Here is a 57,671-nt window from a genome sequence, read left to right as displayed (position 1 = left end):
GCAACTTTTGTTATAACCAATCACCGCGATGGCAATCGATAATGCCGCGCCCGCGCCGGTATTACACGCGCCGATGTAGTAATCCAGTTGCCCGGATGTCACTTTCATCGCAGCTTCCATGTCGTTGTGAATAAAAACTTCAAAACAGCCAGGAGCCGTCGCTTCAATGGTTTTTTTAATCTGCTCACGCTGTAAGCCTGCAACGCCAATCTTTTTCATGAGTCTGTCCTTATTGGAAAAATTGAGAGGGATTTTCACGTAACATCACATCCACATCGGCCTGACTGAATCCTGACTGGCGCAATTGTGGAATAAAGGTGGTCAATAAAAAGTCATAGCCATAACCACCGTTGGCTTTTAAATGAGAGCGGCGGGTGATATCCATCGACAGCATGACGCGGTTAAGCAACCCGCGGTCACGTAGCGCATGAAGCATCGCAATGCGCTTCTCATCCGGGTAGTAACTGTTTTTGCCAATGGTGTCGAACTGCACATACGCGCCGAGATCGATCATCTTCAAAATGTTGTCGAGGTTGTCTTTCAGGTCACAGTGCCCGACGGTAACGCGTGAAAGATCAACTCCCTGGGCTTGCAATAGCGCCAGTTGCTCCAGCCCCATGGTGCTAAAAGAGGTATGCGTGGAGATCGGGCGTCCGGTCTGGTTATGCGCCAGCGCGGCGGCAATGAACACTTTCTCTTCCAGCGGCGTGATCTTGCCTTCGCTGGAGCCTATCTCTGCGATGATCCCGGCTTTCAGTTCCGTGCCATCAATACCCTGTTCAATTTCATCGACCATCTCTTGCGCCAGTTCCTGCGCGCTGCGGGTCGCCACATGTTCAGGAAAAAACGCGTCCTGGTAATAACCGGTACAGGCCATCACATTGATCCCTGTCTCGCGCATCACATCGAGCATAAATTGCGCATTGCGGCCCATGTAGCGGTTGGTCATCTCAATCACATTACGCACGCCATGCGCCATCAGGCCGTTCATCTCCTGACAGATGAACGCATACTGATCAAGGCAGCAGTCCAGATTATTTTTAAAGCCAGAGAGATCGATATGCAGATGCTCGTGGGCCAGGGTATAGCCCGTTGGATCGATATTCATAAGGTGTCTCTCTGGAAGCGAAAAGAAGATAAAAAAGAACTGCCGTTTTGTGGCGGCGACGCACGGAAAAATTCACATACCGTGGCGCCTACATCAAAAAGCGTGGTACGAACACCGAGTTGTGTGGCAACCAACTCGTGCTGATAAACCAGCACCGGCACCACTTCGCGGGTATGGTGGCTGTGACCGATAGTCGGGTCATTACCGTGATCGGCCATGACGATCAGGCAATCATCTGGCTGCATTGCAGCTATCAGACGGGCAAGATTACGGTCAACAATCTGTAGACGCTCGGCATAACGAGCAACGTCTTCCGCGTGCCCGGCGAGGTCGGTCTCCTGGATATTGGTGCAAATAAACGCCGTCGGATGCGCGTTAAACTCGTCGAGAGTGATGTCCATAATCCGCTGGCTATCCACCAGGTTTTGCCAGCTCACGCCATGAGGGTTGCTGACGATATCCGCCACCTTACCCACCAGCACGGTTGGCACGCCCACTTCATACAGTTTTTGCGGCACCTGCACTTTTTCATCAACACCGTAGCCCATATGCACGACCTGGAAGCCGTTGTCATAAGCGCCAGAACGCGGCGCATTGATGCCAATAAAACGCCCTTCTTTGCTTTCTGCTGCATCGAGAATGCGCTGGCTGTCGGTTAACAAGCCGCCAAATGTAATGACCCGACCGACCTGTACCTGCTCACGCACGATACGACCAATTTTGATTGCATCGTCAAAAGAGATCACAGAGAGATTGGCGGTGATGTTATAGACCTGCCCCAAATCTGCCTCAAGGTTATCGCCAATCGCCACCGCCTGGTTTACCCACAGGAACTGCAACTCATCGCCACGGCGTTCTACCTGCCAGCCCGCCGTCATTAACGCCCGTTCAACACGGTCAATGACGTCACTAAAAGGCATTCGCAACGGCGGCACGGGGCGCGTACCTAAAATTTCCTGATGCCCCATAAAAGTATCGCCACCTTCATGTTGCAGCTCTGCCACGCCCCAGACAGCGAAATCCGATGACTGCATATCACCCGGTGCATACCCCAGTGCATTGATTAACCCAAGCTTCTCCAGCGTCGACAGTTGTAAATGCGGTAACTCGCTAAGAATGTGCCCGCAAGTATTGGCCCCGGCATCTTGCGGGCGCACCAGCGTGACATCTTTCATTGCGCCTATGCCGAAGCTATCGATCACTAACACCACGAATCGCGCCATTACGCCTCCAGAAGGTTGCCAAGACTATCGTAACGACCAACGATTTCTGCCGTGCCGTGTTGAATACCAGACACCAGCACGACATCGCTGCGGGTAACAAAAATCTGCGTGCGAAAACAGAGCACCACCGCACTACTTACCAGATGCTCGCCTGCCAGCGGGAGGGTATAGTCAATACTGCCGTCATCCACGGCTTTGAGGTATGTTTCAGTAATCCTTTGACTTTCTGGCGTAAACACCAGCGCATGTTGCGCATGACCACGACGGTAATAACCGCCGCCGTAGCAGTAGCTGTCGCCATGGAAGTGGTGGGAAATTTCGCTCAACCAAAGTATCGCGACACGTTCAGGCTGGTCGCCCAGCTGATTTGCCGGAATCGTCCCCGTCAGCGCGTGACCGGGTTCGGCATGAGTCACACCGTATCCCGCCAGCAATGGCAGCGAAGTACAGCTGGTCGCTGAAGGCGCGTTCAGTTGTTCAAGCGCAATACCTGCTTTCGCCAGTTGCTCCCGTGCCTGTACCAGCGTGTGCAGATTCGGCGTGGGTAAAACTTTCCCGCGGGTTTCATCCCAAAGCAGGCAAGGAAAATGGGTAAGTCCCGCTAAATGTAGTCCGGGAAGTTTTTGGATTTCAGCAACCACCTCGTGCAGCGAATGCTGTACAAAACCGCTCTCCTGCCCCGGATAAAGAAAATCATCGTCACTATAAACTTTGAGCAGTACCGACTGCACTCGTCCGGCTTTCACCGCCGCCGCCGAAACTTCCCGTGCTTTGTCGAGAGTAAACACAGTGATGACGTCGGTACCCTGTTCAACAGCGTCAGAAACCTGATGACAAGGGATTTGTACCAGATGTCCCTGATGCGCTACCGGCAAACCGGCACGGCGCATGACCCTCGCCTCTTTGTAATCCACCGCCACAATGCCGCTGTAGCCCAGTGCCAGCAGTTTTTCCGCCAGCCACGGGTTACGACCAAACTGCTTGGTCATCAAATACAGCTCAATGCCGTAAAGCCGTGCCGTCTCAATCAGTCGCTTGCCGTTTTCCAGTACCTGATCCACGTCGATCACCCAACTGTCCGGGGCAATCTTGCCCTGTTGCCACAAACTTAGTGCGGCGCAAATCAGTGCCGGGTTCTGGCGTTTCAATGCTTCTACAAACATCTTGTTGCCTCGTTTCTGTTCCTTGAATTAAATATTCATTTTTTTGAACATTTAAGATGTGCGACGTGGATTTGCCGGGAGCTTCAAACCTCTTCGTTAGCAGCCATCCATAATCCATAAAGGTTGGCCAGCAAATAGCCTTCTTCACACGGGTTAACTTCCAGTGCGAATTCCCTCAACAACACCTGATGCAATTGTAAAATGGCTGACCAGTGGCTGGATTGCGCCAGCTCTGTCAGCAATTCATCATCCAGCGGCTCTATTTCTTCACCACGACGACTGCGCATCAGCGCACTCGCCATATGTGTCATCGCCATCGTCCCCTGCTCACTGCGCACCGGCAGATGGCATTCAATTTCCAGTATCTTCACGACCTGCATCATACCTTTGCAGATGTCCTTATCTATTACCCCTGCACCGCAAAGCAGGTTTAGCCTGGTTTCCATGTCAGATGCCTTTCATTTAATAACTGGGTTCCTGTTCCCCACTTACCACACGCTGTTGATGGGTAAGCAGGGCATGTTTATCAACAACCGCATGCAGCAATTGTTGCATCGGGTAATCATCGGCACGCGTCAAAATTACCGCTTCAGTGGCCTGCAAAAATCGTGGGTCATCCGCCAACGGCATCGCTTCTAATCCCAGCATTGCCAGTTCGCTTTCCGCCACCACGTTCCAGATCACCGCATCGACATCGCCTTTAACAATGCGCTGTAAACTCTCGTGATAAGAAAGATCGACCTGTTCCACATCGCTACTGCCAAAAAAGACATCGGTCATGATCTTCTGATCCGCCGAACGGTTATCCAGCCCCACGCGTTTCACAGCGGCGGATTCTCCTTTGCGGAAAATCAACTGGTGCTCGCCAACGTAGGTATGCGGTCCTAACTCCAGAGCGAGGCATAAGCCTTTTTGCGTGAGATAACTTTCCGCCGCCAGGCGAGAAACCACCGCCATGTCATAGACACCGTTAAGCAAGCACTCCACGCGAATATCTGCGCCGCGCATATGCGCATAGTAAAAAGGAATGCCATCAAACTGGGCTTTCAGCCCGCTCGCTAAACCTTCGTACAAGCGGGTATAGGGCAAGGGCATGGCACATACCACATTGTTGATATCTACATGACTCAGCAGCGCTTTGTTATCCATCTCAACCAGATAACTGCCATTGCGCCCACGACGTTCAATACGTATCGCACCGCCAGATTCCAGCGTTTTCAACGCGGCCTGCGTCAGACCAACCGATGAACGGCATTCAGTTGCCAGTTCATCTATTGTTTTCAGCCGATTACCGCACTTCTCACCTAACAAATAACGGGCCAGCGTCGTGATGACGACGCCTTCTTTTTTGATAAACGTTCGACGCATAGTAAATTTTCAATAAAATGAATATTTGTATCCTCATTAAAATGAAGATAATGAGCAACCGCAAGATGTGGAAACGACGAGGCACTTCACATTTTTTCGGATTATTGCAAATAAGGACATAAAAAACCGGGTTTCCCCGGTTTCTGAGTGATGACAAAAGAAAAATTACCTGATGTGCTACGCTTATCAAGTCTACATTTCCTTGCAATATATTGAATTTGCATTACTTTGTAGACCGGATAAGGCGTTCATGCCGCATCCGGCATGAACAAACCACATTTTGCCAACAATGTTAAATTACGGCTTCGCCACAAAACCAATCGCTTCGTAAACCGCTTTCAGCGTGCGGGAAGCGTGTGCGCTGGCTTTTTCCGCGCCGTCTTTCATTACCTGTTGCAGGAAAGCTTCGTCATTGCGGAAACGGTGATAACGCTCCTGCAATTCAGTCAGCATACCGGAAACCGCTTCTGCCACTTCGCCTTTCAGGTGACCATACATCTTGCCTTCGAACCGTTTTTCCAGTTCCGGGATGCTCTGGCCCGTGACCGCAGAAAGGATATCCAGCAGGTTGGAAACGCCCGCTTTGTTCTGCACATCGTAGCGAACCACCGGTGGCTCGTCGGAGTCGGTGACCGCTCGTTTGATTTTCTTCACTACCGATTTCGGATCTTCCAACAGGCCGATAACGTTATTGCGGTTATCGTCAGACTTGGACATCTTCTTGGTCGGCTCCAGCAACGACATTACGCGTGCGCCAGATTTCGGAATAAACGGCTCCGGCACTTTAAAGATATCGCCGTATAGCGCGTTAAAACGCTGGGCGATGTCACGGCTCAGTTCCAGATGCTGTTTCTGATCTTCACCGACCGGCACCAGGTTGGTTTGATACAGCAAAATATCTGCCGCCATCAGCACCGGATAATCAAACAGTCCGGCGTTGATGTTCTCGGCATAACGCGCAGATTTATCTTTGAACTGTGTCATGCGGCTCAATTCGCCGAAGTAGGTATAGCAGTTCAGCGCCCAGCCTAACTGCGCATGTTCCGGTACATGAGACTGAACAAAGATGGTGCTTTTCTCAGGATCGATACCACAAGCCAGGTACAGCGCCAGCGTATCCAGCGTCGCTTTACGCAGTTTCTGAGCATCCTGACGCACAGTGATAGCATGCTGGTCAACGATACAGTAAATGCAATGGTAGTCATCCTGCATGTTTACCCACTGACGCAGCGCACCCATGTAGTTACCAATGGTCAATTCACCTGAGGGCTGTGCGCCACTAAAAACGATGGGCTTAGTCATTTTTCGATTCCTGATTTTCGCTATGCGGAAGCCCTAATGCGGGCAGAAGGTCATTTATAGAGTGATAAATTACATCAGGCTGGCTGAGATCGATAGCCTCGCCGTAGTTATATCCGTAGGTTAAGCCAACTGATGGGCAACCGGCTGCTTTTGCTGCCTGAATATCATTGCGGGAATCACCGACAAACAGCATCTGTTGTGGGGCAATGCCCATCCGTTCTGCCACCAGTAACAGCGGGTCCGGGTGCGGCTTTTTATTTTTCACATCATCGCCGCCGATAACCACGCTAAAGTATTTTGCAATATCTAAGGATTCCAACAGCGGCGCAACAAACGGCGTCGGTTTATTGGTGACTACACCTAACGGCAGCCCTTTAGCCTGCAACGCGCCAAGCGTATCGGCAACGTGCGGGAACAAAAACGTCCCTTCCCCGGCAACCTCGCCATAATAGCGATCGAACAACTTACGCAAAATACGAACTTGTTCCGGTAACGGAACGTCATCATCAACGGGGGGTTTACCCATCGTTTTACGCAGGGTCGCACGTTCCTGGCGAGCCCAGATCAGTGCTCGCTCCATCAGGACATCTGCGCCATTACCAATCCAGGTAATAACGCGTTCTTCACCTGCGACAGGCAACTCCAGCGCGTACAACGCCATATCTACCGCGGCAGCCAGACCGGGAGCACTGTCGACCAGCGTACCGTCGAGATCAAAAGCGACGCCGCGAATATCTTCAAACTTATCCATGACTTACCTTTGCCAGTTCACTGCGCATTTCATCAATGACTTTTTTATAGTCTGGCTGGTCGAAAATAGCCGAACCTGCAACGAACATATCCGCCCCCGCTGCAGCGATTTCACCAATGTTATTCACCTTCACGCCACCATCCACTTCCAGACGGATGTCAAAGCCAGAGTCGTCAATGCGACGACGCGCTTCGCGCAGTTTATCGAGTGTTTGTGGAATGAAAGATTGACCACCAAAGCCTGGGTTAACAGACATCAGCAGGATCACATCCAGCTTGTCCATTACGTAATCCAGATAGCTCAGCGGTGTCGCCGGGTTAAATACCAGACCCGCTTTACAGCCATTTTCTTTAATCAGTTGCAGCGTGCGGTCAACGTGCTCAGAGGCTTCAGGATGAAAAGTAATGATGCTGGCGCCAGCGGCGGCGAAATCCGGCACAATGCGATCGACCGGTTTCACCATCAAATGCACATCGATAGGAGCGGTAATGCCGTAGTTACGCAAGGATTTCAGCACCATTGGCCCAATTGTCAGGTTGGGAACATAGTGGTTATCCATGACGTCAAAATGCACGACATCAGCGCCAGCTGCCAGAGCCTTTGCGGTATCTTCACCCAGACGGGCAAAATCAGCCGACAGAATTGAGGGGGCAATCAAATACTGTTTCATCCGCTTCTCCTTGAGAATCATTTTTTCGCGGGTGAAACGACTCCTGGTTTGTACAAAGCCAGCAGTTCGTCCACCTTTTTACGTGTGCCGCCGTTGCTGCTTATACTGCGTCGAACTTTGACGACATGCAATTTTGCGCGCTGATACCACTCGCGCGTTAACATCGTATCGTGATTGGAGATCAGTACCGGAATCTGGCGATCAACCAGTCCCTCGGCGATCTCCGCCAGATGCGCTTGTTGTTCAAGCGTAAAACTGTTTGTGTGGTACGCCGTAAAATTAGCGGTCGCGGAAAGCGGCGCATAAGGCGGATCACAATAGACGACAGAGCTATCATCCGCACGCGCCATGCTATCGGCGTAAGACTCACAATAGAAAAAAGCATTCTGCGCTTTTTCGGCGAAGTGATACAACTCGGCTTCCGGGAAATAGGGCTTTTTATAGCGGCCAAACGGCACGTTAAATTCACCGCGCAGGTTGTAACGGCACAAACCGTTGTAGCCGTAGCGATTCAGATATAAAAACAACACCGCCCGGCGGAAGGGATCCTGGCTTTTGTTGAACTCTTCACGGAACTGATAGTAGACCTCGGCACAATTCGTCTCCGGGACAAACAGCTCGCGAACAGCCTGCACGTACTCTTCCGTACGCGTCTTCACTATGTTGTAAAGACTAATCAGATCATTGTTGATATCAGCAAGGATATAACGAGAAAAGTCGGTGTTGAGAAACACCGACCCGGCACCGACGAAAGGCTCAACCAGACACTCGCCCTTGGGCAAATGCCGTTTAATATCATCAAGCAGAGGATATTTACCCCCTGCCCACTTCAAAAAAGCGCGATTTTTCTTCATGCTGACTAACTAATTACACCTTCTCCGGCTGTGGAGAAAGCTCCGACAGCATCCAGCGCTTCAGGCAGTTCCCGCAACGGTAATCCATTGCGGGAAATCGCCTTGATTACTTCAGATCGGCCTGTACCTGGCGCAATGGTTTCGCCCACGGATTCTTGGCCTGGACATCGGCTGGCAATGTAGACACTGCCTTTTTCGCCTCTTCTTTCGAAGCGTACACACCAGAAACCAGGACATACCATGGCTGACCATTACGCGTCGTTTCATAGACAACGTAGTTTTTCAGGTTCTCTTTCTTCGCCCAACCGTTCAGGTTGTCGTAGTTAGAGGAACTACTCAGCTGCAGAGTGTAATGGCTGGACGGTGCCGATTTCAACGAACCAACATTACCTGTAGTCTTCGCCCCTGCGGCAGGTGTTGTCGTAGCTTGTGCCGGAGATGCCGTTTGTACTGGCGCAGTAGTCGCCGTCTCTTTCGGCGCTGGCGTTGCGGCTGGCGTAGAAGTCGCAGCCGGTACCTTCGTGCTCGCGGCAGGCGTGGTCGGCCCAGTGCGTTTCGGCTGCTGTGCTACCGGCTTCGGTTCCGTTTTCACGGTTGCTTGCGGTTTTTTCGGTTCAATCACCGCCTGCTGACGAGCCGGACGCGTAGTGGTCGGGCGTTCGACAACCTGCGTTTTCGCCGTATCACGCGACGCGTTGCCGTTACGGACAGGCGCCACCGTTGCGGGTTCAGTCGGCAGCGTGGAGTTGACCGCCACATTATTTAACTGCTGCTGATTTTGCGGCTGAGTCAGCGCGTTATTCAGATCGCCCTGCACTTCAACACGTTGCTGCCCATCCGCTGCCGCTGGGGTTTGCCCCTGAGTCGGCGTGGAAGAGATCGGCGGCAGAGAAACATCCTGCTGAGTATTGCCCGCAGACGAGATTCCCGGCGCTGGCTGCACGCCATTCGTCTGATCGGCAGTATTACCAGCAAGATCAATACTTTTCTCACCAGACGCAGTTTGTTCGCTGGAAGAGGTCGAAGGGGCTTTAAGCGCAGAGCCGATGCCAATGATCAACAGCAGCAGCACCAGAATACCGACGCCCATCATCATATACTGACGAGAAGCGGGCTTGCTGGCTGCTTTTTTGCGCTTACGCGGACGGCGTTCTACACGCTCTTCATCCACGGTTTCATCTTCGTATTCGTCATCTTCTTGTTCGACTTCCGGTTCCTCATCGCGCCCTTTTTGTGCGCGAGTTGGGCGGCGATCGTCAGCATCATCAAGTTCAATATCATCAAAATTGATCTGCGGTTCACCACGCTCAGTACGTTCAGAACGCTCAGAAGATTGACGAGAACGACCAGTACGACGATCGCTGGGATCGGGTTTCAGCTCGTCTTCTGGTTTGAATTCATCCATTTAACACCCCACTAAAAGGTTAATGCTTACCACACTGCGATTAACCTGAAGCTAATAGACCGCTGGATAAGCGGTCCGACCTTTCTTGTTGTTACGCTGATTGACAATCGGCAATTGCGTTAAGAACGAGCTCGTGCGGCACACCGCCGCGAACTTCGCTCTTACCGATTGCCAGCGGAAGAATTAACCGCATCTCTCCCGCAAGGACTTTCTTATCACGCAGCATATGCGGTAAATACGCCTGCACAGCCATTTCGCGCGGCCCATTAACCGGTAACCCCGCCCGCGTGAGCAGGGTTATAATACGCTGCGTTTCGGCAGAACTGAACTGCCCGAGACGTTCTGACGTCCGCGCCGCCATTACCATACCTGCTGCGACCGCTTCACCGTGTAACCAATTGCCATAACCCATTTCAGTTTCAATGGCATGACCAAAGGTGTGCCCCAGATTCAGTAAAGCACGTAAGCCGGATTCGCGCTCGTCGGCAGCGACAACTTCTGCTTTCAGCTCACAACAACGGCGAATGCAGTACGCCATTGCTGGACCATCCAGACGAAGTAACGCATCCATATTCTCTTCCAGCCAGTTGAAAAACTCACCGTCAAGAATAATGCCGTATTTGATAACTTCCGCCAGCCCAGACGCTAACTCTCGCGGGGGAAGCGTTTTCAGACAGTCGAGATCTACCACCACCGAAGCTGGCTGATAGAACGCGCCAATCATGTTTTTACCGAGGGGATGGTTGACTGCGGTTTTGCCGCCAACAGAGGAGTCGACCTGCGACAGTAACGTCGTCGGGACTTGAATGAAACGAACGCCGCGCTGATAGCTCGCCGCCGCAAAGCCGGTAAGATCGCCGACTACGCCGCCGCCAAGCGCCACCAGCGTAGTATCGCGACCATGCGGCTTTTGCAACAACGCCGTAAAGACCGTGTCGAGTACCGCCAGGCTTTTATACTGCTCGCCATCAGGGAGGATAACGCAATCAACGTTAACACCCGCCTGTTCGAGTACACCGCGAACCTTATCGAGATACAGAGGAGCCAGAGTTTCGTTGGTAACCAACATCACCTGCTCGCCCGATTTCAACGGTAAGAATGAAGCTGGTTCGTTAAACAAACCAGATGCGATGGTAATTGGGTAACTACGTTCCCCGAGAGTAACGACTATCCTCTCCATAACGCGACATCCACCTTAATTACTGTACCCGCAGACGAGTGTATATAAAACCAGAATTAGTTGCTTTCCAACATATGAATAATCTGGTTTGCGACCACTTTAGCGCTTTGATCATCAGTACGAATGGTCACGTCGGCAATCTCTTCATACAACGGATTGCGTTCATTGGCCAACGCTTCCAGAACTTCACGCGGCGGTGTTTCAACGTGCAGCAACGGACGTTTTTTATCACGCTGCGTACGTGCAAGTTGCTTTTCGATGGTCGTTTCAAGATAAACGACAACGCCACGAGCGGAAAGACGGTTACGCGTTTCACGGGATTTCACAGAGCCGCCGCCGGTAGCCAGCACAATACCCTGTTTTTCGGTCAACTCATTGATGACCTTTTCTTCACGCTCGCGGAAGCCTTCTTCGCCTTCTAAATCGAAAACCCAGCCCACATCAGCTCCGGTTCGTTTCTCAATCTCTTGATCGGAATCGTAAAATTCCATATTGAGTTGTTGAGCTAACTGGCGCCCAATAGTGCTTTTTCCGGCACCCATAGGCCCAACCAGAAAGATATTGCGTTTCTCTGCCATTTTTTCGGTACTACTAAGACTATTCGTTAATGATAAACCCGCTTCGCTCAGAGAGCGCCACAGGACATGAACTGAAACCTCATAAGATATTGCGAGAGTCAGACTGAAAATTATCTCAATACTCCAGCGGGTTTGGCAACTGAATAAATCGCCTATCCCTCTGCATATCTGGTCGCTGCAGGCGCACTGCCTTGCTATCACCACTCTGGCGATAAATCACCGGGTAAGATTAGCGTAAAAAAGACAGCAAAATGCCGTGTGAAAGATAAATCACCATCATGGAACATGGCAACGAAGAGCACCGACTCTCAAATCGGTACTCCTTGTATGCTAAATACCTGCGCGCGTCAAATAGATGAAACGTGTTCAGCATAAAAAACTCGCTGTTTTTGCGGCAAGTTTACTCACTGGAAACAAGCCGTGGCGTAATAAATACCACCAACTCACGTCGTTCATCTTCTTTTCCATCATGACGAAATAATTGCCCAAACCAGGGGATGTCTCCCAGTAGAGGTACGCTATCCTGACCCGATTTATTTTTACGGGTAAAGATGCCGCCCAACGCCAGCGTTTCTCCGCTTTTAACTTCGACCTGCGTTTCTATCTCCTGCTTATCTATCGCCAGTACTTCGCCATCGGCCTGCTGTAGCACCTGCCCAGGCACGTTCTGGCTGATGTGTAATTTCAGTCGGATTCGGCCTTTTTGTAGCACGGTGGGCGTCACTTCCATCCCCAGCACTGCTTCTTTGAACTCCACCGACGTTGCACCGCTTTCGCCACTGGAGACCTGATACGGAATTTCACTCCCTTGTTTGATACTGGCTGGCTGAAGATGCGAGGCCAACAGCCGCGGGCTAGCGATAATATCCAGTTGCTGTTTTTGTTCGAGTGCAGACAGTTCCAGATCCAGCAAACGTCCGTTAATCCGCCCAATGTTAAACCCGATATGCGTTGTCGCCGTTGCCACGGAGAGATCGCTGCCAAGCGTGGTCACTTGCCCAACGCTACCAACGTGTTGCGCATCGGCCAGCGTCCATTTCACCCCCAGTTCCCGCAGGCTTTTTTCATTAATAGTGACAATGTGTGCCGACAGTTCAACCTGCCCGACAGGCAAATCCATTTGTGCAGCCCACTGTTCCAGCGCCGTTAACGCCGCTTTGTTATCGCGTAATAAAAGGCGATTGGTGCGCTTATCAACAGTCATACTGCCTTTGGCGCTAAGCAGCTTCTCTCCTGCTTTCGCCAGTTCTCCGGCATCTGCGTACTGCAAGGTAATATTGCGATTTTCCAGCGGTAGATTAGCCTGCGCCCGTGCCCACTCAGCTTCCTGACGAGCGATATTGTCATTCTGCCAGGCAATAGAATGTACCGAGAGAATGTTGCCCTCCTGACGCGTTATCAACCCGGCGCTTTTCACTACGGTTTGTAGCGCCTGTCGCCAGGGGACATCGGTTAAATGCAATGACACCGTGCCGCTGACGTCGGGTGAAACCACCAGGTTTAATTTCTCCTGTTCAGCCAGCGCCTGTAAAACCTGAGCAACCGGAACGTCATCCACCATTAGCGTGACTTTTTGCGGCTTTGCCGCCTGCACGATGGGAATCATCATCAACAGTAGTGCGGCTATCCATTGCTTCATTTTTTTCTCCTTGCCGTTGCCACAACCATTGTGGCGGTTCGCAGTTTTTCCCGGTTCCCAGCGTTAATGCGTCAGGCGTCAACTGTAAGATCGTCCAGCCGTTTTCCAGCACATCGTTTTGCAGTACCCGTCGCCATTTATTCTGATTATCTTTTATTACGCCAATAACACGATCGCCTCGTCCCACCATTCCTTGATATCGCCACTGAGTAAGTTAGCTAATCCGGCACAGATCTTCCGGCGGTTTGAAAAGGTCGCGCATACCGGTTAAAAAGCATAATGCGGCAACGGCCAGCAACCCGCGTTTAGCCCTCATGTGGCATCTCCAGTTGCAGCGTGAATAGCAGTTCATTGCCTTCAACGCCAAGCGAAAAACGGCTCACGTTAACATTGCGCTCTGCCAGTCGGGTAAATATCGACGGCACCGCTTCCCAGAGTGTTTTCAACGCCAGTTCGCCTCCCTGAGCGGATGGATGCCAATGCACCAATTGCGTACCGGACAACTGAAAATCGAGTGGGGAAAAAGGCAGCGTTTTTTAGTCGTCGACAGGAGTGATGTCCACCAGTCGATGTAAATTAGCCCATTGCTGGTGATTACTTACCCGCAATCGAGATATCGCGACGTTCTCTTCCTGACGTGTCGCTGAGAAAAAGAGAAGAGCCAGCAACATCAGCAACCAACCGGCCCAGCAAAGCAGCCTTACGTGAGGCGAAGCCGCGTACCACCTGTCAAAAAGCATGTTCATCGCCGACTTTCCTTGTTAACTGATACTCAAATTGCCAGCGTCCCTGCGCATCCTGCTGTGTGGTCCCTCGCTGGTTGAGCTGAAAAGAAGTATCCTGGCGAAGTGCCGTTTCCAGAGCATTTAACGCGCTGATGCTTGTCGTCAGTCCCTTTACCTGCAACGTTTCCTGTTGCCAGTTCATTGTCGTCAGCCACGCCTGCTCTGGCAGGAACGTCGCCAGTGCTTCCAGGGCCGGCTGCCAGTCGCGCGTCAATTGTCGCTGGCGCTGACGTTGCAAATGCTGCTCGCGCAACTGTTGACGTTCCAGCAAACGCGGCTTACTGGCTTTTAAGAGGCTGGCGCGCTGTTGTTCTGCCTGGAGTAAAACAGCTTCAATCTGTGCTTCAGTATCAGTTGCCAAACGCAACATCAGCATCATTCCAGCTGCCAGCAGTAGAGGAGAAACAAACGCCAACAACCAGAAACGAAGAAAGGCCGCCCGACGTTGTTGCCGCCAGGGCAAAAAATTGATTGGCGGGTTCATCAGAAAATCTCCCCGAGCGCCAGTCCCAGTGCGACAGCGAAGCCCCCGCCCGGTGGCGGTAGCGGGGGTTGCCGGACAGAAACCGCATCCCAGGGATCAAATCCGCCTTCACCACATATCGCGATACTTTCGGGGTCAATAGCTAACGCCTCTGCAAGGTCATTTGCACTCGTCATCCCTACCGCCCGTTTTCTCCCCCAGCTATACCGCGTCGCCCATAGCCATTGCTCATTATCATACCAGGCCAGACATTGTTGGTGAGGGGGTAAAAAAGGCAGAAGCCGTTGCAGAGCGCAGGCATCCGGGGTGATTGCGCTAACGTGAACACGCAACCGTTCTGCCAGGGTAAGCAGCACTGCCAGTTCTTTGCTTTGCGCAGCGGTCACGTTATAAGCGGGACTGAGAGAGTCTTCGCTGTAATCGAAGCGTAAAGAGTCTGGATCCATATCCAGTTCGCGGGCCATCGAACCTGCCAGCCAGGCCGTTTGTTCCCGCTCGCCGAGGGCCATTGCCGGGCGCGCAAACGCTCTTTGCAACGTCCGGCTGGCGGGAAATGACAGCATAATATGGTGACGATGCGGTAGTTCGCGGCTCCACGGTAACAACGCTTTTACCAATTGTTCTGTGTCAAGAATACGTCCGTCTTTAATAGCGTCTGTCGCCAGCGGCAAACGCCACCAACGTTGCAAAAAGCACGTTTTAGCGCCACGCACGATAGCAACCGCCACTGCGTCTTGTTGTTGTAAATGCAAACCAATTTGCCAGCTCTTAAATGCCATTGTGATGATCTCCTTATCACCCGCCACTCTGACGGGTATATCAATGCGTCTGGCTTGCCTTTATACTACCGCGCGTTTGTTTATAAACTGCCCAAGTGAAACTAAATGGGAAATTTCCAGTGAAGTTCGTAAAGTATTTTTTGATCCTTGCAGTCTGTTGCATTCTGCTGGGAGCAGGCTCGATTTATGGCCTCTACCGCTACATCGAGCCACAACTGCCGGATGTGGCGACATTAAAAGATGTTCGCCTGCAAATTCCGATGCAGATATACAGCGCCGATGGCGAGCTCATTGCTCAATACGGTGAAAAGCGTCGTATTCCGGTTACGCTGGATCAAATCCCGCCGGAAATGGTGAAAGCCTTTATCGCGACAGAAGACAGTCGCTTCTACGAGCATCACGGCATTGACCCGGTGGGGATCTTCCGTGCGGCAAGCGTGGCGCTGTTCTCCGGTCATGCATCACAAGGGGCGAGCACCATTACCCAGCAACTGGCGAGAAACTTCTTCCTGAGTCCAGAACGCACGCTGATGCGTAAAATTAAGGAAGTCTTCCTCGCGATTCGTATTGAGCAGTTGCTGACTAAAGATGAGATCCTTGAGCTTTATCTGAACAAGATTTATCTCGGTTACCGCGCCTATGGCGTCGGCGCCGCTGCACAAGTCTATTTCGGTAAAACCGTCGACCAACTGACGCTAAACGAGATGGCGGTAATTGCCGGGCTGCCGAAAGCCCCTTCCACCTTCAACCCGCTCTACTCAATGGATCGCGCCGTTGCACGGCGTAACGTCGTGCTATCGCGCATGCTGAACGAAGGGTACATCACTCAACAACAGTACGATCAAACGCGTACAGAGGCGATTAACGCTAACTATCACGCGCCAGAGATTGCGTTCTCTGCGCCGTATCTCACCGAAATGGTGCGCCAGGAGATGTATAACCGTTACGGCGAAAGCGCCTATGAAGATGGTTATCGCATTTACACTACCATTACTCGCAAAGTACAGCAGGCCGCACAGCAGGCAGTGCGTAATAACGTGCTGGACTATGACATGCGCCACGGCTACCGCGGCCCGGCCAATGTGTTGTGGAAAGTGGGCGAGTCAGCATGGGATAGCACCAAAATTACCGATACGATGAAAGCGCTACCGACCTATGGACCTCTGCTACCTGCCGCAGTCACCAGCGCTAACCCGCAAGAAGCAACGGCAATGCTGGCGGACGGGACGTCAGTCACGCTAAGTATGGAGGGAGTTCGCTGGGCGCGCCCTTACCGTTCCGATACTCAACAGGGGCCGACGCCGCGTAAAGTGACCGATGTTCTACAAACGGGGCAGCAAATCTGGGTTCGTCAGGTAGGCGAGGTCTGGTGGCTGGCGCAAGTACCGGAAGTGAACTCAGCGTTGGTGTCTATCAATCCACAAAACGGCGCGGTTATGGCGCTGGTCGGTGGCTTTGATTTCAACCAGAGCAAGTTTAACCGAGCGACCCAGGCACTGCGTCAGGTAGGTTCAAATATCAAACCGTTCCTCTACACCGCAGCAATGGATAAAGGTCTGACGCTGGCAAGTATGTTGAACGATGTGCCGATTTCCCGCTGGGATGCAGGTGCAGGTTCTGACTGGCAACCCAAAAACTCTCCGCCGCAGTACGCCGGCCCTATTCGCTTACGTCAGGGACTGGGGCAGTCGAAAAACGTCGTAATGGTACGTGCCATGCGGGCAATGGGTGTCGACTACGCCGCTGAATACCTGCAACGCTTCGGCTTCCCGGCGCAAAACATTGTTCACACCGAATCGCTGGCGCTGGGGTCTGCCTCATTCACACCAATGCAGGTGGCGCGCGGCTATGCGGTAATGGCAAACGGCGGCTTCCTGATCGATCCGTGGTTTATCAGTAAAATTGAAAACGATCAGGGCGGCGTGATTTTCGAAGCGAAACCGAAAGTAGCCTGCCCGGAGTGCGATATTCCAGTGATTTACGGTGATACGCAAAAATCAACTGTGCTGGAAAACAACGACGTTGAAGATGTGGCTATCTCCCGCGAACAACAAAATGTTTCCGTTCCAATGCCGCAACTGGAACAGGCAAACCAGGCACTGGTAGCGAAGACCGGCGGACAGGAATACGCACCGCACGTTATCAATACTCCGCTGGCGTTCCTGATTAAGAGCGCATTGAACAGCAATATCTTTGGCGAACCGGGTTGGCAGGGAACTGGCTGGCGTGCTGGTCGAGATTTACAACGCCATGATATCGGCGGAAAAACCGGGACAACCAACAGTTCAAAAGATGCGTGGTTCTCAGGTTACGGTCCAGGTGTTGTGACCTCAGTATGGATTGGCTTTGACGATCACCGTCGCAATCTTGGCTACACCACGGCTTCCGGGGCGATTAAAGATCAGATCTCTGGCTACGAAGGCGGGGCGAAGAGTGCCCAGCCAGCATGGGACGCTTATATGAAATCCGTGCTGGAAGGTGTCCCCGAGCAGCCGCTGACACCGCCGCCAGGTATTGTGACGGTGAATATCGATCGCAGCACCGGTCAACTGGCTAATGGCGGCAACAGCCGCGAGGAGTATTTCATTGAGGGTACGCAGCCAACACAACAGGCGGTACACGAGGTAGGAACGACCATTATCGAGAATGGCGAGGCGCAGGAATTGTTCTGATTAAAAAGGCGCTTCGGCGCCTTTTAGATTACAGGCAAAGTGCGCGCTGTTCATGTCGGATGCGCGTATTTACAACCGCCCCAGGCCCTTCAGCCACTCGCGCACGAGGAACAGCGCGCTAACATTGCGCGCTTCATTAAAGTCAGGCTCTTCAAGTAAATCCATTATCTTCGCCAGCGGCCAGCGAACCTGAGGCAACGGCTCTGGCTCATCGCCTTCCAGCGATTCCGGGTAGAGGTCCTGCGCCACCACAATATTCATTTTGCTGGAAAAGTAAGACGGCGCCATGCTGAGCTTTTTCAAAAAAGTCAGATCCCTCGCGCCAAATCCCACCTCTTCTTTTAGTTCGCGGTTTGCAGCTTCATAGACGCTTTCACCAGGATCAATTAATCCTTTCGAAAATCCCAGTTCGTAGGATTCAGTTCCTACCGCGTACTCACGAATAAGGATCAGGTGATCGTCGACAATAGGCACAATCATCACCGCTTCCCGGTTGGTTGGACGCATTCTTTCATAAACACGCCGCACGCCATTGCTGAACTCCAAATCCACGCTTTCGACAGTAAACAATCGGGAACGGGCTACAGTTTCAACATTCAGAATGGAGGGTTTTTGTAATGATTTGCTCATTGTGGAATCTTTGCAGTGAAATCAGCCGTTATTGTGCGATACGCAACACACTTTCGGCAATGTGAATTGCATATTATTTACATTTACGTAACTCAATAAATAATAGTTCTTAAATCAAATTAAAAGTCAATAGGTTGAAATAACTCCAGGAATTTGCTGATATTCCGCCTTCAAAGGGTTTGCTATGATCAGCAGTCACTGGGATGCGCTTAATGATGCTCAAGTTCAACTCCACGCTTGCCGATAGCCAACCGCAGAATTATGTTTTGTGTCCAGGGTGCAACTTACCACGCCTGACAGATTAAGTAAGATGGGGAAAGCATGAGCACCATTGTCATTTTTTTAGCTGCTTTGCTGGCCTGCTCACTACTTGCGGGGTGGCTGTTCAAAATACGCGCCCGGCGGCGACAATTGCCCTGGACTAGCGCCTTCGCTGACGCACAAACGCGCAAACTCACCCCTGAAGAACGTAGCGCCGTTGAAAACTATCTTGAAAGCCTGACGCAAATTTTGCAGGCTCCCGGACCGACGGGCGCCTGCACTGCGCCGGTCTCTCTGACGTTGAACACCAAAAGCAATAACGTGATGATGCTGACACACGCCATCACGCGATACGGTATTTCGACTGACGATCCTAACAAATGGCGTTATTACCTCGATTCGGTGGAAGTGCATCTGCCTCCCTTCTGGGAGCAGTACATCAACGATGAAAACACCGTCGAACTCATTCATACCAACTCGCTCCCGCTGGTTATTTCACTCAATGGTCATACGCTGCAAGAGTATATGCAGGAGACCCGCGGCTACGCCTTACAACCTGTCTCATCAACGCAGGCATCGATTCGCGGTGAAGAAAGCGAGCAAATCGAGTTACTCCACATTCGTCAGGAAACGCACGAAGAGCACGAGCTTAGCCGCCCGCATGGGCTGCGTGAAGCATTGCTGATTGTCGCCTCTTTCCTGATGTTTTTTTTCTGTCTGGTTACTCCCGATGTATTTGTTCCGTGGCTGGCTGGCGGTGCCTTACTGCTGCTGGCAGCGGGTCTGTGGGGGATATTCGCGCCCCCGGCAAAATCCTCTCTACGAGAGATTCACTGCCTGCGTGGTACGCCGCGCCGTTGGGGCTTATTTGGCGAGAACGATCAAGAGCAGATAAACAACATTTCGCTCGGCATCATCGACCTGGTTTATCCTGCCCACTGGCTACCTTATATTGCCCAGGATCTCGGCCAACAAACCGATATCGATATCTACCTCGATCGCCACGTGGCCCGTCAGGGACGTTATCTTTCACTGCACGATGAAGTGAAAAATTTCCCGTTGCAGCACTGGCTACGCAGTACGATTATCGCCGTCGGTTCACTGCTGGTGTTGTTTATGCTGCTGTTCTGGATCCCATTAGACATGCCGCTGAAATTCACACTCTCGTGGATGAAGGGCGCGCAGACTATTGAAGCCACCAGCGTTAAACAACTTGCTGACGCTGGCGTACGGGTGGGAGATACCTTACGCATTAGCGGTACAGGTATGTGTAATATCCCGGCGTCCGGGAGCTGGAGCGCGAAAACCAATTCACCTTTCTTACCGTTTGACTGCTCACAGATCATCTGGAATGACGCCCGTTCATTACCGCTACCAGAGTCTGAGCTGGTCAACAAGGCCATGGCGTTGACAGAGTCAGTAAACCGACAGTTGCATCCTAAACCGGAGGATGAATCTCGCGTCAGCGCCTCATTACGTTCCGCAATTCAGAAATCCGGTATGGTGCTGCTCGATGACTTTGGCGACATCGTGCTGAAGACCGCAGATCTTTGTGCAGCCAAAGATGATTGCGTACGACTGAAAAATGCCCTGGTGAATCTCAGCAATAGTAAAGACTGGTACACACTGGTGAAACGCGCTAATGCAGGGAAACTCGATGGTGTGAATGTGTTGCTCCGTCCAGTGAGCGCGGATTCACTCGATAATCTGGTGGCAACCTCCACGGCCCCATTTATCACGCATGAAACGGCACGAGCGGCACAATCACTGAATAGCCCTGCTCCGGGAGGATTCCTGATTGTCAGTGACGAAGGCAGCGATTTAGTCGATCAGCCGTGGCCCACGGTTTCGCTTTATGACTATCCGCCGCAAGAGCAGTGGAGCGCCTTCCAGAAGCTGGCGCAAATGTTGATGCATACGCCGTTTAACGCCGAGGGTATCGTCACCAACATTTTCACCGATGCCAATGGCACACAGCATATCGGCTTGCACCCTATCCCGGATCGTTCCGGCCTGTGGCGCTATCTCGGTACCACATTGCTACTACTGACGATGCTGGGCAGCGCTATCTATAATGGCGTACAAGCCTGGCGACGTTACCAGCGTCATCGTATTCGTATGCTGAAAATTCAGGAATATTACGAAAGCTGCCTGAATCCTAAGCTACTCACATCTTCAGAAAGCCTCATCGAATAACACGTTTGCGCGGCAGGTTATGCTACTCTGTCGCGCAAATTGCTTCACTCTGGAGATTTCCCCCATGCATATCAACATTGCCTGGCAGGACGTAGACACCGTTCTGCTGGATATGGACGGCACACTACTCGACCTCGCCTTCGATAATTATTTCTGGCAAAAACTGGTGCCCGAAACATGGGGGGCGCAGAACGGCGTCACACCACAGGAAGCGATGGAATATATGCGTCAGCAATATCACGACGTGCAGCATACGCTAAACTGGTACTGTCTTGATTACTGGAGTGAGCAACTGGGTCTGGATATTTGTGCGATGACCACCGAGATGGGGCCGCGCGCCGTATTGCGTGAAGATACCATTCCGTTTCTGGAGGCTCTGAAAGCCAGCGGTAAGCAGCGAATTTTGCTCACCAACGCTCACCCGCATAACCTGGCCGTAAAACTTGAGCACACCGGTCTGGACGCACACCTTGATTTATTACTTTCCACCCACACATTTGGTTATCCGAAAGAGGATCAGCGGTTATGGCATGCGGTGGCCGAAGCTACGGGTCTGAAGGCAGAAAGAACGCTGTTTATCGATGACAGTGAAGCCATTCTCGATGCTGCCGCACAATTTGGAATTCGTTACTGCCTCGGCGTCACTAACCCCGACTCCGGGATTGCCGAAAAACAGTATCTTCGCCATCCGTCACTGAATGACTACCGACGTCTGATCCCCTCGCTAATGTGAAGGAGACGCCATGAAAGAGAAACCTGCTGTTGAGGTTCGACTGGATAAATGGCTGTGGGCCGCCCGTTTTTATAAAACCCGCGCGCTGGCCCGCGAAATGATTGAAGGCGGTAAGGTGCATTACAACGGGCAACGCAGCAAGCCGAGCAAAATCGTCGATCTGAATGCCACGCTCACTCTGCGCCAGGGAAATGACGAACGAACAGTAATCGTGAAGGCGATTACTGAGCAACGTCGCCCCGCCAGCGAGGCGGTCTTGCTGTATGAAGAGACTGCGGAAAGTGTAGAGAAACGCGAAAAAATGGCGCTGGCACGTAAACTTAATGCCTTAACCATGCCGCACCCGGACCGACGCCCGGACAAAAAAGAGCGCCGCGACCTGTTACGATTTAAACATGGCGACAGTGAATAACTGTCACCTGCAAGAGAGATGACTATGCCGCAACATGACCAATTACATCGCTATCTGTTTGAAAACTTTGCCGTACGCGGCGAACTGGTGACCGTTTCGGAAACCCTGCAACAGATCCTTGAGAATCACGATTATCCGCAACCCGTGAAAAACGTGCTGGCAGAATTGCTGGTTGCGACCAGCCTGCTGACCGCCACCCTGAAATTTGATGGTGATATCACCGTTCAGTTACAAGGCGATGGCCCGATGAATCTGGCGGTAATCAACGGTAACAACAACCAACAAATGCGCGGCGTGGCGCGTGTACAGGGCGAGATCCCTGAAGATGCCGATCTGAAAACACTGGTCGGGAATGGTTACGTCGTGATTACGATTACCCCGCGCGAAGGCGAACGCTATCAGGGCGTGGTGGGTCTGGAAGGCGATACCCTGGCGGCCTGCCTGGAAGATTACTTTATGCGCTCTGAACAGCTACCGACACGCCTTTTCATTCGCACCGGCGAAGTTGACGGCAAACCCGCTGCAGGCGGTATGTTGTTACAGGTAATGCCAGCGCAAGATGCCCAACAGGATGACTTCAATCACCTGGCAACGCTGACCGAAACCATCAAAACTGAAGAACTGCTGACTTTACCGGCAAACGAGGTTTTGTGGCGTCTGTATCACGAAGAAGAAGTAACGGTTTACGACCCGCAGGATGTCGAGTTCAAATGCACCTGTTCTCGTGAGCGCTGCGCTGACGCGCTAAAAACGCTGTCAAATGAAGAAGTGGATAGCATCCTGGCTGAAGAAGGCGAAATTGACATGCATTGTGATTACTGCGGTAACCACTATCTGTTCAACGCCATGGACATTGCAGAGCTTCGTAACAACGCGTCTCCAGCAGATCCGCAAGTTCACTAATTATCTGAAGCCTTAAGGTGGAGATTCTTTGCCGTCTCCACCTCATTCCTAAATTCCCACCAGACATTCTAAAATGTGAAACCACATTTAGTGCTTTTTTTTCTCGTGTTGAATCGATACGTTTACTGTTTGATTTGCATGATTTTCTTTAGTGAATGCGATTACAGTCACAATATCCCCGTCAAACATACCTTTTTTTAACCTTTTAAGAACATTTTCTACATCTAAAATGCCATTTCTGCGATAATATCAACCGTTTCGTGACAGGAATCACGGAGTTTTTTGTCAAATATGAATTTCTCCAGATACGTAAATCTATGAGCCTTGTCGCGGTTAACACCCCCAAAAAGACTTTACTATTCAGGCAATACATATTGGCTAAGGAGCAGTGAAATGCGCGTTAACAATGGTTTGACCCCGCAAGAACTCGAGGCTTATGGTATCAGTGACGTACATGATATCGTTTACAACCCAAGCTACGATCTACTGTATCAGGAGGAGCTGGACCCGAGCCTGACCGGTTATGAGCGCGGGGTGTTAACTAATCTGGGTGCTGTTGCTGTTGATACTGGGATCTTCACGGGTCGTTCACCAAAAGATAAATATATCGTTCGTGACGATACCACTCGTGATACTTTCTGGTGGGCCGACAAAGGCAAAGGTAAGAACGACAACAAACCTCTCTCCCCTGAAACCTGGCAGCATCTGAAAGGTCTGGTGACCAAACAGCTTTCCGGCAAACGTCTGTTCGTTGTAGATGCCTTCTGTGGCGCTAACCCGGATACTCGTCTTTCCGTTCGTTTTATTACTGAAGTGGCCTGGCAGGCGCATTTCGTCAAAAACATGTTTATTCGCCCGAGCGATGAAGAGCTGGAAGGGTTCAAACCTGACTTTATCGTCATGAACGGTGCAAAATGCACCAACCCACAGTGGAAAGAGCAGGGCCTGAACTCTGAAAACTTCGTGGCATTTAACCTGACCGAACGTATGCAATTGATTGGCGGCACCTGGTACGGCGGGGAAATGAAGAAAGGGATGTTCTCAATGATGAACTACCTGCTGCCGCTGAAAGGTATTGCCTCCATGCACTGCTCCGCCAACGTTGGCGAGAAAGGTGATGTTGCGGTATTCTTCGGTCTTTCCGGCACTGGTAAAACCACCCTTTCCACCGACCCGAAACGCCGCCTGATTGGCGATGACGAGCACGGCTGGGATGACGACGGCGTGTTTAACTTCGAAGGCGGCTGCTACGCGAAAACCATCAAACTGTCGAAAGAAGCGGAGCCTGAAATTTACAACGCTATCCGCCGCGATGCGCTGCTGGAAAACGTCACCGTACGCGAAGATGGCACTATCGACTTTGATGATGGTTCAAAAACCGAGAACACCCGCGTTTCTTATCCGATCTACCATATCGATAACATCGTTAAGCCCGTTTCCAAAGCAGGCCACGCAACTAAAGTTATCTTCCTGACGGCCGATGCTTTTGGCGTACTGCCGCCGGTTTCTCGCCTGACCGCCGATCAAACCCAGTACCACTTCCTCTCTGGCTTCACCGCCAAACTGGCTGGCACCGAACGCGGTATCACCGAACCAACGCCAACTTTCTCTGCCTGTTTCGGCGCGGCATTCCTGTCGCTGCACCCGACTCAGTACGCAGAAGCACTGGTCAAACGTATGCAGGCCGCAGGCGCGCAGGCGTATCTGGTGAACACTGGCTGGAACGGCACTGGCAAACGTATTTCGATTAAAGATACCCGCGCCATTATCGACGCCATCCTCAACGGTTCGCTGGATAATGCAGAAACTTTCACTCTGCCGATGTTTAACCTGGCGATCCCAACCGAACTGCCGGGCGTAGACACGAAGATCCTCGATCCGCGTAACACCTACGCTTCCCCGGAACAGTGGCAGGAAAAAGCCGAAACGCTGGCGAAACTGTTTATCGACAACTTCGATAAATACACCGACACCCCTGCGGGTGCCGCGCTGGTAGCGGCTGGTCCTAAGCTGTAATCAGCTGATATCTCATTGACCCCTTATCCAAACGGATAAGGGGTTTTTTTATATCTAATTAGCTACCAATATGTACACGGTACACTTATAATTATCAATAGACCGCAGGATGCATTATGTTCACCTTTATTGAACTACAAGGATTTAGCAAACGCCGCCAGTTATTGCTACCTGATGATGAGTTCCGGGCTTTTCAGGAACTACTCATTCAAGATCCCACTGCCGGTGACATTATCGCGGGCACAGGCAGTTTCAGAAAAATTCGCTGGAACCGTTCTGGAATGGGGAAACGGGGTGGTATTCGGATAATTTATTACAATGTGACACGCAATGGCCGAATTTATCTGGCGTTGATTTATCCTAAAAATGAACAGGATGATTTAACAGAAGAACAAAGAAAGGCATTGAAACTATTGTCCGAGAAGCTGCTTTAATGTTGAAGCTCCACAAATTCCACCATGGCCGAAATGCCAACGGAGGCATTGAAAACAGATGAAAGATGAATTATTTGCTGATCTTCTTGCCAGCGCAGAAGAAATGGTACGCATCGAAAAGGGTGAAGAAACGCCTGAACCAGAGCACGTCCATACTTTTAGCGAAATCGATGTAAAAGCGATCCGTGAAGCAACGGGTTTACGTCAGCAAGATTTTGCTGTCGCCGTAGGGGTAAGTTATGACCTGGTCAAAAGCTGGGAAACCAAACGCCGTCAGCCTACCGGAGCACCCCGAAAATTGCTCCTACTTTTGCAAGCGAATCCTTTCATTATCAATCAATTGAAAACAATCTAAAAACGGGAGGCACCTGCGCCTCCCGTTTTATTTACCCTTCTTTTGTCGTGCCCTGCGCTCGCGTTACCGGCACAGGCAGCCAGGCGCGAATGGAAAGCCCCCCCGCTCACTGGTACCAAGCTCCAGCATCCCGTTATGGTTGTCCACGATACGCTGCACAATCGCCAGTCCTAACCCCGTGCCGCTAATGGTGCGCGCACTGTCGCCACGGACAAACGGCTGGAAAAGGTGCTTACGTTGTTCTGGCGCAATACCCGGACAGTCATCTTCTACCTATCGACTTTGACGATGGTTCAAAAACCGAGAACACCCGCGTTTCTTATCCGATCTATCACATCGATAACATTGAATACACCGACACCCCAGCGGGTGCCGTTCTGGTAGCTGCGGGTCCGAAGCTGTAATCGGTTAAGTTAAGAGACGAAATCCCCCGTTTCGCAAGATACAGGGGATTTTTTATTTTCTGTCAGAATTAAACGGGGCAAACAGATAATCCAGCGAATGGCGTGTTTCACGAAAAAACGCATCCAGTTCAGGCTGTGCTTTTATCGCGCTGGAGGGAATGAAAATATCGCAAAACTCTTTCGTCGTTTCTCTGGAGAAACTCTTCGGTAAGTGCAGAAAAAGCCACAAATAATCTTCTTCGTAGTCAATACCATAAAAATCCCCCCAGCGAAGTATGCCCTGCTGATGAGATTCATAAAAAACAATCCCCTCGAGGTAAAACTCATAACGTACGGGTTTCGTAAAAGTAACTTGCTTTGTTTTTGACTTAAAATCGTTAATTCTTCTGCTGATTAACAGGAACATTGACCACAGGCAGACCAACGTGAAAATGAGCACTAATCTGCTGACTCCGGTGAATTTTAAGTCATGAGACGGGTTCAACCATAGTGGAAGTATGAGCAATATTGCCGACAAGCCAAATGCCCACCATTTAAAACGCTCTTTAATATAACGGACATAGCACTTAACGGCAGCGTTATATGTTGTCTGGGTATAGTGGATTTGCACTGTGCCAAGGTAACGGGTGGTTTGTGGATCAAAGAGATACTGACTCCGGCACTGACCATTTTTATTCGTATTAACAGGCATCATTCTGCTCGCCAGGAACGAGAACAGGCACTCACGTCATCACAAAGATATGCCTTCAGATAATCATCAAAATCTTTATAACGTGATTCCCCATTGCAGTCATAAACCCAGACTTCTGGCTCAACGCTACTATCAAGCCAAAGGAGAAAAACCATTTCATAACTGAAATCACTACCGGCAAAAAGTGACAAGCGATTTGAATGGAATAATCCCCAGACATGATTATCCCAATTATCACGTGAAGCTTCAGCGTTCATTTTGATTTCATTGAGAAACGTATTTTCTATGTGTTCCTGCCAAAGCATTTCCATATCACTTATGCTTAGCCAGCTTCCATGTGTAGCGCTTAACCAACGTCCACAATGTGCAAAACGCGCCTGCAACATAGGACTGGCCTTCTGCCAGACACCGTTTTTCAATGTCGGGATCTGACCATCAAACGCAGGGCTTGCAGATTCAGGAACAACATTGAATGGGCTATCAGATACTAACCTTTCATTTATCGCTTGCTGAATACGTTCCCTGATCATATTTCTCTCCGCGTTAGATCATTCCTGAACCATTAATTTATGGCTTATGTCCCCATGTCCTGAGATAGTAGTTTTCTCGTAAAATGGTCAGTTCAGGGAAACGAGTTGCAGCTTCATCAACCAATGGTGGAATACGATTATCTTTAATTTCACAAAGCAGCAAAATAGCCTTTCGTACAGTCTCCATCTTTGATGATGTAAACAGTAGTAATATCAACTCAACGAATCCTCGGCTTTCGTTGAAATCAGGCGCCTTGCTCATCGCCCACAATAATGTTTGCTGACGGTCATCAGTGATAATTTCGAGAAGTGGCAGAAAAGTATCATATTTATTATATTCTGTTTCTTGTATAGCAAAGACAGCTGAGGATAGAGTTTCATCGTCAAGCTCAGGCATCATTATTAACAGTGAATGAATATAATCCTCAATATTCACCACACTATCTCTACAGGCAAAACGAAGATCTTTAATAGCAATATCACGTAATTCACCTGGCATTGTAAAATAGAGTCGAAAAATATCTGCAGCACAAGAAGCTTTTTTTTGGCGTAATCTTATGAATGCCTCTTCACACAATTCTTTATCATTCTCTGTACGGCAAACATGTTCCCAAAGGGCAAGAGTTTCGGGTTCTGTCTGTGGAAAGCGGCATAGCGAGAATAAGATGGGTCTACGTAAATCCGGGATTTACTCAGTTAAAAACCACTCACGCAGTTGGATTTGCGTTCCTGGTAAACTTCTATCGAAACCTTTCATACTCATGCCAGCAATAAAATCGTCCAGCCAGCGTTCATACCAGTCGAGAAAGTTTTTGTCGTAAATAAAATCGAAGGGATATTCTTCATCACCATCAGTCAACATTAACCTTCCACGATACTGCCCCGTCACCACCAGGCAAATATCATAAGTACATCCCAGGGTGAGAATAGTCAATGCGCCGTCAAAAAAAGTAAATTCGTCATCATCATCTTCCGTATTGTCAGCATTCAACTTATCGACATCCTGCTGGGTCATGTACAGCGGAATAGGACTTTCTTTTGTTATATCACCGTAAACATATGTACTGTCTAAAGATTTAAGACCGTAAGCATGTGCCGGTCCCCCATTAGCGATATAGCGAAGAAAAATTCGATATTCCCGTGGCAAAGTGACGCCGTGTTTTTTCTCCCAGGAAGCTATTTTCGCTTCGCGGGCAGGTTTCGGCCATTGATATTTCCAACCTTCAGAACCGAATAACTTACATTCAGGATCCAGTGCGGCAATGCGTGGAATCTTTTCTTTTATACGTGCAATCTGTGCTTGTTCTTCATTGGTGAGTTGCATCGAGCTATTCCTTTAGTTTGTTTCTACCAATCAAGATACGCTAGCCTGCAATCAGCTTACAGTGCACTTTACTTTGTATGCTGCAGATGTCTGAAACCGTATTTATTCAGTAGATACGAACGCACAAAATAAAACGGGAGGCACCTGCGCCTCCCGTTTTATTTACCCTTCTTTTGTCGTACCCTGCGCTCGCGTTACCGGCACAGGCAGCCAGGCGCGAATGGAAAGCCCCCCCCGCTCACTGGTACCAAGCTCCAGCATCCCGTTATGGTTGTCCACGATACGCTGCACAATCGCCAGTCCTAACCCCGTGCCGCTAATGGTGCGCGCACTGTCGCCACGGACAAACGGCTGGAAAAGGTGCTTACGTTGTTCTGGCGCAATACCCGGGCCATCGTCTTCTACCTGGAACCAGGCGCGATTCGGCTCGGTGCCGCTGCTGACCTTGATCCAGCCATTGCCGTAACGGGCAGCATTCACCACCATATTCGCCACTGCGCGTTTAATCGACAATGGATGCATTTTCACTTCAATACTACCGGGGTAAAGCGCAGTTTCAATTTCCCGCTCATAACCGCTTTCAGCGGCAATCACCTCACCAAGCACGGCATTAAGATCGGCCAATTCCATCGGCATCTCCTGCCCGGTACGCAGGTAGTCGATGAACTGCTCAATGATGGCGTTACACTCTTCAATATCCTTATTGATGGATTCTGCAAGATAACCATCCTGCTCGCTCATCATTTCAGTCGCCAGGCGAATACGCGTCAGCGGCGTGCGCAGGTCATGGCTGACCCCCGCCATCAGTAACGTACGGTCATCCGCCAGTTGCTTTACCCCAGCCGCCATATGGTTAAAGGCGCGGGTAACCGAACGCACCTCCGATGCACCATATTCACGTAGCGGCGGCGGAATAATCCCTTTACCTACCTGCAAAGCGGCATGTTCGAGATCGACCAGGGGGCGGTTTTGAATACGTATAAATAACCACGCTCCGCCTATCGCCATCAACATAATCGCCAATGTATAGCGAAATAGCGGGGAGAAATCTCCCTGATGAATTTCGGTCAGCGGCACACGCACCCAGATATTGGGCGACAGCCAGGTTTTCAACCAGACGACGGGCGAGCTCTTGTTGACCTCGACGCGAACTTCCGTCGGGCCTCCCAGTTGCTGCGCCATCTGATGGCTTAAGAATTCATAATGTTGCGCCCAACGCAGGCCTGCTTCTTCGGCGGCCTCGTTGGAGTAAAGAGAGATCCCCAGCTCACGGTAGATCTCCCGACGGAAAGCGGGAGGCACAACCAACTGTGTGCCGTCCTCCAGTTGCAGTTTATCGGTCATCAACATACGCACTTCGTACGCGAGGACTTTATTAAACTGCTGAAGGCTCGGCAAAATCGCGAAGTTCAGCACCACCAGATAAGTCGTCACCAGGCTGACGAACAGCAAGGTGACGATGAGCAATAACGTGCGAGCAAATGAACTTCGTGGCGAGAAGCGCAATCGCCTCATGCTTTAGAACCGTCCGGTACGAAGACGTAGCCCAGACCCCAGACGGTCTGAATGTAACGCGGATGCGCCGGATCTTCTTCTACCATGCGACGCAAACGCGAGATCTGCACATCAATGGAACGTTCCATTGCAGAATATTCACGACCACGGGCAAGGTTCATTAACTTATCGCGGGAGAGCGGCTCACGCGGATGGCTGACCAGCGCCTTCAGTACCGCAAACTCACCGCTGGTAAGCGGCATCGGCTCATCGTCGCGGAACATCTCGCGCGTACCGAGGTTAAGTTTGAACTTACCGAAGGCAATCACCGCTTCTTCCTGTGACGGCGCGCCTGGCAGCTCGTTCGCCTGACGACGCAGTACCGCACGGATACGGGCCAACAGCTCACGGGGGTTAAACGGCTTGGGAATGTAATCGTCAGCACCAATTTCCAGGCCAACAATACGGTCAACCTCTTCCCCTTTCGCCGTCACCATGATGATCGGCATCGGGTTGCTCTGGCTACGAAGACGTCGGCAAATCGACAATCCATCTTCACCAGGTAACATCAAATCCAGTACCATAAGATGGAAAGATTCACGAGTCAGCAGGCGATCCATCTGTTCTGCATTAGCGACGCTTCGAACCTGGAAGCCTTGTTCGGTGAGATAACGTTCCAGCAGCGCACGCAGGCGCATGTCGTCATCGACCACCAGAATCTTGTAGTTCTCTTGCATTGTTTGTACTCCCAAAGGTTCGCAACAATTTGTAAGCGTGTATTCTTAAAAAAGCTTACGTTCGTCACCAGCTAAATCTGGTATGAATTTCAGCCTAAATTGTTACAAAGCATATTAAACAGCAGCTTAAGTATACAATTTATTCGGCGAAACATTATTGATTCTGTTGATATGATCACGTTATACCCAATGTGCGCATTATCAAACAGACAAAGGGAATCAACGAGATGAAAACGCCCCTGGTTACCCGGGAAGGGTATGAAAAACTCAAACAAGAGCTAAATTATCTCTGGCGTGAAGAACGCCCGGAGGTCACAAAGAAGGTGACCTGGGCCGCAAGTCTGGGCGACCGAAGCGAAAATGCTGACTATCAGTATAATAAAAAGCGCCTGCGTGAAATCGACCGCCGTGTGCGCTATCTCACTAAATGCATGGAAAATCTCAAAATCGTCGATTACTCCCCACAGCAGGAAGGCAAAGTCTTTTTTGGCGCGTGGGTAGAGATTGAAAATGACGATGGCGTAACTCACCGTTTCCGTATTGTCGGCTACGATGAAATCTTTGGTCGTAAGGACTACATCTCTATTGATTCCCCGATGGCCCGCGCGTTGCTGAAAAAAGAGGTGGGCGATCTGGCAATAGTGAATACCCCAGCCGGAGAGGCGAGTTGGTACGTTAATGCCATCGAATACGTGAAACCGTAAAGAAGAATCTTAACCTCCTGCCTTTGGCTGGCATTTTTGCCAGCCAATCCGTATAACTATCCCCTGATTTTTGATCCGAATAGATGAACTCAAACCATGATGAATGATTCGTTCTGCCGCATTATTGCGGGTGAAATTCAGGCTCGCCCGGAACAAGTTGACGCTGCCGTTCGCCTGCTTGACGAAGGAAATACCGTGCCGTTTATCGCACGTTATCGTAAGGAAATCACTGGCGGTCTGGATGACACGCAATTGCGTAATCTGGAAACACGTCTGAGCTACCTGCGCGAACTGGAAGAGAGACGTCAGGCGATCCTCAAATCCATTTCCGAACAAGGTAAACTCACCGACGAACTGGCGAATGCCATCAACGCCACCTTGAGCAAAACCGAACTCGAAGACCTCTATCTGCCCTACAAACCCAAACGCCGTACCCGTGGACAAATCGCCATTGAAGCAGGTCTTGAACCACTGGCTGACCTGTTGTGGAACGATCCATCACATACGCCGGAAGTCGCCGCCGCACAATTTATTGATGCCGATAAAGGCGTGGCAGATACCAAAGCCGCGCTGGACGGCGCACGCTATATTCTGATGGAGCGCTTCGCGGAGGATGCCGCTCTGCTGGCGAAAGTGCGTGATTATCTATGGAAAAACGCGCATCTCGTCTCGACTGTAGTGAGTGGTAAAGAAGAGGAAGGCGCGAAATTCCGCGATTATTTCGATCATCACGAACCGCTGTCAACGGTGCCTTCTCACCGCGCGCTGGCGATGTTCCGTGGTCGTAACGAAGGCGTACTCCAGCTTTCGCTAAATGCCGATCCGCAGTTCGACGAGCCGCCGAAAGAGAGCTATTGCGAACAAATCATCATCGATCACCTCGGCCTGCGCCTGAACAATGCTCCGGCAGATAGCTGGCGCAAAGGCGTGGTGAGCTGGACCTGGCGCATCAAGGTGCTGATGCATCTGGAAACCGAGTTGATGGGCACCGTGCGCGAACGTGCGGAAGATGAAGCGATTAACGTTTTTGCCCGTAACCTGCACGATCTGCTGATGGCCGCTCCTGCCGGGCTGCGTGCGACAATGGGCCTCGATCCGGGTCTGCGTACCGGCGTCAAAGTGGCGGTAGTCGAGGCGACCGGCAAACTGGTGGCGACCGATACCATTTATCCACACACCGGGCAGGCCGCAAAAGCGGCGATGACCGTTGCCGCACTGTGTGAAAAGCATAATGTCGAACTGGTGGCGATCGGCAACGGTACGGCTTCCCGCGAGACAGAACGTTTCTATCTCGACGTACAGAAACAGTTCCCGAAAGTCACTGCGCAGAAAGTGATCGTCAGCGAAGCAGGCGCATCAGTTTACTCCGCTTCCGAACTGGCGGCGCAGGAATTCCCGGATCTCGATGTTTCTCTGCGTGGCGCAGTATCTATCGCCCGCCGTTTGCAGGATCCACTGGCAGAGCTGGTAAAAATCGATCCGAAATCTATCGGCGTGGGTCAGTACCAGCATGACGTCAGCCAGACGCAACTGGCCCGCAAGCTGGATGCGGTAGTGGAAGATTGTGTAAACGCCGTTGGCGTCGATCTCAACACGGCATCCGTTCCGCTGTTAACTCGCGTGGCTGGCCTGACGCGTATGATGGCGCAAAACATCGTGGCCTGGCGCGATGAGAACGGGCTATTCAAAAACCGTCAACAACTGTTAAAAGTGAGCCGTCTGGGGCCAAAAGCCTTCGAACAGTGTGCGGGCTTCCTGCGTATTAACCACGGCGATAACCCACTGGACGCCTCCACCGTTCACCCGGAAGCCTATCCGGTGGTGGAACGCATTCTGGCGGCAACGCAACAGGCGCTGAAAGATCTGATGGGCAACAGCAGCGAACTGCGTAACCTGAAAGCCTCGGATTTCACCGATGAGAAGTTCGGTGTACCGACGGTGACTGACATCATCAAAGAACTGGAAAAGCCAGGTCGCGATCCGCGTCCAGAATTTAAAACAGCCCAGTTTGCTGATGGCGTCGAGACGATGAACGACTTACAACCGGGCATGATTCTGGAAGGCGCAGTCACCAACGTCACTAACTTTGGCGCATTTGTCGATATCGGCGTGCATCAGGACGGCCTGGTTCACATCTCTTCCTTGTCGAATAAGTTTGTGGAAGATCCGCACACCGTGGTGAAAGCGGGCGATATTGTGAAGGTGAAAGTACTGGAGGTAGATCTTCAGCGTAAACGTATCGCGCTGACCATGCGTCTGGACGAGCAACCAGGTGAAACCAACGCCCGTCGCGGCGGTGGTAACGATCGCCCGCAAAACAACCGCCCGGCAACCAAACCGCGCGGTCGTGATGCACAACCTGCCGGTAATAGCGCAATGATGGATGCGCTGGCAGCGGCAATGGGGAAAAAACGTTAATCGCTCTGATGGGCAAACGTAAATTTGCCCGATGCGCAAGCTTATCGGGCCTACGGTTCAATCATTGTTATTTAAATTTGTGCGAAATCGTAGGCTCGATAAGGCGTTCATGCCGCATCTGGCAGGACAAAACGCACTTTGTCAGCAATCTGATATCTCCGGCATTTTTATTCCACAGCCAAACTCACACAACATTTCGTCAATATTTATCACAACATTAACAATTAAAACATTAACAAAACATTGAACAGCCATAATAATTCGCTATCCGAATTATATCTCTACCCAGATATAACCTTGAGCCACATCAACATTGAGTCAGATTATTATCTAAACCAACATTCGCACACATTTTAAGTATTGCTGATAGAAACCATTCTCATTATCATTGTGCTGTTGATTATTTAATCTCTCCCCTTCGTTGGCAAATCATCTGGTCTCATGTCGCTGTCAAACGCCCCATGAGGTAGTTATCCAGTTAATGAGAAACAAGTAGGCACCTATGCAATACACTCCAGATACTGCGTGGAAAATCACTGGCTTTTCCCGTGAAATCAGCCCGGCATATCGTCAGAAGCTGCTTTCTCTTGGCATGTTACCCGGCTCTTCTTTTAATGTGGTGCGTGTCGCACCACTCGGCGACCCCATTCATATCGAAACTCGTCGTGTGAGCCTGGTATTACGGAAAAAAGATCTGGCCTTATTAGAAGTGGAAGCTGTTTCCTGTTAATACGGTGATAACAACAATGAAAAAATTAACCATTGGCTTAATTGGTAATCCAAACTCTGGCAAGACCACCTTATTTAACCAGCTCACTGGCGCACGTCAGCGCGTGGGAAACTGGGCTGGCGTGACCGTCGAACGTAAAGAGGGGCTGTTCTCCACCACCGATCATCAGGTCACACTGGTGGACCTACCAGGCACCTACTCTCTAACCACTATCTCATCGCAGACCTCACTGGATGAGCAAATCGCCTGTCACTACATTTTGAGCGGCGACGCCGATCTGCTGATTAACGTGGTAGACGCTTCAAACCTCGAGCGTAACCTTTACCTGACGCTGCAACTGCTGGAACTCGGCATTCCGTGCATTGTGGCGCTAAACATGCTCGATATTGCCGAAAAGCAAAATATTCGCATTGACATTGATGCGCTGGCAGCACGTCTTGGTTGCCCGGTGATCCCACTGGTCTCCACTCGTGGTCGAGGAATTGAAGCACTGAAACTGGCGGTCGATCGCTATAAAGCCAACGAGGATGTGGAGCTGGTGCATTATGCTCAGCCGCTCATCAATGAAGCCGACGCGCTGGCAAAAGTGATGCCGTCTGACATCCCGCTTAAACACCGTCACTGGCTGGGCCTACAAATGCTGGAAGGCGATATTTACAGCCGTGCCTATGCCGGTGAAGCGTCGCAACATCTGGATGCCGCCCTCGCCCGTCTGCGTAATGAAACGGACGATCCGGCATTGCACATTGCTGATGCTCGCTACCAGTGCATTGCAGCTATCTGTGATATGGTAAGCAACACTCTGACGGCAGAACCCAGCCGTTTTACTACCGCGGTGGATAAAATCGTGCTTAACCGTTTCCTCGGTCTGCCGATTTTCCTGTTCGTCATGTACCTGATGTTCCTGCTTGCCATCAACATCGGCGGCGCATTACAGCCACTGTTTGATGTCGGTTCTGTGGCGCTGTTTGTACATGGTATTCAGTGGATTGGCTACACACTCCACTTCCCGGACTGGCTGACTATCTTCCTCGCCCAGGGGCTTGGTGGCGGTATTAACACCGTGCTGCCGTTGGTGCCGCAGATTGGCATGATGTACCTGTTCCTCTCTTTCCTTGAGGACTCCGGGTATATGGCGCGTGCGGCATTTGTAATGGACCGTCTGATGCAGGCGCTGGGCTTGCCGGGAAAATCCTTTGTACCGTTGATCGTCGGTTTTGGCTGTAACGTACCGTCGGTGATGGGGGCACGAACTCTTGATGCCCCGCGTGAACGCCTGATGACCATCATGATGGCGCCGTTTATGTCCTGCGGCGCGCGTCTGGCCATCTTCGCGGTATTTGCAGCCGCCTTCTTCGGGCAGAATGGCGCACTGGCGGTATTCTCACTGTACGTTATCGGTATTGTGATGGCAGTGCTGACGGGGCTGATGCTCAAATACACCATCATGCGCGGCGAAGCGACGCCGTTTGTGATGGAACTGCCTGTCTACCACGTACCGCACGTTAAAAGTCTGATTATCCAGACCTGGCAGCGCCTGAAAGGCTTTGTTCTGCGTGCAGGTAAAGTGATCATCGTCGTCAGCGTTTTCCTTAGCGCCTTCAACAGCTTCTCACTGAGCGGGAAAATCGTCGACAACATTAACGACTCGGCGCTGGCCTCTGTCAGCCGTGTGATTACCCCGGTCTTCAAGCCAATTGGCGTACATGAAGATAACTGGCAGGCAACGGTTGGCCTGTTTACGGGCGCCATGGCGAAAGAAGTCGTGGTTGGTACGCTCAATACCCTCTACACCGCGGAAAATATTCAGGATGAAGAATTCAATCCAGCAGAATTTAACCTCGGAGAAGAGCTGTCAGGCGCAGTAGATGAAACCTGGCAAAGCCTGAAAGATACCTTCAGCCTTAGCGTACTGGCGAACCCGATTGAAGCCAGCAAAGGCGACGGCGAAATGGGCACCGGGGCAATGGGCGTGATGGATGAGAAATTCGGCAGCGCGGCAGCAGCATACAGTTATCTGATTTTTGTCCTGCTGTATGTTCCGTGCATCTCGGTGATGGGGGCTATCGCTCGTGAATCCAGCCGTGGCTGGATGGGCTTCTCCATTCTGTGGGGGCTGAATATCGCTTACTCACTCGCCACCCTGTTCTATCAGGTCGCCAGCTACAGCCAGCACCCAACCTACAGTCTGGTGTGCATTCTGGCGGTTGTTCTGTTTAACATCGCGGTCATCGGCCTGCTGCGCCGCGCGCGTAGCCGGGTAGATATCGAACTGCTGGCAACGCGCAAATCAGTAAGCAGTTGCTGCGCTGCCAGCACCACTGGCGATTGCCACTAAGGACACAGCAATGGCTTCGCTCATTCAGGTGCGTGATTTGCTGGCGTTACGGGGCCGTATGGACGCGGCCCAGATTAGCCAGACGCTGAACACCCCGCAGCCGATGATTAACGCCATGCTGCAACAACTGGAAAGTATGGGCAAAGCCGTGCGAATTCAGGAAGAACCTGATGGCTGTCTCTCCGGCAGTTGCAAAAGCTGCCCGGAAGGCAAAGCCTGTCTGCGCGAGTGGTGGGCATTGCGTTAACCTTGTTCCATCGCCTGTTTTGAAAAGCCCGGTATGCGTTTGCTACCGGGCTTTTTTGCGTGTCGCTTTCCATAAAAATGCAACTCTTGCAGCAGAGCATAAGTTCCTCTGAAGGCGTCTCGCAGGGATGAAAACCCTCAAGCTGGAGTCGAGCAGTTTTATCGATGACGATCTGCGTGAAAGCTATTCCGACGTGTTGTGGTCGGTGAAATACCTTATTGGTTACCTGATTAGTTATTTATTGGACCGACGCATGGAAACCCTGGATATCGCCAAAAGAATGCTGCAATCCAGAGTCCCTCTTGCGGGCATCATACACTTTACCGGGCGGTCAGAAGACGAGTTGGTTGCGACGAGTCAGTAGATTTTTGCCTCGCTATTTCAAATACTGCCTACACCCTCTGCTTCAACGCCACCAACTGTTGACAAAACTCGTCTGGATGCGAAATAAACGGTGCATGGGCCGCTTTGGCGAAGATGTATGACTCGCTGTGAGGCCAGAGTTCATCCAGCATCGGCACCACTTTGCGCGGTACCAGACCATCAAGATACCCATACAATCGCAAAAACGGCATTTGTACATTTTTCAGCGGTTGACGGAGATCGACCATTTTCAGAATTTCCAGTCCGCCATTGAGTACTTCAACCTCCGGCATCGGTAATGCCAGCACGGTTTTCTTCAGCGCTCGTGCATCCTGGCGTGCCGTTTCTGTACCCATGGTTTGTAGTGCAAGGAACCGTTCCACCGTCCGTTGAAAATCTTCACTGAGCTGCTGCTGGAAGCCCGCCAGCACATCCGGTTTTATCCCCAGCCACTCTTCGCGAGCGCTGAAGCACGGCGACGACGCCACGGTGACCAGTGCCTGGACACGCTCAGGATGGGTCAACGCAATTTGGCTTGCCACCAGCCCGCCCAGACTCCAGCCCAGCCAGATGGCGTTATCTGGTGCCTGCTGCAGCACGACTTCCGCCATGTCGGCAAGCGACATGGCGCCGAATCCCTGGCTGCGCCCGAAACCGGGGAGATCAACAAGATGCAACGTAAAATGCGAGCTAAGTTCCTCGTCTATGCAACGCCACACTTCGGCATTCAATCCCCATCCGTGCAACAGCACAAGATGAACATTCCCCTGACCTTTGGTCTGCCACCAGATGTTATTCATCCGCTATTGTTCTCTTTTGACTAACAAGGATGAACATATGCTAACAGTACCTAGATTATGCTGGCTATGCCGAATGCCGCTGGCGCTAGGCCATTGGGGAATTTGTTCGGTCTGCTCACATGCCGCACATAAACATGAAATGCTGTGCCCGCAGTGCGGGTTACCAACGGCACACATCGCTCTCCCCTGTGGCCGCTGCCTGAAAAAACCGCCGCCGTGGCAGCGTCTGATCACCGTATCCAGCTATACGCCGCCCTTAAGCCCACTCATCCATCAGCTTAAATTTTCACAGCGCAGTGAAATCGCCAGCGCGCTTTCGCGTCTGTTACTACTGGCGGTCTTACACGCCCGCCGGACCAGCGGGCTGCAACTACCGGATCGCCTCATCAGCGTACCGTTGTGGCGACATCGGCACTGGCGCCGGGGGTTTAATCAGAGCGATTTGCTTTGCCAACCGTTATCGCACTGGCTGCACTGTCAATGGGATAGCGAAGCCGTCACGCGTACAAGAGCCACAGCAACTCAGCATTTTCTCAACGCCCGCCTGCGCAAGCGCAACCTGAAAAATGCCTTTCGCCTTGAATTGCCCGTGCAAGGTCTCCATATGGTGATTGTGGATGATGTCGTCACCACCGGAAGTACCGTCGCAGAGATTGCGCAGTTGCTTTTACGCAATGGTGCGGCAACTGTCCAGGTCTGGTGCCTTTGTCGAACCTTGTAGAGCCTCGATGATGGGCGTATTATAACCAACTAAAATAGTCAACTATTAGGCCATTACTATGATCCGTATTTCCGATGCTGCACAAGCGCACTTTGCCAAACTGCTGGCAAACCAGGAAGAAGGGACACAAATCCGCGTATTTGTGATCAATCCCGGCACGCCTAACGCTGAATGCGGTGTTTCTTATTGTCCGCCGGACGCCGTAGAAGCGACCGACACCGCCCTGAAATTTGACCTGCTGACCGCGTATGTTGATGAGTTAAGCGCACCATACTTGGAAGATGCAGAGATCGACTTCGTTACCGACCAGTTAGGTTCTCAATTAACACTGAAAGCCCCAAATGCCAAAATGCGTAAAGTAGCAGACGACGCACCGCTAATGGAGCGCGTGGAGTATATGCTGCAATCGCAGATTAACCCGCAGCTTGCAGGCCACGGCGGTCGCGTTTCGCTGATGGAAATCACCGAAGACGGTTATGCCATTCTACAATTTGGCGGCGGCTGTAACGGTTGTTCAATGGTAGACGTCACCCTGAAAGAAGGCATCGAAAAGCAATTGCTGAACGAATTCCCTGAGCTGAAAGGTGTACGCGATCTCACCGAGCACCAGCGCGGCGAGCACTCTTACTACTAAATTTTCTCCTCTTTTGTCGCTTGCCCGATACGACGCTAAAACGTCCTGTCGGGCCTGAATGAAACCTGTATCATTGTTTTACTCCAACAATCCAATTCCTTCATTTCCCCACGATAATTTGACCTGCGTCTCATAATTTAAATTTACCCCACTCTGGTGATTCTCAAGCACGTAATGTTACCCGTATCATTCGCGCGGGCACCAAACACACTCATAACATCTGACGGCACTAATTCGTTTTAGGAGTCATCAGCCGTGGTGCCGTGATATCTCTGTTCTCAGTTGGGACAACCAGGATTTGTCGTCAGAAACCTGACGTTACCCATAACAAATTAAAGGCCAGGTAAATCATGCCATTAGTCATTGTTGCTATCGGTGTAATCTTGTTATTACTCCTGATGATCCGCTTCAAAATGAACGGTTTCATCGCCCTCGTCCTGGTGGCGCTTGCTGTCGGATTAATGCAAGGTATGCCGCTGGATAAAGTAATTGGCTCAATCAAAGCCGGTGTCGGTGGTACGCTCGGTAGTCTTGCCCTGATCATGGGTTTTGGCGCAATGCTGGGCAAAATGCTGGCAGACTGTGGTGGCGCACAACGTATCGCTACGACACTGATTGCCAAATTTGGTAAGAAGCATATTCAGTGGGCGGTAGTATTGACCGGTTTTACCGTCGGTTTTGCTCTGTTCTATGAAGTGGGCTTTGTGCTGATGCTGCCGCTGGTGTTTACCATCGCTGCCGCCGCCAATATCCCGCTGTTGTACGTTGGTGTGCCGATGGCGGCTGCGCTGTCTGTTACTCACGGTTTCCTGCCGCCACACCCGGGCCCGACCGCAATTGCCACCATTTTCAATGCCGATATGGGTAAAACCCTGTTGTACGGCACTATTCTGGCAATCCCAACCGTTATTCTTGCAGGTCCGGTTTATGCCCGCGTGCTGAAAGGTATTGATAAGCCGATCCCGGAAGGTCTGTACAGCGCGAAAACGTTTAGTGAAGAAGAGATGCCGAGCTTTGGCGTCAGCGTCTGGACTTCTCTGGTACCCGTTGTGCTGATGGCGATGCGCGCCATTGCTGAAATGATCCTGCCGAAAGGCCACGCTTTCCTGCCGGTAGCAGAGTTCTTAGGTGACCCGGTAATGGCAACGCTGATTGCAGTGCTGATTGCGATGTTCACCTTTGGTCTGAACCGCGGTCGTTCGATGGATCAGATTAACGATACGCTGGTTTCTTCCATCAAAATCATCGCGATGATGCTGTTGATCATCGGTGGCGGCGGTGCATTCAAGCAGGTGCTGGTAGACAGCGGTGTGGACAAATACATCGCCTCCATGATGCATGAAACCAACATTTCTCCGCTGCTGATGGCCTGGTCGATTGCCGCAGTACTGCGTATCGCGTTGGGTTCTGCAACCGTTGCGGCAATCACTGCGGGGGGTATCGCGGCACCGCTGATTGCAACGACGGGTGTTAGCCCAGAACTAATGGTTATCGCCGTCGGCTCCGGTAGTGTAATTTTCTCTCACGTGAACGATCCGGGCTTCTGGCTGTTCAAAGAGTACTTTAACCTGACTATCGGCGAGACTATCAAGTCCTGGTCGATGCTGGAAACCATTATCTCAGTGTGCGGTCTGGTAGGCTGTCTGCTGCTGAATATGGTGATTTGATAACACTGACTGCCGGATGCGCCGCATCCGGCATCAACCGCACTCTACTTCTTCTTCGCTGCCGCCCTGCGCCGTCTGTCCAAATCCTTCAGCAACTTGTTCACGCCATCATCGGCAAACATCTTTTCAAGCGTTGCGGAAAGTTTGCGTCGCCAGTTTTTGTACTGGTAACTGGTGCCGGGAATATTGACGGGTTCGGCCATATCCAGCCAGTCTTCCGGCTGTAGCCCTAACAGGGCGCTGTTACTGTCGGCGATGTAACGCTGCAAGCCGCGATTAAGCATCGGTGTCATCGACATCAAGGATGCCTTATGCCCGGCACGTTTGGGCAGACATCCATATTTATGCAGCGCATCCAGCAACCCTTGCTTCGCCAGCTCACGATCCTGATACAAACCACGCAGCACCACGTCATCCGGGTACAGACCCAGCGTTTTGCCCAGCGTTAAATCTCCGCTTTCCCAATAACCGCGCAGTGTTGGCAAGTCATGCGTCGCCGCAACCGCCATCGACTGCTCTGGATACGCTTTCGGCGCGCGGAACGTCTTCTCGTGATCGTTTTCGAAATAGAGTACTTTGTAGGAGTAAACACCGCTACTTCGCAGCTTACCGACTATCTCTACTGGCACTGTGCCGAGATCTTCGCCAATCACCATGCAGCGATGACGCTTACTTTCAAGCGCCAGAATTGAGAGCAGATCATCCACCGGATAGTGAACATACGCCCCCTGATCCGCCGTCTCGCCATACGGTATCCACCACAAACGCAGCATCGACATCACATGGTCAATTCGCAACGCGCCGCAGTTTTGCATATTGGCGCGCAGCAGCTCGATAAACGGCGCATAGGCGCGCGCGGTGATGATATGTGGGTCCATCGGCGGCAATCCCCAGTTCTGCCCCAACGGGCCAAGGATATCCGGCGGCGCGCCAACCGATGCTTTCAGGCAATACAGTTCACGGTCACACCAGGTTTCCGCCCCGCCTTCCGCTACACCAACCGCCAGGTCGCGGTACAAACCAATCGGCATTTCATAGCCCTGGCTTATCTCCCAGCAGGCGGCAAACTGGCTGTAAGCCAGCCACTGCAACCAGAGATAAAAATCGACATCATCACGATGTTCTTCGCAGAACTGACGCACCTCTGGCGAGTCTACGTTCTGATATGCCTGCGGCCACGCCGGCCAGCCCCAGCGCATTTCATCTTCTTTCACCTGCTGGGCGTGTAACGCATCAAATGCGGCCTGCCAGAACAGGCTGTCTCCCTGTTCTGCGACAAACTGACGAAATGCCGCCATTTGCTCATCATCTCGTAGCGAGAATCCTTTCCATGCCATTCGCAACGCCGTCATTTTCAAGGCGGTGACGGTAGAATAATCGACCCAGTCAGCATCCCGCGCTTGTTGCAGCGTCCGTTGAGTGGTTGGCATTTGCCACCAGGCTTGTGCCTCTTCGCTAAGTTGAAAATCCTCAACGCCGTTAACGTCGATATAAATCACGTTCAACCAGCGGCGAGAAGACGGGCTATAGGGACTGGCACTTTCTGGATTTGCCGGGTAAAGCGCATGAATCGGGTTCAGGCCGATAAACGATCCGCCGCGTTTCGCCACATCCACCAACATGGATTTGAGATCGCCAAAGTCACCTATTCCCCAATTTGTTTCCGATCGCAGTGTATAAAGCTGAACGCAAGCGCCCCACAGCTTTTGTTTATTCAGCAACGCCTGCGGTTCGTAGCAACGTTTAGGCGCGACAATCACCCGGCAGTGAGAACGCTGTTCGTCCTGAGTGAGCGTCAGGCTGTGATACCCTTCTGGCAGCCTCGCGGGGAGGTTGAATGTTTTACCTCCACTCACGTGGCCCTTGTACTGCATTCCTTCTTCGGTGGTCAACAGCCAGCTATATTCACCATTGCCCCCCACAGCCATCGGCATTTTTTTACCGACGGTATAAACCATGACATTCGGGACAGGCGTTACCGCCACTTTCGTGGCGGTACGTTGATGCATCGCGTCAAGCAAACGCCGTTTGGTTTCGGCGCTAATCGACTGCGGTTTACCGTGGGCATTGATGTAATTGGGGCTGATCCCCGCCGCCAGCGCGGCATTATCCAGACGTTTGCTTTCCATCGAGCTTCCTTAGCGTTTTGCCTGCCAGATACGAGCCTGGTAATCGCGAATAGAGCGATCCGAGCTAAACATACCGCAGCGGGCGGTATTGAGGATCACTGCGCGAGTCCAGGCCTCCTGGTCGCGGTACAGTACATCCACTTGCTTTTGTGCCTCTACGTAGGCTGCAAAATCCGCCATGACCAGATACGGATCGCCCCCCTGTTTGCCGATACTGTGCAGCATCGACTCGAAGGCATGCTTATCGCCGTCGCTGTATTTACCGCTTTCCAGCTCTTTCAACACGGCGTCCAGCACCTTATCTTTCTTCCGCCATTTCACCGGGTCGTAGCCTTTAGCCAAAATGGCCTTCACTTGTTCCACGGTATGACCAAAGATAAAGATATTTTCTTCACCGACTTTCTCGGCGATTTCAACGTTAGCGCCATCCAGCGTACCGACGGTGAGTGCGCCATTGAGCGCCAGCTTCATATTGCCAGTACCGGAAGCTTCTTTACCTGCGGTGGAGATTTGCTCGGAAATATCCGCCGCCGGGATCAGTTTTTCCGCCGCCGAGACACAATAATCTGGCAGGAATACCACCTTCAGTTTGTCACCCACGAGTGGATCGTTGTTGATCACATCAGCCACTTTATTGATCGCAAAGATAATGTTTTTCGCCAGGTAATAGCCTGGTGCTGCTTTCGCACCGAACAGAAACACACGCGGCACGCGGTCAGTCTGCGGGTTTTCGCGAATTTCTTTGTACAACGCCAGAATATGCAGCAGATTCAGGTGCTGACGTTTGTACTCGTGCAAACGTTTGATCTGGACGTCGAACAGAGCCTGAGTGTTGATCTCAATGCCTGTGCGATTTTTTACAAACTCTGCCAAGCGGGCTTTATTCGCCTGCTTGATCTCGCGATATTGCTGGCGGAATTTTGCATCATCAGCGAATTTTTCCAGATTGATCAGTTGATCAAGATCGTTAGCCCACTCTTTTTTCAGTGATTTATCCAACAATGCCGCCAGTGCCGGGTTGCACTGTTTGATCCAGCGACGAGGAGTAATACCGTTGGTGACGTTATGGAATTTATTCGGCCACAACTGGTGATATTCCGGGAACAGATCTTTCACCACCAGATCCGAATGCAACGCCGCTACACCGTTCACCGCAAAACCGCCAACTACGCACAGATTTGCCATATGCACTTGCTTATCGTGCACAACCGCCAGTTTGGCCCACACTTTTTCATCGCCCGGCCAGGTTTTCTCCACCAGCGTTTTAAAGCGAGTATTAATTTCGTTGATTATCTGCATATGACGCGGCAACAACGCTTTCACCAATTTCACATCCCAGCGCTCCAGCGCTTCCGGCATCAGGGTATGGTTGGTGTAGGCGAAAGTTTTGCTGGTGATCGCCCAGGCTTCATCCCAGCTCATCTGGTGCTCATCAATCAATACACGCAACAGTTCAGGAATAGCAATGGTTGGATGTGTGTCGTTCAGTTGAATAACTTCATAATCTGCCAGTTCGTGCAGCTTACGGCCCGCCTGATGATGGCGACGCAAAATATCCGCCACCGAGCAGGCACACTGGAAGTACTGCTGCATCAGCCGCAGTTTTTTACCTGCGGTGTGGTTATCGTTCGGATAGAGCACTTTGGTCAGTTTTTCGGCGTTGATGCCCTGCTGTTCGGCACGCAGGAAATCACCATCGTTAAATTTAGTCAGATCGAACGGATGCGCATGCGTTGCCTGCCACAGACGCAACGGTTGCGCTATACCATTACGGTAGCCGAGAACGGGGAGATCCCACGCCTGACCAGTAATAGTAAATTCGGGTTCCCAGCGTCCATCTTTTGTCACTTTACCGCCAATGCCGACTTGCACATCCAGTGCTTCGTTATGACGGAACCACGGATAATTGCCGCGATGCCAGTCATCCGGCGCTTCAACCTGTTTGCCATCGACAAAAGACTGGCGAAACAAACCATATTGATAGTTCAGGCCGTAGCCTGTAGCAGCCTGGCCAACGGTTGCCATTGAATCGAGGAAGCACGCAGCCAGTCGCCCCAGGCCGCCATTGCCCAGCGCCGGATCGATCTCCTCTTCCAGCAGATCGGTCAGATTGATGTCATAAGCCTTCAACGATGCCTGTACATCCTGATACCAGCCGAGGTTCAACAAATTATTGCCCGTCAGACGGCCAATTAAAAACTCCATTGAGATGTAGTTAACGTGGCGCTGATTCGCCGCCGGTTTGGCGAAAGGCTGAGCGCGTAACATTTCAGCCAGAGCTTCGCTCACTGCCAGCCACCACTGGCGAGGGGTCATTTCGGCCGCAGATGTTAAGCCATAACGCTGCCACTGGCGTGACAGAGCTTCCTGAAATTGCTTTTCGTTAAAAATAGGTTGTGACATAGGAGTTCCACTTTTCTTAGATTTTAAACACAACGTTATCGCTAGTTTGCCAGGCTCCATGTTGACCTTCCTCATCCTACGGGGGATTAGGCAGGGAGGAGTAACGGGGATGAGCAAGGAAATGTGATCTCGACCACTTAAAGGTAGTGCAATCCACTGCAAAGCATCTGTTCGGTGACATACAGAGCAAAAAACCTGCCTTTTAAGCGTAAGAAATGACCGTTGCGTATTATCAAAAAGCGGAAGGTAACGCTATAAATTAAGTAAAGAAGTGAAACCGTTTCGGCGATGAAATATCAATGGCGCTTCATCTTATTCTTAATGGATTTATTAATATCATCTTTTCAGATAGCAATTTCATCAGGAATAGAGAGAACATCATTGCTTAAATAGGGACAATGAACATAAGGAATATACCGTAAAACCCAGCATCTACGCTGCATCAGCGTTGTTTTAAGGTGAACCATTAATAAACGTTTGGAATTGTGACAGAGTGCAAATTCAGACACATAAAAAATCACCATCGCTTGCATTACAAAGGTTTCTGTCCGACCTTATGACCATTAATTACGAAGCGCAAAAAAAATAATATTTCCTCATTTTCCACAGTGAAGTGATTAACTATGCTGATTCCGTCAAAATTAAGTCGTCCGGTTCGACTCGACCATACTGTGGTTCGTGAGCGCCTGCTGGCTAAACTTTCCGGCGCGAACAACTTCAGGCTGGTGCTGATCACAAGTCCTGCGGGTTATGGAAAGACAACGCTCATCTCCCAATGGGCGGCTGGAAAAAACGATTTGGGCTGGTACTCGCTTGATGAAGGCGATAACCAGCAAGAGCGTTTCGCCAGCTATTTTATTGCCGCCGTGCAACAGGCGACCAGCGGACACTGCGCCATTAGTGAGACGATGACGCAAAAACGGCAATATGCCAGCCTGACGTCACTGTTTGCCCAGCTTTTCATCGAACTGGCGGAATGGCATAGCCCACTTTATCTGGTTATCGACGATTATCACCTGATCACCAATCCGGTGATCCACGAATCGATGCGCTTCTTCATCCGCCATCAGCCGGAAAATCTCACTCTGGTGGTGTTATCACGAAACCTTCCACAGTTGGGTATCGCCAATTTACGTGTACGCGATCAACTGCTGGAAATCGGCAGTCAGCAACTGGCGTTTACTCATCAGGAAGCTAAGCAATTTTTTGATTGCCGTCTGTCATCGCCGATTGAAGCAGCAGAAAGCAGCCGGATTTGCGATGATGTTTCCGGTTGGGCGACCGCGTTGCAACTCATCGCGCTCTCGGCAAGGCAAAATACCCATTCTGCTCATAAATCCGCACGCCGCCTGGCTGGAATCAATGCCAGCCATCTTTCCGATTATCTGGTCGATGAGGTTTTAGATAACGTTGATCTGGCAACGCGCCATTTTTTGTTGAAAAGCGCCATTTTGCGTTCCATGAATGACGCGCAGATTTCCCGTGTTACTGGCGAAGATAACGGCCAAATGCGCCTTGAAGAAATCGAGCGTCAGGGTCTGTTTCTGCAACGGATGGATGATACTGGCGAATGGTTCTGCTATCACCCGCTGTTTGGTAACTTCCTGCGTCAACGCTGCCAGTGGGAGCTGGCGGCTGAACTGCCGGAAATCCACCGTGCTGCGGCTGAAAGTTGGATGGCACAAGGTTTTCCCAGCGAGGCTATTCACCATGCTCTGGCAGCAGGCGATGCGCTGATGCTGCGCGATATCCTGCTTAATCACGCCTGGAGTCTGTTCAACCATAGCGAACTTTCTCTACTGGAAGAGTCGCTGAAAGCCCTGCCGTGGGACAGTCTGCTGGAAAATCCACAACTGGTGTTGTTACAGGCCTGGCTAATGCAAAGCCAGCATCGTTATGGCGAAGTGAACACCCTGCTGGCACGTGCCGAACATGAAATCAAGGACATCAGAGAAGGCACCATGCACGCAGAATTTAACGCTCTGCGCGCCCAGGTGGCGATTAACGACGGTAATCCGAATGAAGCCGAACGACTGGCAAAACTGGCACTGGAAGAACTGCCTCCGGGCTGGTTCTACAGCCGCATTGTCGCAACCTCTGTGCTGGGGGAAGTGTTGCACTGTAAAGGCAAACTGACCCGCTCACTGACGTTAATGCGGCAAACTGAACAGATGGCACGCCAGCACGATGTCTGGCACTACGCCTTGTGGAGTTTAATCCAGCAAAGCGAAATTTTGTTTGCGCAAGGGTTTCTACAAACCGCGTGGGAAACTCAAGAAAAAGCGTTCCAGTTGATTAACGAGCAGCATCTGGAACAGCTGCCAATGCATGAGTTTCTGGTACGTATTCGTGCGCAACTGTTATGGGCATGGGCGCGGCTGGATGAAGCCGAAACCTCGGCGCGTAGCGGGATTAAGGTCTTATCTTCTTATCAACCGCAACAGCAGCTTCAGTGCCTGGCAATGTTAATTCAATGCTCACTGGCCCGTGGCGATCTGGATAACGCCCGCAGTCAACTTAACCGTCTGGAAAACCTGCTGGGGAATGGTAAATATCACAGCGACTGGATCTCCAACGCCAATAAAGTCCGTGTTATTTACTGGCAGATGACCGGAGATAAAGCCGCTGCCGCCAACTGGCTGCGCCACACCGCGAAGCCAGAATTTGCCAATAACCACTTCCTGCAAGGTCAATGGCGCAACATTGCCCGTGCGCAAATCTTGCTGGGTGAATTTGAACCTGCAGAAATTGTCCTCGAAGAACTCAACGAGAACGCCCGCAATTTACGATTAATGAGCGATCTCAACCGTAACTTGCTGCTGCTCAACCAACTGTACTGGCAATCCGGGCGGAAAAGCGACGCCCAACGCGCATTGCTGGACGCATTAAAACTGGCGAATCGCACCGGCTTTATCAGCCATTTTGTCATCGAAGGCGAAGCAATGGCGCAGCAATTACGCCAGTTAATTCAACTTAACACACTGCCAGAACTGGAACAGCACCGCGCCCAGCGTATTCTGCGGGAAATCAATCAACATCATCGGCATAAATTCGCCCATTTCGATGAGAATTTCGTTGAACGTCTGCTAAATCATCCTGAAGTACCAGAACTGATCCGCACCAGCCCGTTGACCCAGCGCGAATGGCAAGTGCTAGGGTTAATTTATTCTGGTTACAGCAACGAACAAATTGCCGGTGAACTGGAAGTGGCGGCAACCACCATCAAAACGCATATCCGTAATTTGTACCAGAAGCTCGGCGTGGCCCATCGCCAGGATGCGGTACAACACGCCCAGCAATTGTTGAAGATGATGGGATACGGAGTGTAAGTTTAGCCGGATAACGCGCCAGATCCGGCTTACATCTCTGTATCATTCAATGCTCACCCGCGTTACGCCATCTGTTTCTATCAAACAAAACCGTACCGGCAAGAAACGCTCCACCACCGCGATATTGGTCAGCAGATGGCATGAGGGATGGGCGACCGTAAATTCCCCCGCACCCGCTAGCGCCATCGGTAGCACAATCTGGTCAGCGAGATACTCCCCCACCGCCGCCGGGCTTGCCAGGTAGCGTTTCACCTCTTTCACCAACTGCGCGGCGACCACTTCGGCACTGACGCGCTTTTCACCGACGACAAAAAAACGTTCGGTGATATTTTCACTTTCGACTTCAAGCGAGACGGTATTGCCCGGCCCCTGGTCACGCGGCAGGTTATGAACAGCCTGTTCATGCAGTGAAAAACTTGCCGCCAGCGTAGCGATTTCACGCTCAGCGACATGGCGCGGCACACCAGCTAATAGCACCTCTCCACGCATCCGCACAATGTTCCCGCGCTCGCCAAGTTGCAAGGTGTTAAACGATGCCACAGGCGAGACTTCCGTCGCCACCACCCCGCCTCCTGCAGGGTAAAAACCGTGGCGTAATAACGTGGTTTGCTGATGAATTCCCATTTTCGTCAGCAGCGGCTCCAGCACCCGGCGGATAAAGTCCGCAGGCGGTGCCGACGGGTTATCGGTGCCACCACTCACTTCAACACGCGAAGGCCCATCGGCAAACCACAGCGCGGGCAGCACCGTTTGCAGCACCAGCGTACAACTTCCGGCGCTACCGATAGCAAAGCGGTAATCGCCGCCGCGCACGGCGCCGGGCCGAAAGACCAGATGCTGCGACCCCAGCTCCGCGCCTTCCACCGTTGCTCCGCAAATTTCTGTCGCCGCCTTTACCGCGGTCAGATGCTGGCGCAACAGCCCCGGTTTCGCCCGCCCGGCACGAATGCCGGTGATGGTAAATGGCTGGCCGGTTATCATCGACAGACTCAGCGCCGAGCGCAGGATCTGCCCGCCGCCTTCGCCCTGTGCGCCATCCAGCGTAATCATCCTTTTCATCATTTATCCTTTTACGCACACCACCTGACGCAGAGTGTAGAGAACTTCCACCAGATCGCTTTGTGCTGCCATCACCGCATCGATATCTTTATACGCCATCGGAATTTCGTCGATCACTTCGGCATCTTTACGGCATTCCACATGCGCGGTGGCACGAATTTGATCTTCCACGCTGAACAGTTTTTTCGCTTTAGTACGGCTCATTACCCGCCCGGCACCGTGGCTGCACGAACAGAACGACTCTTCATTTCCCAGCCCACGGACGATAAAGCTTTTCGCCCCCATCGAACCGAGAATAATTCCATATTGACCAGCACGCGCAGACACCGCGCCTTTACGCGTCACATAGATCTCTTCGCCAAAGTGCTGTTCTTTTTGCACATAGTTGTGGTGACAGTTGATCTCTTCCATCGCCAGCGTTTGTGACTGTCTCACCGTTTTCTACGTAACGCTCTGCAACGCCGACACCACGTTTTCCATCATCGCATCGCGGTTCAGGCTGGCAAAAAGCTGCGCCCAGGCCACGGCTTTCAGATAATCATCAAAGTATTCCGAACCTTCCGTGAAATACGCCAGGTCACGTGACGGCAACGTTTCAAGCTGGTCCTGCATCTCTTTTTGCGCCAGATCGATAAAATAAGTTCCGATGGCGTTACCGATTCCGCGTGAACCGGAGTGCAACATAATCCACACCTGGTCCGACTCATCAAGGCAGATTTCAATAAAGTGGTTACCCGTTCCCAGCGTTCCCAGGTGTTTATAGTTATTGGTATTAAGGAAACGCGGATATTTTTGCGTTAGCCACTGATAACCCGCTTCCAGCTCAGCCCATTTCGCATCGACGTTAACAGGCGGATTTTCCCAGGCACCTTTATCACGTTTACAACGCCCGGTAGTGCGCCCGTGTGGTACGGCAGTTTCTATCGCCTGACGCAGCTCCGCCAGGTTTTCGGGCAAGTCCGCCGCCGTTAACGCGGTACGCAATGCGTTCATTCCACAGCCGATATCTACACCCACCGCCGCCGGAATAATCGCCCCTTTGGTCGGGATCACGCTACCAATGGTGGAACCTTTACCCAGGTGTACATCCGGCATTACCGCAATATGTTTGAAAATAAACGGCATCTTCGCGGTATTAATAAGTTGCTGACGCGCATCGGCTTCTACCGGCACGCCTTTGGTCCACATTTTTACCGGGGCATTTTCAGTGGTCAGTAATTCGTAATTCATTATGTTTTTCTCTTTTCGTTGGTATGTCCTGATAATTGCAACCGTCGTGCCAGAAAATTAAATAAGCCGCTTAATTTTTTAATTCATTGTTTTTAAATAGATAAAATATTCCAGTCCGTAAACGGAGATTTCCCGCAAAGCCAATTTACCGATAATGAAATATCGTCTTTTATAAGGATATCTAAGATGCGTAAAACAGTGGCTTTTGGCTTTGTCGGCACCGTACTGGATTATGCCGGACGCGGCAGTCAGCGATGGTCGAAATGGCGTCCGTCACTCTGTCTATGCCAGCAAGAATCGTTAGTCATCGATCGACTGGAATTGTTGCACGACGCCCGCTCAAGCTCGCTGTTTGAAACGCTTAAACGCGATATCGCCAATATTTCGCCAGAAACAGAAGTGGTGGGCGTTGAGATTGAACTGCATAACCCATGGGATTTCGAGGAGGTTTACGCCTGCCTGCATGATTTTGCCCGTGGTTACGCATTCCAACCTGATAAAGAAGACTATTTAATTCACATCACCACCGGTACCCACGTGGCGCAGATTTGCTGGTTTCTGCTGGCGGAAGCGCGTTACCTGCCCGCCCGGCTGATACAATCTTCGCCACCGCGCAAAAAAGAGCAACCGCGCGGCGCAGGTGAAGTGACCATTATCGATCTCGATTTAAGCCGTTATAACGCCATCGCCAGCCGCTTTGCCGAAGAACGTCAGCAAACGCTCGATTTTCTTAAGTCCGGCATTGCCACGCGTAACCCCCACTTCAACCGCATGATTGAGCAGATCGAAAAAGTGGCGATTAAATCTCGCGCACCGATCCTGCTTAACGGCCCAACCGGTGCGGGCAAGTCGTTTCTGGCGCGACGCATCTTCGAGTTAAAACAGGCGCGACATCAGTTTAGCGGCGCGTTTGTTGAGGTGAACTGCGCCACTCTGCGCGGTGATACCGCTATGTCCACGCTGTTTGGTCATGTAAAAGGCGCGTTTACCGGGGCGCGAGAATCGCGGGAGGGGCTGCTACGTAGCGCCAACGGCGGAATGTTGTTTCTCGATGAGATTGGCGAACTGGGCACAGACGAACAGGCAATGCTGCTGAAAGCCATTGAAGAGAAAAACTTTTACCCGTTTGGCAGCGATCGCCAGGTGAGCAGTGATTTTCAGCTTATCGCCGGTACGGTGCGCGATTTACGCCAGTTGGTTGCCGAAGGCAAGTTCCGCGAAGACCTGTACGCGCGCATTAATCTCTGGACCTTCACTCTGCCTGGGCTACGCCAGCGCCAGGAAGATATTGAGCCTAACCTGGATTATGAAGTGGAGCGCCACGCCTCACTCACTGGCGATAGCGTGCGTTTTAACACCGAAGCACGTCGCGCCTGGCTGGCCTTTGCGACATCTCCCCAGGCGACATGGCGTGGTAACTTTCGCGAGCTTTCAGCCAGCGTCACGCGGATGGCGACATTTGCCGATAACGGACGCATTACTCTGAAAACGGTAGACGATGAGATTGATCGTCTGCGTTATAACTGGCAGGAGAGTCGCCCCGCGGTGCTTACTGCATTGCTGGGCGAGGAAGCGGAAAACATCGATCTCTTTGACCGTATGCAACTGGAAAACGTTATTGCCGTTTGTCGTCAGGCAAAATCGCTTTCTGCTGCCGGACGCCAGCTTTTTGACGTTTCGCGCCAGGGCAAAGCCAGCGTCAACGACGCAGATCGACTACGCAAATACCTGGCGCGTTTTGGTCTGACGTGGGAAGCCGTGCAGGATCAGCACAGCTCCAGTTGAATATGGTGGTCCGTTAGCACCTGCATCACGCCTGCTGGCGGCATCGTGTCGGTGTAAACCGCATCGACCATGCTGATGCTGCCCATATTCACCATCGCGTTACGGCCAAATTTTGAGTGGTCAACGACCAGCATGACGTGGCGCGAGTTATCGATAATGGCGCGTTTAGTGCGCACTTCGTGGTAATCAAACTCCAGCAGCGAGCCGTCGCTGTCGATGCCGCTTATCCCCAGAATGCCGAAATCGAGGCGGAACTGAGAGATAAAATCGAGCGTCGCTTCACCGATTATCCCGCCGTCGCGGCTACGCAATTCGCCACCGGCGAGGATAATGCGAAAATCTTCTTTTACCATCAACGTGTTAGCAACATTGAGGTTGTTGGTAACAATGCGCAGATTACTGTGATTGAGCAACGCGTGCGCCACCGCTTCCGGCGTAGTGCCGATATCAATAAATAGCGTGGAGCCATTGGGGATTTGCTCCGCCACTTTGCGGGCAATACGCTCTTTTTCTGCGGTCTGGGTAGACTTGCGATCGTGCCACGGCGTGTTAACGGAACTGGAAGGTAGCGCCGCGCCGCCATGATGACGCAGGATCAGGTTTTGCTCCACCAGCTCATTGAGGTCGCGGCGAATAGTCTGCGGGCTAACGGAAAAATGCTCCACCAACTCCTCGGTGCTGACATAACCCTGCTGTTTAACCAGTTCGATAATACCGTTGTGACGTTGTGTTTGTTTCATTTATAAATCCCTGGAATTATTTTCGTTTTCGCGCATTAAGCGAATCAACAAAAGCCATCGCTAAACCCACGGCTAACCCGGCGATGTGTGCTCCGTTCGCCATCGACATCCCAAACAAATCAAACCATCCGGCGACAATCCAGATCAGCGCGAAGATGATTAACCCACGTTGCAGGTAAATGCCACTTTGTGGATCGCGCTCGCCGCGCAGCCAGACGTAACCCATCAGCGCATATACCACGCCAGAAAGCCCGCCAAACCACGGCCCGCTGAATTTTTGCTGCACATAGCCGCTTAACAAGGCGCTAATGAGGGTAATGACAATTAGCTTACCGCTGCCGAGTCGTTTTTCCACCGCGCCGCCGAGATACCACCACCACAGGAGGTTAAAGAGGATATGCATCAGCGAGAAGTGCATTAACGCATGAGTAAAGTAACGCCAGAACTCAAATTTCAGCGCTGGCTCAAAAGGCCAGGCCAGCCATAACATCACTTCCTGATCGCCGAGGATTTGCATGGCGATAAACACCAGCACACAAGCAATCATCACGGCCCAGGTTACCGGTCCGGCACGTTCACGCAAGGTGGCAAAGAAAGGAAAACGGCGATAATGCAGCCCGCTGCCAGTATGACCGGATTGCCAACTGGCCGCCAGGTAACGCGGGTCTGCCGGGTTTTCGTGAAAACGCGCCAACTCCGCCCGCACGCGTTCGGCCTGGGATTCATCCGCCAGCCAGACATCGCTTTGGTTATGTTGTTGAATCGTGAGGATAACGCCCTGCGTCGCCATGTAATCAACAAATGCCTGCGCCACGCGGGGGTTAGCAAAAGAGGTAATCATCAACATCGTTGCTGTCGCTTATTCCACACAAAAGAGGACAGTATAAAGCGTTACGCGCCGTAAGCCACCTCTGCGGGAAACTGTCGCTGCCACGCGTCAAAACCGCCATCAATACTGTAAACCACGTCGTAGCCTTGTTGCAGCAGATACTGTGCCGCGCCTTTGCTGCTATTGCCGTGGTAACACATCACCATTACGGGAGTATCGAAGTCATTTTCACGCATAAATGCGCCCAGCGTGTCGTTGGTTAAATGGAAAGCCTGCGCCGCATGCCCCATAGCGAAACTTTGTGGATCGCGAATATCGACCAGCACCGCCTCTTTTTCCTGCAACTTCTGGTGCGCGTCAGCAACATTAATACATTCGAACTGATCCATGCGTCTCTCTTTCTTTACATACAAGTGGGCAAATTTACCGCACAGTTTACGTCGAAGCGGCAGATAAACGCCATAATGTTATACATATCACTCTAAAATGTTTTTTCAATGTTACCTAAAGCGCGTTTTTTTGCTAATATGCTCGATAACGAACATTTATGAGCTTTAACGAAAGTAAATGAGGGCAGCATGGAAACCAAAGATCTGATTGTGATAGGTGGCGGCATCAATGGTGCTGGTATCGCGGCAGACGCCGCTGGACGCGGTTTATCCGTGCTGATGCTGGAGGCAGAGGATCTCGCTTGTGCGACCTCTTCTGCCAGTTCCAAACTTATTCACGGCGGCCTGCGCTACCTTGAACACTATGAATTCCGTCTTGTCAGCGAGGCGCTGGCAGAACGTGAAGTGCTGTTGAAAATGGCCCCACATATCGCCTTCCCAATGCGTTTTCGTCTGCCGCATCGCCCGCATCTACGCCCGGCATGGATGATTCGTATCGGTCTTTTTATGTACGATCATTTGGGTAAACGTACCAGTTTACCGGGTTCAACAGGTTTGCGTTTTGGCGCAAATTCGGTGTTAAAACCAGAAATCACACGCGGATTCGAATATTCTGACTGTTGGGTAGATGATGCCCGTCTGGTATTAGCCAATGCCCAGATGGTGGTGCGCAAAGGGGGTGAGGTGCTAACCCGTACCCGCGCGACTTCCGCTCGCCGCGAAAACGGTCTGTGGATTGTGGAAGCAGAAGATATCGATACTGGCAAAAAATACACATGGCAGGCACGCGGCCTGGTTAACGCCACGGGACCGTGGGTGAAACAGTTCTTCGACGACGGGATGCATTTGCCTTCGCCTTATGGCATCCGCCTGATCAAAGGCAGCCATATTGTGGTGCCGCGCGTGCATACCCAAAAGCAGGCCTACATTCTGCAAAATGAAGATAAACGTATTGTCTTTGTGATCCCGTGGATGGACGAGTTTTCCATCATCGGCACCACCGATGTGGAGTACAAAGGCGATCCGAAAGCGGTGAAGATTGAAGAGAGTGAAATCAATTACCTGCTGAATGTGTATAACGCGCACTTTAAAAAGCAGTTAAGCCGTGACGATATTGTCTGGACCTATTCAGGCGTGCGTCCACTATGTGATGATGAATCCGATTCGCCGCAGGCCATTACCCGTGATTACACGCTCGATATTCATGATGAAAACGGCAAAGCGCCGCTGCTGTCGGTATTCGGCGGTAAGCTGACCACCTACCGCAAACTGGCGGAACACGCGCTGGAAAAACTCACGCCGTATTATCAGGGCATTGACCCGGCGTGGACGAAAGAGAGCGTGCTACCGGGTGGCGCTATCGAAGGCGACCGCGACGATTACGCCGCCCGCCTGCGCCGCCGTTACCCATTCCTCACCGAATCGCTGGCACGTCATTACGCACGGACCTATGGTAGCAACACTGAGCTATTACTCGGCAACGCAGGGGCGATAAGTGACCTCGGTGAAGATTTTGGTCATGAGTTCTACGAAGCGGAGCTGAAATATCTGGTCGACCACGAATGGGTCCGCCGCGCCGGCGATGCCCTGTGGCGCCGTACAAAACAAGGTATGTGGCTGAATGCGGAACAACAATCTCGTGTGAGCCAGTGGTTGATGGAGTATACGCAGCAGAGGTTATCGCTGGCGTCGTAAGGATGATGCCCGGTTGTGAGGTACGACCGGGTAGGTAAGGCTTTGCGGGCAGCGTGCTCAATGTTTATTGTCGGATGCGGCGTGAACGCCTTATCCGACCTACAAATATCGCAAATTCAATGAATTACATTCAACATGTAGGCCCGATAAGCTTGCGCATCGGGCATAAGTATCCAGTGTTTAAGTCACCGCTTATATTTCACTGTCTCCAACTTGATGGGCTGTAAATTCGCGGTTACCCAGATAACGCTTAATTCAACCAGACGGTGCGACTCGCCTTTCTTTTTCTTGAGTAGTGCAATAAGCAAGCGAGTTTATTCCAACAACTGTTCCGGGAGCGCATTTCCCTGGCTGACATATTCCAGAAAGGCATCTGGGTG

Annotated in this window: 49 protein-coding genes and 6 pseudogenes (1 of these 55 running past the window's edge); 21 read left to right on the top strand and 34 right to left on the bottom strand. The window is 51.5% G+C overall.

Annotated features, from left to right (window positions below; genetic code table 11):
- The 18 genes and pseudogenes from EA14781_RS03980 to hofM all read right to left on the bottom strand — a co-directional run.
- Window positions 1–219: the 5' portion of a DUF2620 domain-containing protein gene (locus tag EA14781_RS03980; protein WP_002460011.1), read on the bottom strand. 135 nt of this gene lie to the left of the window's left edge; 219 of the gene's 354 nt are visible here — the first part of the coding sequence; its start codon is at window positions 217–219; its stop codon lies off the left edge, out of view.
- A 10-nt stretch (window positions 220–229) separates the two neighbouring features.
- Entirely contained in the window at window positions 230–1,108 is an 879-nt protein-coding gene (locus EA14781_RS03975; RefSeq protein WP_001017967.1) for a phosphotriesterase-related protein, read from the bottom strand.
- Entirely contained in the window at window positions 1,105–2,331 is a 1,227-nt protein-coding gene (locus EA14781_RS03970) for a phosphopentomutase (RefSeq protein ID WP_000090570.1), read from the bottom strand. The genes EA14781_RS03975 and EA14781_RS03970 overlap by 4 nt, the downstream gene beginning before the upstream one ends.
- A complete protein-coding gene (locus tag EA14781_RS03965) occupies window positions 2,331–3,494 on the bottom strand; it encodes a YhfX family PLP-dependent enzyme (RefSeq protein WP_000497308.1) in 1,164 nt (387 codons plus the stop codon). Before EA14781_RS03965 ends, EA14781_RS03970 begins: the two co-directional genes overlap by 1 nt.
- Before the next feature lie 83 nt (window positions 3,495–3,577).
- Window positions 3,578–3,940, bottom strand: a complete 363-nt coding sequence (locus EA14781_RS03960) for a hypothetical protein (protein WP_000450047.1) — start codon at window positions 3,938–3,940, stop codon at window positions 3,578–3,580.
- A 16-nt stretch (window positions 3,941–3,956) separates the two neighbouring features.
- Window positions 3,957–4,862: a GntR family transcriptional regulator YhfZ gene (yhfZ, locus tag EA14781_RS03955; RefSeq protein ID WP_001254802.1), complete on the bottom strand. Its 906-nt coding sequence runs from the start codon at window positions 4,860–4,862 to the stop codon at window positions 3,957–3,959.
- Between the two features lie 297 nt (window positions 4,863–5,159).
- Entirely contained in the window at window positions 5,160–6,164 is a 1,005-nt protein-coding gene (gene trpS, locus EA14781_RS03950) for a tryptophan--tRNA ligase (RefSeq protein ID WP_000165547.1), read from the bottom strand.
- Window positions 6,157–6,915, bottom strand: a complete 759-nt coding sequence (gph, locus tag EA14781_RS03945) for a phosphoglycolate phosphatase (RefSeq protein WP_000357094.1) — start codon at window positions 6,913–6,915, stop codon at window positions 6,157–6,159. Before gph ends, trpS begins: the two co-directional genes overlap by 8 nt.
- Window positions 6,908–7,585, bottom strand: a complete 678-nt coding sequence (gene rpe, locus EA14781_RS03940) for a ribulose-phosphate 3-epimerase (protein WP_000816276.1) — start codon at window positions 7,583–7,585, stop codon at window positions 6,908–6,910. Before rpe ends, gph begins: the two co-directional genes overlap by 8 nt.
- Before the next feature lie 17 nt (window positions 7,586–7,602).
- On the bottom strand, window positions 7,603–8,439 hold the full coding sequence (gene dam / locus EA14781_RS03935; protein WP_000742129.1) for an adenine-specific DNA-methyltransferase: 837 nt from the start codon (window positions 8,437–8,439) through the stop codon (window positions 7,603–7,605).
- Between the two features lie 106 nt (window positions 8,440–8,545).
- Complete coding sequence (damX, locus tag EA14781_RS03930) at window positions 8,546–9,844, bottom strand: cell division protein DamX (protein WP_000343167.1); 1,299 nt, start codon at window positions 9,842–9,844, stop codon at window positions 8,546–8,548.
- 91 nt (window positions 9,845–9,935) lie between these two features.
- Window positions 9,936–11,024 carry a 3-dehydroquinate synthase gene (aroB, locus tag EA14781_RS03925; protein WP_000439834.1) on the bottom strand — a complete coding sequence of 363 codons (1,089 nt, stop codon included), beginning with the start codon at window positions 11,022–11,024 and terminating at the stop codon, window positions 9,936–9,938.
- A 56-nt stretch (window positions 11,025–11,080) separates the two neighbouring features.
- Window positions 11,081–11,602 (bottom strand): shikimate kinase AroK, encoded by a 522-nt coding sequence (gene aroK / locus EA14781_RS03920; protein ID WP_000818619.1) that lies wholly within the window; start codon window positions 11,600–11,602, stop codon window positions 11,081–11,083.
- Window positions 11,603–12,002: 400 nt separating this feature from the next.
- Complete coding sequence (gene hofQ / locus EA14781_RS03915; protein WP_000816022.1) at window positions 12,003–13,241, bottom strand: DNA uptake porin HofQ; 1,239 nt, start codon at window positions 13,239–13,241, stop codon at window positions 12,003–12,005.
- Window positions 13,153–13,557: pseudogene (locus tag EA14781_RS03910) on the bottom strand (HofP DNA utilization family protein). The gene hofQ and the pseudogene EA14781_RS03910 overlap by 89 nt, the downstream one beginning before the upstream one ends.
- Window positions 13,547–13,987 (bottom strand): annotated as a pseudogene (locus tag EA14781_RS03905) (HofO family protein). The pseudogenes EA14781_RS03910 and EA14781_RS03905 overlap by 11 nt, the downstream one beginning before the upstream one ends.
- Entirely contained in the window at window positions 13,971–14,510 is a 540-nt protein-coding gene (locus tag EA14781_RS03900; protein WP_001069305.1) for a PilN domain-containing protein, read from the bottom strand. Before EA14781_RS03900 ends, EA14781_RS03905 begins: the two are co-directional and overlap by 17 nt.
- Window positions 14,510–15,289: a DNA utilization protein HofM gene (gene hofM / locus EA14781_RS03895; protein ID WP_002460026.1), complete on the bottom strand. Its 780-nt coding sequence runs from the start codon at window positions 15,287–15,289 to the stop codon at window positions 14,510–14,512. The genes EA14781_RS03900 and hofM overlap by 1 nt, the downstream gene beginning before the upstream one ends.
- 119 nt (window positions 15,290–15,408) lie before the next feature.
- Between hofM and mrcA the strand changes: the two genes are divergently transcribed.
- Window positions 15,409–17,961 carry a peptidoglycan glycosyltransferase/peptidoglycan DD-transpeptidase MrcA gene (mrcA, locus tag EA14781_RS03890; RefSeq protein WP_024164660.1) on the top strand — a complete coding sequence of 851 codons (2,553 nt, stop codon included), beginning with the start codon at window positions 15,409–15,411 and terminating at the stop codon, window positions 17,959–17,961.
- A gap of 69 nt (window positions 17,962–18,030) precedes the next feature.
- Here mrcA and nudE read toward each other — a convergent pair whose 3' ends face one another.
- Window positions 18,031–18,591 (bottom strand): ADP compounds hydrolase NudE, encoded by a 561-nt coding sequence (gene nudE / locus EA14781_RS03885; protein ID WP_000045723.1) that lies wholly within the window; start codon window positions 18,589–18,591, stop codon window positions 18,031–18,033.
- A 321-nt stretch (window positions 18,592–18,912) separates the two neighbouring features.
- Here nudE and igaA point away from each other — a divergent pair, with 321 nt between their 5' ends.
- From igaA to nadS, 7 genes are all read left to right on the top strand, one after another.
- Window positions 18,913–21,048, top strand: coding sequence for an intracellular growth attenuator protein IgaA (igaA, locus tag EA14781_RS03880; RefSeq protein ID WP_000104497.1), 2,136 nt, complete (start codon window positions 18,913–18,915; stop codon window positions 21,046–21,048).
- A 64-nt stretch (window positions 21,049–21,112) separates the two neighbouring features.
- Window positions 21,113–21,781: a GMP/IMP nucleotidase gene (yrfG, locus tag EA14781_RS03875; protein WP_002460031.1), complete on the top strand. Its 669-nt coding sequence runs from the start codon at window positions 21,113–21,115 to the stop codon at window positions 21,779–21,781.
- A 10-nt stretch (window positions 21,782–21,791) separates the two neighbouring features.
- Entirely contained in the window at window positions 21,792–22,193 is a 402-nt protein-coding gene (gene hslR, locus EA14781_RS03870; protein ID WP_000660478.1) for a ribosome-associated heat shock protein Hsp15, read from the top strand.
- A gap of 24 nt (window positions 22,194–22,217) precedes the next feature.
- Complete coding sequence (gene hslO, locus EA14781_RS03865) at window positions 22,218–23,096, top strand: Hsp33 family molecular chaperone HslO (RefSeq protein ID WP_024164661.1); 879 nt, start codon at window positions 22,218–22,220, stop codon at window positions 23,094–23,096.
- A gap of 393 nt (window positions 23,097–23,489) precedes the next feature.
- On the top strand, window positions 23,490–25,112 hold the full coding sequence (gene pckA, locus EA14781_RS03860; protein WP_002460035.1) for a phosphoenolpyruvate carboxykinase (ATP): 1,623 nt from the start codon (window positions 23,490–23,492) through the stop codon (window positions 25,110–25,112).
- A gap of 116 nt (window positions 25,113–25,228) precedes the next feature.
- Window positions 25,229–25,546, top strand: a complete 318-nt coding sequence (locus EA14781_RS03855) for a type II toxin-antitoxin system RelE/ParE family toxin (protein WP_000493756.1) — start codon at window positions 25,229–25,231, stop codon at window positions 25,544–25,546.
- Window positions 25,547–25,604: 58 nt separating this feature from the next.
- The gene (nadS, locus tag EA14781_RS03850) at window positions 25,605–25,901 is read left to right on the top strand and encodes a NadS family protein (RefSeq protein WP_000650976.1); all 297 of its coding nucleotides are present in this window, start codon (window positions 25,605–25,607) and stop codon (window positions 25,899–25,901) included.
- A 31-nt stretch (window positions 25,902–25,932) separates the two neighbouring features.
- Here nadS and EA14781_RS22665 read toward each other — a convergent pair.
- Window positions 25,933–26,174, bottom strand: a pseudogene (locus tag EA14781_RS22665) (ATP-binding protein); the annotation flags it as partial.
- A 2-nt stretch (window positions 26,175–26,176) separates the two neighbouring features.
- Here EA14781_RS22665 and EA14781_RS24620 point away from each other — a divergent pair.
- Window positions 26,177–26,272: pseudogene (locus EA14781_RS24620) on the top strand (phosphoenolpyruvate carboxykinase (ATP)); the annotation flags it as partial.
- Window positions 26,273–26,357: 85 nt separating this feature from the next.
- On the opposite strand, the gene EA14781_RS03845 reads toward EA14781_RS24620, so the two are convergent.
- From EA14781_RS03845 to ompR, 6 genes are all read right to left on the bottom strand, one after another.
- Window positions 26,358–26,999: a YcxB family protein gene (locus tag EA14781_RS03845; RefSeq protein ID WP_000983045.1), complete on the bottom strand. Its 642-nt coding sequence runs from the start codon at window positions 26,997–26,999 to the stop codon at window positions 26,358–26,360.
- A complete protein-coding gene (locus EA14781_RS03840; protein ID WP_000617618.1) occupies window positions 26,996–27,526 on the bottom strand; it encodes a hypothetical protein in 531 nt (176 codons plus the stop codon). The genes EA14781_RS03845 and EA14781_RS03840 overlap by 4 nt, the downstream gene beginning before the upstream one ends.
- 37 nt (window positions 27,527–27,563) lie before the next feature.
- On the bottom strand, window positions 27,564–28,103 hold the full coding sequence (locus EA14781_RS25600) for a hypothetical protein (protein ID WP_241685424.1): 540 nt from the start codon (window positions 28,101–28,103) through the stop codon (window positions 27,564–27,566).
- 111 nt (window positions 28,104–28,214) lie between these two features.
- Entirely contained in the window at window positions 28,215–28,850 is a 636-nt protein-coding gene (locus tag EA14781_RS25595; protein ID WP_001177602.1) for an SMI1/KNR4 family protein, read from the bottom strand.
- A 162-nt stretch (window positions 28,851–29,012) separates the two neighbouring features.
- A complete protein-coding gene (gene envZ, locus EA14781_RS03830; RefSeq protein ID WP_001253712.1) occupies window positions 29,013–30,365 on the bottom strand; it encodes a two-component system sensor histidine kinase EnvZ in 1,353 nt (450 codons plus the stop codon).
- Window positions 30,362–31,081 carry an osmolarity response regulator transcription factor OmpR gene (gene ompR, locus EA14781_RS03825; RefSeq protein ID WP_001157747.1) on the bottom strand — a complete coding sequence of 240 codons (720 nt, stop codon included), beginning with the start codon at window positions 31,079–31,081 and terminating at the stop codon, window positions 30,362–30,364. The genes envZ and ompR overlap by 4 nt, the downstream gene beginning before the upstream one ends.
- 227 nt (window positions 31,082–31,308) lie before the next feature.
- Between ompR and greB the strand changes: the two genes are divergently transcribed.
- The 6 genes and pseudogenes from greB to EA14781_RS26130 form a co-directional block, all read left to right on the top strand.
- Window positions 31,309–31,785: a transcription elongation factor GreB gene (gene greB, locus EA14781_RS03820; protein WP_000856740.1), complete on the top strand. Its 477-nt coding sequence runs from the start codon at window positions 31,309–31,311 to the stop codon at window positions 31,783–31,785.
- Window positions 31,786–31,881: 96 nt separating this feature from the next.
- Window positions 31,882–34,203: a Tex family protein gene (locus EA14781_RS03815; protein WP_000980749.1), complete on the top strand. Its 2,322-nt coding sequence runs from the start codon at window positions 31,882–31,884 to the stop codon at window positions 34,201–34,203.
- A 502-nt stretch (window positions 34,204–34,705) separates the two neighbouring features.
- The gene (gene feoA / locus EA14781_RS03810) at window positions 34,706–34,933 is read left to right on the top strand and encodes a ferrous iron transporter A (protein WP_001200455.1); all 228 of its coding nucleotides are present in this window, start codon (window positions 34,706–34,708) and stop codon (window positions 34,931–34,933) included.
- Window positions 34,934–34,949: 16 nt separating this feature from the next.
- A complete protein-coding gene (feoB, locus tag EA14781_RS03805) occupies window positions 34,950–37,271 on the top strand; it encodes a Fe(2+) transporter permease subunit FeoB (protein WP_000736961.1) in 2,322 nt (773 codons plus the stop codon).
- 10 nt (window positions 37,272–37,281) lie between these two features.
- Window positions 37,282–37,518 carry a [Fe-S]-dependent transcriptional repressor FeoC gene (gene feoC, locus EA14781_RS03800; RefSeq protein ID WP_000157582.1) on the top strand — a complete coding sequence of 79 codons (237 nt, stop codon included), beginning with the start codon at window positions 37,282–37,284 and terminating at the stop codon, window positions 37,516–37,518.
- Between the two features lie 118 nt (window positions 37,519–37,636).
- Window positions 37,637–37,807 (top strand): annotated as a pseudogene (locus EA14781_RS26130) (Rpn family recombination-promoting nuclease/putative transposase); the annotation flags it as partial.
- Window positions 37,808–37,910: 103 nt separating this feature from the next.
- On the opposite strand, the gene bioH reads toward EA14781_RS26130, so the two are convergent.
- On the bottom strand, window positions 37,911–38,681 hold the full coding sequence (bioH, locus tag EA14781_RS03790) for a pimeloyl-ACP methyl ester esterase BioH (protein ID WP_001060060.1): 771 nt from the start codon (window positions 38,679–38,681) through the stop codon (window positions 37,911–37,913).
- A 37-nt stretch (window positions 38,682–38,718) separates the two neighbouring features.
- On the opposite strand from bioH, the gene gntX reads away from it, so the two are divergent.
- The 3 genes from gntX to gntT all read left to right on the top strand — a co-directional run bounded on the left by gntX (window position 38,719) and on the right by gntT (window position 41,703).
- A complete protein-coding gene (gene gntX / locus EA14781_RS03785) occupies window positions 38,719–39,402 on the top strand; it encodes a DNA utilization protein GntX (protein ID WP_000958744.1) in 684 nt (227 codons plus the stop codon).
- 58 nt (window positions 39,403–39,460) lie between these two features.
- Window positions 39,461–40,036: a Fe-S biogenesis protein NfuA gene (gene nfuA, locus EA14781_RS03780; RefSeq protein WP_000619389.1), complete on the top strand. Its 576-nt coding sequence runs from the start codon at window positions 39,461–39,463 to the stop codon at window positions 40,034–40,036.
- A gap of 350 nt (window positions 40,037–40,386) precedes the next feature.
- On the top strand, window positions 40,387–41,703 hold the full coding sequence (gene gntT / locus EA14781_RS03775; protein ID WP_001131743.1) for a gluconate transporter: 1,317 nt from the start codon (window positions 40,387–40,389) through the stop codon (window positions 41,701–41,703).
- A 44-nt stretch (window positions 41,704–41,747) separates the two neighbouring features.
- Here gntT and malQ read toward each other — a convergent pair whose 3' ends face one another.
- The gene (gene malQ / locus EA14781_RS03770) at window positions 41,748–43,832 is read right to left on the bottom strand and encodes a 4-alpha-glucanotransferase (protein WP_000444372.1); all 2,085 of its coding nucleotides are present in this window, start codon (window positions 43,830–43,832) and stop codon (window positions 41,748–41,750) included.
- Window positions 43,833–43,841: 9 nt separating this feature from the next.
- Window positions 43,842–46,235 (bottom strand): maltodextrin phosphorylase, encoded by a 2,394-nt coding sequence (gene malP / locus EA14781_RS03765; RefSeq protein ID WP_000081934.1) that lies wholly within the window; start codon window positions 46,233–46,235, stop codon window positions 43,842–43,844.
- Window positions 46,236–46,858: 623 nt separating this feature from the next.
- Here malP and malT point away from each other — a divergent pair.
- Window positions 46,859–49,564, top strand: coding sequence for an HTH-type transcriptional regulator MalT (malT, locus tag EA14781_RS03760; protein ID WP_000907053.1), 2,706 nt, complete (start codon window positions 46,859–46,861; stop codon window positions 49,562–49,564).
- Between the two features lie 42 nt (window positions 49,565–49,606).
- Here the strand turns inward: malT and rtcA are convergent, their stop codons facing one another.
- The gene (gene rtcA, locus EA14781_RS03755) at window positions 49,607–50,623 is read right to left on the bottom strand and encodes an RNA 3'-terminal phosphate cyclase (protein ID WP_002460055.1); all 1,017 of its coding nucleotides are present in this window, start codon (window positions 50,621–50,623) and stop codon (window positions 49,607–49,609) included.
- A gap of 3 nt (window positions 50,624–50,626) precedes the next feature.
- Window positions 50,627–51,853: pseudogene (gene rtcB, locus EA14781_RS03750) on the bottom strand (RNA-splicing ligase RtcB).
- Between the two features lie 186 nt (window positions 51,854–52,039).
- Here rtcB and rtcR point away from each other — a divergent pair.
- Window positions 52,040–53,638, top strand: a complete 1,599-nt coding sequence (gene rtcR / locus EA14781_RS03745; protein ID WP_001232895.1) for a DNA-binding transcriptional regulator RtcR — start codon at window positions 52,040–52,042, stop codon at window positions 53,636–53,638.
- Here rtcR and EA14781_RS03740 read toward each other — a convergent pair.
- From EA14781_RS03740 to glpE, 3 genes are read right to left on the bottom strand one after another with little or no spacing between them, the layout of a single operon-like run.
- Window positions 53,620–54,378, bottom strand: a complete 759-nt coding sequence (locus EA14781_RS03740; RefSeq protein WP_000815106.1) for a DeoR/GlpR family transcriptional regulator — start codon at window positions 54,376–54,378, stop codon at window positions 53,620–53,622. The two genes, rtcR and EA14781_RS03740, sit on opposite strands and share 19 nt — an antisense overlap.
- 16 nt (window positions 54,379–54,394) lie before the next feature.
- Window positions 54,395–55,225, bottom strand: a complete 831-nt coding sequence (glpG, locus tag EA14781_RS03735) for a rhomboid family intramembrane serine protease GlpG (protein ID WP_000928714.1) — start codon at window positions 55,223–55,225, stop codon at window positions 54,395–54,397.
- 44 nt (window positions 55,226–55,269) lie between these two features.
- Window positions 55,270–55,596, bottom strand: coding sequence for a thiosulfate sulfurtransferase GlpE (gene glpE / locus EA14781_RS03730; RefSeq protein WP_000371925.1), 327 nt, complete (start codon window positions 55,594–55,596; stop codon window positions 55,270–55,272).
- A 189-nt stretch (window positions 55,597–55,785) separates the two neighbouring features.
- Here glpE and glpD point away from each other — a divergent pair, with 189 nt between their 5' ends.
- A complete protein-coding gene (glpD, locus tag EA14781_RS03725) occupies window positions 55,786–57,291 on the top strand; it encodes a glycerol-3-phosphate dehydrogenase (protein ID WP_000448104.1) in 1,506 nt (501 codons plus the stop codon).
- Window positions 57,292–57,671 lie beyond the last annotated feature (380 nt).

The organism is Escherichia albertii NBRC 107761 = DSM 17582 (genome assembly GCF_000759775.1).
In the GTDB taxonomy this organism is placed as follows: Bacteria; Pseudomonadota; Gammaproteobacteria; order Enterobacterales; family Enterobacteriaceae; genus Escherichia; species Escherichia albertii.
This window is presented reverse-complemented; position numbering and strand designations above follow the sequence as displayed.

Bases quoted from the DNA above. Each gene is read 5' to 3' on its own strand.
- EA14781_RS03965 (WP_000497308.1), bottom strand. From the start codon at position 3,494: ATGTTTGTAGAAGCATTGAAACGCCAGAACCCGGCACTGATTTGCGCC.
- malQ (WP_000444372.1), bottom strand. From the start codon at position 43,832: ATGGAAAGCAAACGTCTGGATAATGCCGCGCTGGCGGCGGGGATCAGC.
- rpe (WP_000816276.1), bottom strand. From the start codon at position 7,585: ATGAAACAGTATTTGATTGCCCCCTCAATTCTGTCGGCTGATTTTGCC.
- feoC (WP_000157582.1), top strand. From the start codon at position 37,282: ATGGCTTCGCTCATTCAGGTGCGTGATTTGCTGGCGTTACGGGGCCGT.
- yrfG (WP_002460031.1), top strand. From the start codon at position 21,113: ATGCATATCAACATTGCCTGGCAGGACGTAGACACCGTTCTGCTGGAT.
- malP (WP_000081934.1), bottom strand. From the start codon at position 46,235: ATGTCACAACCTATTTTTAACGAAAAGCAATTTCAGGAAGCTCTGTCA.
- dam (WP_000742129.1), bottom strand. From the start codon at position 8,439: ATGAAGAAAAATCGCGCTTTTTTGAAGTGGGCAGGGGGTAAATATCCT.
- nadS (WP_000650976.1), top strand. From the start codon at position 25,605: ATGAAAGATGAATTATTTGCTGATCTTCTTGCCAGCGCAGAAGAAATG.
- EA14781_RS25595 (WP_001177602.1), bottom strand. From the start codon at position 28,850: ATGCAACTCACCAATGAAGAACAAGCACAGATTGCACGTATAAAAGAA.
- pckA (WP_002460035.1), top strand. From the start codon at position 23,490: ATGCGCGTTAACAATGGTTTGACCCCGCAAGAACTCGAGGCTTATGGT.
- damX (WP_000343167.1), bottom strand. From the start codon at position 9,844: ATGGATGAATTCAAACCAGAAGACGAGCTGAAACCCGATCCCAGCGAT.
- igaA (WP_000104497.1), top strand. From the start codon at position 18,913: ATGAGCACCATTGTCATTTTTTTAGCTGCTTTGCTGGCCTGCTCACTA.
- ompR (WP_001157747.1), bottom strand. From the start codon at position 31,081: ATGCAAGAGAACTACAAGATTCTGGTGGTCGATGACGACATGCGCCTG.
- EA14781_RS03815 (WP_000980749.1), top strand. From the start codon at position 31,882: ATGATGAATGATTCGTTCTGCCGCATTATTGCGGGTGAAATTCAGGCT.
- EA14781_RS03975 (WP_001017967.1), bottom strand. From the start codon at position 1,108: ATGAATATCGATCCAACGGGCTATACCCTGGCCCACGAGCATCTGCAT.
- yhfZ (WP_001254802.1), bottom strand. From the start codon at position 4,862: ATGCGTCGAACGTTTATCAAAAAAGAAGGCGTCGTCATCACGACGCTG.
- EA14781_RS03960 (WP_000450047.1), bottom strand. From the start codon at position 3,940: ATGGAAACCAGGCTAAACCTGCTTTGCGGTGCAGGGGTAATAGATAAG.
- feoB (WP_000736961.1), top strand. From the start codon at position 34,950: ATGAAAAAATTAACCATTGGCTTAATTGGTAATCCAAACTCTGGCAAG.
- glpE (WP_000371925.1), bottom strand. From the start codon at position 55,596: ATGGATCAGTTCGAATGTATTAATGTTGCTGACGCGCACCAGAAGTTG.
- gph (WP_000357094.1), bottom strand. From the start codon at position 6,915: ATGGATAAGTTTGAAGATATTCGCGGCGTCGCTTTTGATCTCGACGGT.
- rtcA (WP_002460055.1), bottom strand. From the start codon at position 50,623: ATGAAAAGGATGATTACGCTGGATGGCGCACAGGGCGAAGGCGGCGGG.
- EA14781_RS03845 (WP_000983045.1), bottom strand. From the start codon at position 26,999: ATGATGCCTGTTAATACGAATAAAAATGGTCAGTGCCGGAGTCAGTAT.
- EA14781_RS03900 (WP_001069305.1), bottom strand. From the start codon at position 14,510: ATGAACCCGCCAATCAATTTTTTGCCCTGGCGGCAACAACGTCGGGCG.
- aroK (WP_000818619.1), bottom strand. From the start codon at position 11,602: ATGGCAGAGAAACGCAATATCTTTCTGGTTGGGCCTATGGGTGCCGGA.
- EA14781_RS03855 (WP_000493756.1), top strand. From the start codon at position 25,229: ATGTTCACCTTTATTGAACTACAAGGATTTAGCAAACGCCGCCAGTTA.
- malT (WP_000907053.1), top strand. From the start codon at position 46,859: ATGCTGATTCCGTCAAAATTAAGTCGTCCGGTTCGACTCGACCATACT.
- rtcR (WP_001232895.1), top strand. From the start codon at position 52,040: ATGCGTAAAACAGTGGCTTTTGGCTTTGTCGGCACCGTACTGGATTAT.
- EA14781_RS03970 (WP_000090570.1), bottom strand. From the start codon at position 2,331: ATGGCGCGATTCGTGGTGTTAGTGATCGATAGCTTCGGCATAGGCGCA.
- gntX (WP_000958744.1), top strand. From the start codon at position 38,719: ATGCTAACAGTACCTAGATTATGCTGGCTATGCCGAATGCCGCTGGCG.
- envZ (WP_001253712.1), bottom strand. From the start codon at position 30,365: ATGAGGCGATTGCGCTTCTCGCCACGAAGTTCATTTGCTCGCACGTTA.
- EA14781_RS03840 (WP_000617618.1), bottom strand. From the start codon at position 27,526: ATGATCAGGGAACGTATTCAGCAAGCGATAAATGAAAGGTTAGTATCT.
- EA14781_RS03740 (WP_000815106.1), bottom strand. From the start codon at position 54,378: ATGAAACAAACACAACGTCACAACGGTATTATCGAACTGGTTAAACAG.
- hofQ (WP_000816022.1), bottom strand. From the start codon at position 13,241: ATGAAGCAATGGATAGCCGCACTACTGTTGATGATGATTCCCATCGTG.
- greB (WP_000856740.1), top strand. From the start codon at position 31,309: ATGAAAACGCCCCTGGTTACCCGGGAAGGGTATGAAAAACTCAAACAA.
- hslR (WP_000660478.1), top strand. From the start codon at position 21,792: ATGAAAGAGAAACCTGCTGTTGAGGTTCGACTGGATAAATGGCTGTGG.
- hofM (WP_002460026.1), bottom strand. From the start codon at position 15,289: ATGGCATTTAAGAGCTGGCAAATTGGTTTGCATTTACAACAACAAGAC.
- gntT (WP_001131743.1), top strand. From the start codon at position 40,387: ATGCCATTAGTCATTGTTGCTATCGGTGTAATCTTGTTATTACTCCTG.
- bioH (WP_001060060.1), bottom strand. From the start codon at position 38,681: ATGAATAACATCTGGTGGCAGACCAAAGGTCAGGGGAATGTTCATCTT.
- hslO (WP_024164661.1), top strand. From the start codon at position 22,218: ATGCCGCAACATGACCAATTACATCGCTATCTGTTTGAAAACTTTGCC.
- aroB (WP_000439834.1), bottom strand. From the start codon at position 11,024: ATGGAGAGGATAGTCGTTACTCTCGGGGAACGTAGTTACCCAATTACC.
- trpS (WP_000165547.1), bottom strand. From the start codon at position 6,164: ATGACTAAGCCCATCGTTTTTAGTGGCGCACAGCCCTCAGGTGAATTG.
- feoA (WP_001200455.1), top strand. From the start codon at position 34,706: ATGCAATACACTCCAGATACTGCGTGGAAAATCACTGGCTTTTCCCGT.
- glpD (WP_000448104.1), top strand. From the start codon at position 55,786: ATGGAAACCAAAGATCTGATTGTGATAGGTGGCGGCATCAATGGTGCT.
- nudE (WP_000045723.1), bottom strand. From the start codon at position 18,591: ATGAGCAAATCATTACAAAAACCCTCCATTCTGAATGTTGAAACTGTA.
- glpG (WP_000928714.1), bottom strand. From the start codon at position 55,225: ATGTTGATGATTACCTCTTTTGCTAACCCCCGCGTGGCGCAGGCATTT.
- nfuA (WP_000619389.1), top strand. From the start codon at position 39,461: ATGATCCGTATTTCCGATGCTGCACAAGCGCACTTTGCCAAACTGCTG.